Origin of the sequence: Vibrio sp. 10N.261.51.A3 (assembly GCF_041471965.1) — a bacterium.
Taxonomy (GTDB): Bacteria; Pseudomonadota; Gammaproteobacteria; order Enterobacterales; family Vibrionaceae; genus Vibrio; species Vibrio crassostreae_C.
The window spans coordinates 1-48,452 of sequence record NZ_JBFRPK010000007.1 but is presented as its reverse complement, the minus strand read 5'-3'; the positions used below and the strand labels follow the sequence as shown (position 1 = coordinate 48,452).

The window sequence follows — 48,452 nt, the reverse complement described above, 5'->3', positions numbered from 1 at the left end:
GCCGCGATGAACCTAAAAAAGGCCACCTAAAGTAGGCGGCTTTGGTTGATCTATTTAGATATTAATCTAGCTCTTTCTCTGCTTGTTTTGCTTTCTCTATCATAGGAGTGATTGTTGAGCCTTGAACTAGAATAGAGAACACAACAACGGCGTATGTCATGACAAGGATTATCTCTTTTACATCTATTGCTTTGTCTTCAATTACCCAGATACCTGAAGGGATCGAAAGTGCCATGGCTAATGCTAAGCCACCGCGTAAACCACCCCAAGTTAGAATCTTAATCGACCACGGGTTGTAAGTTCTAAAGCGTTTAAATCCGATGTAAGACAAGAAAACACTCAAGTAACGTGCACTCAATACTAGAGGGACTGCGAAAGCCATTAAGATCCAATCTTCTTGGTGGAATTTGAATAACAGCATCGACATACCAATTAGTAGGAATAATACGCCGTTTAAGAATTCATCTATCAATTCCCAGAAATGATCTAAGTGATCTTCACTCTCTTTTGAGAATCCGATAAAGCGAGTCCAGTTACCAATCATGATACCTGAGACCACCATCGCTAATGGTCCTGATACATGTAGAACTTCAGCAAACGCATAACCAGCAGTTGGAATGCCGATGGTTAATAGCAACTCCATCGAGTGGTCGTCGGTGTTGCTGATTAGGTAATGGAATACAAGACCTAAAACAAAACCGTAGACGATGCCGCCAATTGCCTCTTGAACGAATAGCATGGTCACACTACCGACGGTTGGCGCTTCTGTGCCGAATGCGATAGTAAATAGGGTTACGAAGATAACTAAGCCAAAACCATCGTTGAATAGAGATTCTCCCTCGATTTGAGTAGAGATTCTTCTGGGAGCGTCGAGTTTCTTTACTATTGCTAGCACGGCGATGGGATCGGTTGGAGAGATTAGCGAGCCAAAGAGTAGGCAGTAAATCAGATCAAATTGAATACCGATGAACTGGCAAAACCCGTACAGCACAAAACCGATAAAGAATGTTGAAAACAGCGTAGCACCTAACGCGAGTACTGTTATTTCCCATTTCTGGTCTTTTAGGTTTGGTAATTTGATTCCCAAACCGCCTGCAAATAGTAAGAATCCTAATATCCCTTTTAGAAGGAAATCTTCAAAATTGATACTGGCAACGGTCTCTGAGGCAATGTCTGCCAATTGGAACCAATTATTTTGTCCCGCAATGATAATCAATAGAGATAACATCATTGAGCCAGCTGTGATGGCGATGGTTGTCTGCATTTTACCAATTTTTGTATTCACGAAAGCAATAAGCATGGCTGCAGCGGACAAGAAGCATAAGGTGTAATAGACCGACATTGGGATTCCAACATGTAACAAAGTATGAATATGAATTTTCGTTGTCTCATGCTCAAATAGCAAACATTTTTTTGTCATGACTCAGTAATCAATTTCCTTTTTTAGACGTCTAGACTCCTTTTTAATGTGTGATAGGATGGAGGGATAATTAAAGGAATGAGGTTGTACCGTGGGAAGTAATGTAAGGCAAAAGATTGACGCTCTGTTGAAGCAACGAATTTTACTGATTGATGGTGGCATGGGCACCATGATTCAGGATTATAAATTGGAAGAGCAAGACTATCGTGGTGAACGCTTTGCTGATTGGCACAGTGACTTGAAGGGCAACAATGACCTTTTAGTTCTTACACAGTCTAAGCTTATCAAAGATATCCATATGGAGTATTTGGAAGCTGGGGCTGACATCCTCGAAACCAATACCTTTAACGCTACAACCATCGCTATGGCCGACTATGATATGGAAAGCCTTAGTGAAGAGATTAACTTTGCTGCTGCCAAGCTTGCTCGTGAAGCAGCTGATGAATGGACTGCAAAGACCCCAGATAAACCTCGCTTCGTCGCGGGTGTATTAGGTCCAACCAACCGAACTTGTTCTATCTCGCCTGATGTAAACGATCCAGGTTACCGTAATGTTAGCTTTGACGAACTGGTTGAAGCCTATTCTGAATCGACTCGCGCGCTCATTAAGGGCGGTTCAGATTTAATTCTTATTGAAACTATCTTTGATACGTTAAACGCGAAAGCGTGTGCCTTTGCCGTTGAATCTGTTTTTGAAGAGGTGGGTATTGCTCTTCCAGTGATGATTTCCGGTACCATCACTGACGCATCAGGTCGTACCCTTTCAGGACAGACGACAGAAGCATTCTACAACGCCCTTCGTCATGTAAAACCAATCTCATTTGGATTGAACTGTGCATTGGGCCCTGATGAACTGCGTGAGTATGTCGGTGAGATGTCTCGTATCTCAGAGTGCAATGTTTCTGCTCACCCTAATGCGGGTTTGCCTAATGCATTTGGCGAGTATGACCTTTCTCCTGAGGATATGGCTGAACATGTTAAAGAGTGGGCTGAAAGTGGCTTCTTGAACCTAATTGGTGGGTGTTGTGGTACTACTCCAGAGCATATCCGTCAAATGGCTGAGGCCGTTGAAGGTGTAACGCCGCGTCAATTGCCAGACTTACCAGTTTCTTGTCGTCTTTCGGGACTAGAGCCACTGACGATAGCTAAAGAATCTTTGTTCGTGAATGTAGGTGAGCGGACCAATGTTACCGGCTCTGCACGCTTTAAGCGCCTTATCAAAGAAGAGCTCTACGACGAAGCCTTGAGTGTAGCTCGAGAGCAAGTCGAGAATGGTGCTCAAATTATCGATATCAACATGGATGAAGGGATGCTAGACGCCGAGGCGTGTATGGTTAAATTCCTGAATCTATGTGCTTCAGAACCTGAAATCTCGAAAGTACCTGTTATGGTCGATTCTTCTAAGTGGGAAGTTATCGAAGCTGGCCTAAAGTGTATTCAAGGCAAAGGCATCGTTAACTCAATCTCTCTAAAAGAAGGCAAAGAGAAGTTTGTTGAGCAAGCCAAATTAGTTCGTCGTTATGGTGCTGCTGTCATCGTGATGGCGTTTGATGAAGTCGGGCAGGCTGATACTCGAGAGCGTAAAGTCGAAATCTGTACCAATGCCTACAACATTCTTGTTGATGAAGTCGGTTTCCCACCAGAAGATATTATTTTTGACCCGAATATTTTCGCAGTGGCTACTGGTATCGATGAGCATAATAACTATGCGGTTGATTTCATTGAAGCAGTAGGAGACATCAAACGCGATCTCCCGCATGCGATGATCTCTGGCGGTGTGTCGAATGTTTCATTCTCATTCCGTGGTAATAACTACGTCCGTGAGGCTATTCACGCGGTATTCCTATATCACTGTTTTAAAAACGGTATGGATATGGGCATTGTAAACGCTGGTCAGTTGGAAATTTACGATAATGTTCCAGAAGATCTGCGTGATGCTGTTGAAGATGTGGTACTAAACCGTCGTGATGATTCGACTGAAAGATTGCTGGATATGGCGACCGAATACCTAGAGCGTGCTGTTGGTAAGGTTGAAGATAAATCTGCATTAGAGTGGCGAACTTGGCCTGTAGAGAAGCGTTTGGAGCACTCTTTGGTAAAAGGTATCACCGACTTTATTGTTGAAGATACCGAAGAAGCTCGTGTTAATGCCTCTCGTCCTATTGAAGTGATTGAAGGTCCTCTAATGGACGGAATGAACGTTGTTGGTGACCTGTTTGGTGAAGGTAAGATGTTCTTACCACAGGTTGTAAAGTCTGCGCGTGTGATGAAACAGGCGGTTGCCCATTTAGAACCATTCATTAATGCATCCAAAGAAGTGGGCGCAACTAACGGTAAGATTTTGTTAGCGACCGTTAAAGGTGACGTTCACGATATCGGTAAAAATATCGTTGGTGTGGTTTTACAGTGTAATAACTACGAAATTATCGACTTAGGTGTGATGGTTTCTTGCGAGAAGATTCTCAAGGTAGCGAAAGAAGAGAATGTCGACATTATTGGCCTGTCTGGGCTGATTACACCGTCTCTTGATGAAATGGTACATGTTGCTAAAGAAATGGAGAGACAGGGTTTCAAGCTGCCTCTTCTGATTGGCGGCGCAACCACATCTAAAGCTCACACAGCAGTTAAGATTGAGCAGAATTATTCAGAACCTGTTGTATACGTAAATAATGCCTCGCGTGCAGTGGGTGTTTGTACTTCACTACTTTCTGATGAATTGAAACCCGCTTTCGTTGAGAAGCTGGATATCGATTACGATCGCGTTCGAGATCAGCACAATCGTAAGAAGCCTCGTACCAAGCCTGTCACGCTTGAAAGAGCTCGTGCCAATAAAGTTGCTATCGATTGGGATGCGTATACGCCACCGGCACCCGCTAAGCCGGGAGTTCACATCTTCAATGATTTTGATGTGGCAACTTTGCGTCAGTACATCGATTGGACTCCATTCTTTATGACATGGTCATTGGTTGGTAAATACCCTGCAATCCTTGATCATGAAGAAGTGGGTGAAGAGGCAAAACGTTTATTCAAAGATGCTAATGATTTACTGGATCGCGTAGAGAAAGAGAAGCTGCTTGAAGCGCGTGGTATGTGTGCCATGTTCCCAGCGAACAGTGTTGGTGATGATATTGAGGTGTATACCGATGAATCTCGTACCGAAGTTCTAAAAGTTCTACACAATCTTCGTCAACAAACAGAGAAACCAAAAGGCTTTAACTACTGTTTGTCTGATTACATTGCGCCAAAAGAAAGCGGTAAAGCTGACTGGATTGGTGGCTTTGCGGTTACTGGCGGTATTGGTGAGCGAGAGCTTGCTGATGAATATAAAGCTAATGGTGATGATTACAATGCGATTATGATTCAGGCGGTTGCGGACCGTTTGGCTGAAGCGTTTGCAGAATATTTACACAAAGAAGTGAGAAAGGACATTTGGGGTTACTCGCCTGATGAGGATTTGTCTAACGACGATTTGATTCGAGAGAAGTACCAAGGTATTCGTCCAGCTCCAGGTTATCCTGCTTGCCCTGAGCATACAGAGAAAGGCACGTTGTGGGAGCTGATGGATGTTGAAAAGGCAATCGATATGTCATTAACGACAAGCTACGCGATGTGGCCTGGTGCTTCAGTATCTGGTATGTACTTCTCACACCCTGATGCTAGATACTTTGCGATTGCACAGATTCAACAGGATCAAGTAGAAAGCTATGCTGATCGTAAGGGCTGGGATATGTTGGAAGCTGAGAAGTGGTTAGGTCCAAACATTAACTAGTTTGAATCTATGACGAGCTTTGGTTCGTAAAGTAAAAAAGAGAAAGGGTTGCTCAAGAGCAACCCTTTTTGTATCTGAGATTTAGTTATTTATCTGTTGGTGATAAACGCATTTTTACTCAAACAATTCTTGGTGCAGTTTTTGAATCGCCAACTTAGAAACAGATTCATCTAGCAAGAAACACAGGTTGTGTGGGCTTGCTCCGTAACAAATCATGCGTAGGTTGAAATCTTCAAGAGTGCCGAATACCTGCTTCGCATAGCCTTTGCTTTCACTCATGTTGTTACCAATCAGTGCAACAAGGCATAGGTCGTGCTCAATATCCACGGAACACAACTCTTCAAGCTCAAGGCGAGCGGCTTCAGGTAACTCAGGAGCCCCACCAGAGGTATCGGTTTGATCGAGTGTTAGTGAAACACTGATCTCTGAAGTGGTGATAAGATCGACCGAGATCTTATGTTTAGCAAGGATCTCGAATACCTTTGCCAAAAAGCCATAGGCATGGAACATATTAGCGCTACGTAGCGTAACCATGGTTTGGTTGCAGCGTAGGGCAAGCGCTCTAAATAGAGGAGAGCTCTCAACTTCTTGACGAATCCAAGTACCACCTAACTCTGGCGCTTTAGAAGAGCCGACAAATACCGGTATTTGGTGGCGTAGTGCAGGTACTAGAGTCGATGGGTGCAAGATCTTCGCACCAAAGTTTGCCATTTCCGATGCTTCACTAAAGCTGATCTCTGGGATAGGAGAAGCTTTAGGTGCAATACGAGGATCTGTGGTGTAGATACCTGGAACATCCGTCCAGATTTCTAGACCAATCGCCTGTACAGATTCGGCAATCAGTGCTGCTGAGTAATCACTGCCACCGCGGCCTAAAGTCGTGGTGTTACCTTCGCTATCAGCGCCGATAAAACCTTGGGTAACGACAACTTGTTGTTGGCAAAGTGGAATCAGTTTCTCTTGGGCTAGAGCGGCAATATCTTCTAGTTGAGGTTCGGCTTTACCAAAATCATCATTAGTACGCATCACATCTCTGATATCAAAGCGAACAGCAGGAGTGCCTCGTTCAGAGATGATCTGAGCCAAGATGTGTGTCGACATCAACTCGCCACATGCGACAAGGTGATCCGTCAGTTTAGTGCTTGTTTGGAATGATGCAGCCTCGGCAGCGCTCGCAATGTCATCAAGAATGCTGTGAACTTCTTTTTCGATGCTGATTGGATCTGCGAGTTGGTCAAGAATTGCGTTATGAATCTCCGCTAATTGCGCCATTAATTCCTGACGACGTGCTTTATCTTGAACACCATTTGCCAGTTCAACCAGCAAGTTAGTGACACCAGAGCATGCACTACTCACGACCAGTTTCGTGTTTGAGTTGTTTTCAATAATGGCAGCACAACGGCTCATTGCTTCAAAGTTGGCAACACTTGTTCCACCAAACTTAGCGACATTAAAAGAACCAGCTACATTAGATGCACTCACGATATATCTCCCACGACTTCCTAAAATAAAATTACGGTTGGGTAATCCAACGTCCGATGTTTTTCGAAGAGAGTTTTAGAGCAAAAAGAGAGGAATTATTAGAATAGTAACCTCAGAAGCTCTTCACCATATAGAAATGGCGACAGTTGACGGGATTCAGCCCGCTCAACCGATAATAAAGGTCCTGCATCCTTTTATTATCTCGGCACTGCTCCCCATAAATGTTTTGTATTGGAAATGCGGTTCCACAAAACATCTGCCTGGGCAGTGCTCCTCTTCTGCTAGATAGCCGTTTCATTGAACGTTTTTGTGGTAACAATGTCAATCCGTAACTTGAGATAATTGAAAAATAATTTTAACAATTATGTGACAGTGGTTTGACCTCAATACTTATGGCTAATTGCTGAGGTAATCAATTTGCTTTAGGGTGGATTGTTCACAACATTAACGTAAGGGATGTACATGTCTAATTTCACACTCACTACTGCTATCGATAGCTTTTATCCACCACACCGAACGTTAATGGGGCCTGGTCCTTCTGATATCTCACCTCAAGTGCTACAGGCTTTGAGCCGTCCAACCATAGGTCACCTAGATCCGCTGTTTATTGCGATGATGGATGAGCTTAAACAACTTCTTAAATACGCTTTTCAGACTGAAAACGAATTTACGATTGCCGTTTCTGCACCGGGCAGTGCAGGTATGGAGACCTGTTTTGTTAACTTGATTGAGCCTGGTGAAAAGGTGATTGTTTGTCGTAACGGTGTCTTCGGTGAGCGTATGCGAGAAAACGTGGTGCGTTGTGGTGGCGAAGCCATCCTTGTTGATGACGAATGGGGCAAGCCCGTTTCAGTTGAAAAGGTAGAACAAGCATTGGCAGAAAACCCCGATGCCGTTGCTGTTGCATTTGTGCATGCAGAGACATCAACCGGAGCGTTATCTGATGCTCAAGCTATCTCTGCTGTCGCTCGTCAGTTTGATGCGTTAACGATTGTTGATGCAGTGACATCATTAGGTGGTGTGCCATTGCTGGTTGATGAGTGGCAGCTTGATGCGGTTTATTCTGGCAGCCAAAAGTGTCTGTCTTGTGTGCCAGGGCTATCTCCAGTGACTTTCTCTCAGCGTGCGGTTGATAAAATGAAAGCCCGTAAAGCACCAGTGCAAAGCTGGTTTTTGGATCAAAGTTTAGTATTAGGTTACTGGAGTGGAGAAGGTAAGCGTAGCTACCACCATACCGCACCCGTGAACAGCCTTTATGCTCTGCATGAGTCGCTGGTTTTGTTGAAAAATGAAGGCTTAGATAATGCGTGGTCTCGTCATCATGCGATGCACCAAGAGCTTAAAGAAGGCGTAGAAGCTCTAGGGTTAAAGTTTGTGGTTGATGAAGAGAGCCGCCTGCCGCAGCTTAATGCACTTTATTTCCCAGAAGGAATTGATGAGGCTAAGATCAGAACGCAGCTTTTAGAAGAATATAATCTTGAAATCGGTGCTGGGCTTGGCTCTTTGGCTGGTAAGGCATGGCGTATTGGTTTAATGGGTTATGGCGCTCGTAAAGAGAACGTCGCGTTGTGCCTAAAAGCGCTAAAAGATGTTTTGAAGTAGCTGCATGAACTGAAATTAAAAAGAAAAGCGCACGAGAGATCGTGCGCTTTTTTGTATCTACCCCAAGCTCCTACTGCCTACTAAGTGAAGCTTGCGTTGCGAATTCTTAACATTATTCTGCAGACGAAACGTTATCTTCTGCTTGTGACACTTTCTTATACTGAACCTTTGAAAAGTCTCTGTTAGGGAATAAAAAGTTCGCTTCGCTACGAATTTGCTCTGCTTTACTTTCTTCTCCTAGGCCTTGATACGCCAGAATCAGATTGCTGTAGAAAGCCGGTCTTGGTTTACTCTTTATGATCTCCAGTGACCAATCGATGTAAGGCTGTATAAGGCTCGGGTCGGCTTTGTAGAGGCCGATATTAAGGTAAGTGCTGTATATATCCCAATCGTAGCGATCTTTCCACACTACTGGGTTCGTTACCTGCTTAAGAATGTCCGGATTTTTCGGCTTAGATTGTTCAAACTTAGTCAGTACATAGTTGGTGTGCAGGGCGCTCAACATATAAAAACTGACCAAAATAGGGAGCACTAAGCTCAACACTCTAAATAGGGTCTTGCTAATGATACTGAACGACTGTTGATAATGTCGGGAAGAGCGCTGATCTACCCAGTAAATCAATATAATGAATGTTATCCAGTGAATCGCCGAGTGGTAAAAAGGATACTCAAGTTGAGAGTGCAAAAGGATTGGGATAAATAACGCGAGCAGGGCTAGACGTGTTCCCTTTGCTGAACTTGTTATGCGTGACATCACCAATATTGCAGCAATCAAGATTCCGATGATTGGTACAATCCCCCCTTCAACTCCCCAAAACAGGAACTCATTGTGCGGGTGATCCATTGAAGGAAGACCTGGATGATAGTTCGAGTTGAGTTGATGTTGGCGAGCTGTATATAGCGTGTATTCAGACTCAAATTTCCCGTAACCATAACCTGTAAATGGCTTTTCGATCATCATATCTAAAGCTTGCGGGAACGTATAAGCGCGCGGGCTTTCTAGGTTCGCTTTCTTGCTAGCGAGGCTATCAGTCGCACTTAGGCTGATCACCGAAAAAGCGACGACGACACCGACGAGCACTGATGCGCACCATCCGTAGAAGCGTTTCTTGGTCGAGAACTTGTATAGATAGGGCAGAATGCAGATAAACCCAATGACAGCGGCCAACCATCCGGTACGTGATGCAATGATGATCAGCAAGGGCACGGTTAAGGTTGGAGTTAAATACAGTAGGAATGATTCGCTGATCTTATGGTTATATTTAGCCGGCTGCCTTGCTAAAAGGTAAGCGGACAGCACAAAACCAGTAGCAAGAAAGCTTGCCATTACATTCGGTTGTTGAAATATCCCATATGGTCGGTTTGCAGCAGTGTTGTAGCCAAATAGGTTGCCAGGTTCTAATAAGAAATATTGCACATAGCCAAATAGTGCTTGTATAACAACAGCAAGTACAATGAACCACAACATACGTTGCTTGTGTTTATTGCTGAACTTAAATTGCTGCAGCACCACAAATAAGGCAAAGCCCGCCCACAATCCAAGCAAGCGTCCTGACGCTCCTTGAGGTGCAGCATTGCTGTATAAAATGGGTAGCGTGAGTATGATGCAGCTAATCAACAAGCCAATTGTTAATTTGGAATACTTGAGTACTCGATTGGTCGCGAGTTGGTAAAAGCCAATCGCTAGCGTGAAGCTTAGCGCTAGCCAAGTGGTAGGGTTAAAGGATAGAGCAAGGCCCGAACCACCAGGATTCGGCATAAAAAAATGCATAGCTAACAAGAATACAACAGCTAAAGAAGCCAGAAATGCTTTGTTGAGTGGTAGCTGAGTGACCTGATTTTCTAGCTGAGTACCGCTAGTGTGTATTGTTGCCATAAATCCCTAACCTTATAAAAACAGAGCTTGTTCCTTCTGAAACAAGCTCTGTTACTTTAACATTTTTCTGTCTGCCCGCAGGGCGCTATTTTACACCTACTTCAAATTTAACATAGGCTTAAGGAAGCGAGCAGTGTGTGAACCTTCGACTAACGCCACATCTTCAGGTGTACCCTCTGCAACAATCTCACCACCACCTTGCCCACCTTCTGGGCCAAGATCTAGGATCCAGTCTGCTGTTTTAACGACATCTAGGTTGTGCTCAATCACGACAACTGTATTACCGTGATCACGCAGTCTATGTAATACCGTCAGTAGCTGCTGGATATCGTGGAAATGAAGGCCTGTTGTTGGCTCATCGAGAATGTATAAGGTTTTTCCCGTGTCTCGTTTAGACAGTTCACGCGCTAATTTAACACGCTGAGCTTCACCACCAGATAAGGTTGTAGCTGCTTGCCCTAAGCGAATGTAAGAGAGGCCAACGTCCATTAAAGTTTGCAGTTTACGAGCGATAACAGGTACCGGGTTGAAGTATTCACGAGCATCTTCCACAGTCATCTCTAGAACTTCGTCAATGGTTTTACCTTTGTAGCGGACCTCTAGAGTCTCACGGTTATAGCGCTTACCTTTACACACATCACAAGGCACATACACATCGGGTAAGAAGTGCATCTCTACCTTGATTACGCCGTCTCCCTGACAAGCCTCACAACGACCACCACGAACGTTAAAGCTGAATCGACCTGGCTTGTAACCACGAGAACGTGATTCCTGAGTGCCCGCGAATAGTTCACGAATAGGGGTGAAAATCCCTGTGTAGGTCGCAGGGTTTGATCTTGGTGTACGACCGATAGGGCTTTGATCTATGTCGATTACCTTATCAAAATGTTCTAACCCTTTAATCTTTTTGTGCTTTGCTGGAACTGCAGTCGTGGCACCGTTTAATTGAGTGTGGGCGACTTTAAAGAAGGTATCGTTGATAAGCGTTGATTTACCCGAACCTGATACGCCCGTAATACAACTGAACAAGCCAACAGGAATTGTCGCGGTCACATTCTTTAGGTTGTTCCCCGTTGCGCCAACGATCTCGACGACCTTTTTCTTGTCGATAGGCGTTCTCTTTTCAGGCACTGCAATTTCTTTAGCACCGCTCAGGTATTGGCCTGTCAAAGAGTTCGGGTTTTCGATGATGTCTTGCATGGTACCTTCTGCCACCACGTGACCACCGTGCACCCCTGCTCCTGGACCGATATCGATAACATGGTCAGCACAACGAATTGCATCTTCGTCATGTTCCACAACAAGTACCGTATTACCTAAGTCTCTCAGGTGAATTAAGGTTTGCAATAGACGTTCATTATCGCGCTGGTGGAGACCAATTGATGGCTCATCAAGTACATACATAACGCCAACTAAACCGGCACCGATTTGGCTCGCCAAACGAATACGTTGCGCCTCACCACCAGACAGCGTTTCAGCACTGCGTGATAGGTTAAGGTAGTTCAAACCAACGTTGACTAAGAAATGCAGACGATCATTGATCTCTTTCATCACTTTATCTGCGATCTGCCCACGTTGACCGTCTAGCTTCAATTCTTGGAAAAATTGTAGTGCGTCAGCAATGCTAAGTTCAACGATTTCCGGAAGTGTTGTATCACCAATGAAAACATTGCGAGCTTCTAGTCTCAGGCGAGTGCCATCACAGCTAGAACACGACTTGGTTGAGATGTATTTGGCAAGGTCTTCACGCACCGCGCTAGATTCAGTATCACGGTAACGGCGCTCTAAGGTATTTAAAATGCCCTCGAATGGATGACGCTTAACTCGAATATCACCTCGGTCATTGATGTACTTGAATTCCACTTCAGTTCGACCTGATCCTTTTAGAATGATCTCTTGAGTCTTTTTCGGTAGAGAATTAAATGGCGCATACAGATCAAAACCATAATGTTCTGACAGCGACGTTAGCATTTGGAAATAGTAGTAGTTCTTTTGATCCCAACCTTTTATCGCACCTTCAGCAATGCTTAGGTTCTCATCTAAAATCACTCGGCTTGGATCAAAATACTGTTGAACACCAAGACCATCACACGTACCACATGCTCCTGCCGGGTTATTAAATGAGAACAGGCGAGGCTCAAGCTCTTGCATGCTGTAACCACATTTAGGACAAGCGAAGTTAGCAGAGAATACGATCTCTTCTTGATCCGTTTCGTCCATCCAGCCGACGACAGCGATACCGCCAGAGAGCTCTAATGTGGTCTCGAATGACTCGGCTAAACGCTGTTGAAGATCAGGACGAACCTTGAATCTGTCTACCACAACTTCAATGGTGTGCTTCTTATGAAGTTCAAGTGCTGGTGGATCGGATAGATCACAGGTTTCACCATCAATTCGGGCTCGGATAAAGCCTTGCGCAGCTAAGTTTTCCAGTGTTTTAACATGCTCACCTTTGCGCTCTTTGACAATTGGTGCCATCAACATCATCTTTGAGCCTTCAGGCAGTTCTAAGACCTTATCGACCATTTGACTGATGGTTTGTGCTGCTAGAGGGATGTTGTGGTCTGGACAGCGAGGTTCGCCTACTCGCGCATACAATAATCTGAGGTAATCATAGACTTCGGTAATGGTACCGACGGTTGAGCGAGGGTTATGTGAAGTCGATTTTTGTTCTATTGAGATAGCTGGAGATAGACCTTCAATATGGTCGACATCAGGCTTTTCCATAAGAGATAGAAATTGACGAGCGTAAGCAGACAGAGATTCAACATAACGACGCTGACCTTCTGCGTAGAGTGTGTCAAACGCAAGTGACGACTTTCCTGAACCCGATAATCCGGTGATGACAGTCAGTTTGTCACGTGGAATGGTTAGGTTGACGTCTTTGAGGTTATGCGTACGAGCGCCTCTAATTTCTATTTTATCCATCTCAATAGACCATGTAATTTTAAGTGGCTAAAGTATTACATAGAGTGAGATTTGTGCAAAGTTTTACTGGATAAAAAAACAGTAAACAAAAAGGGCGACTCAAAGAGTCGCCCTTTCTAAAATCAGTAACGTTAGTGATTAACCAGTCGTTATGCTTCTTTCTTGGTCGAGTGTTTACCTAGCTCGATTTGCTGCTGGTCTTTCTTGTATAGGTTTTCGAAGCAGTAGTTTGTTGCTTCGATATAGCCTTCAACACTACCACAGTCAAAACGTTGGCCTTTAAATTTGTAAGCCAATACACAGCCTGCTTTTGCCTGTTTTAGCAATGCATCAGTGATCTGGATTTCGCCGCCTTTACCTGGTTCTGTCTGCTCGATTAATTCAAAGATATCTGGAGTCAGAATATAACGACCAATGATCGCTAGGTTGCTTGGTGCTGTACCTTGCTCTGGCTTCTCTACCATGTCATCAACTCGGAAAAGGTCATCTTTGATCATTTCGCCAGAGATAACACCGTACTTGTGAGTCTCTTCTTCTGGAACTTCTTGTACAGCAACAATAGAACAGCGGAACTGTTTGTATAGCGCAACCATCTGAGCTAGCACGCCTTGTTGCTCGTTCACACAAAGGTCATCAGCAAGTACTACTGCGAACGGTTCATCGCCTACAAGTTCGCGACCCGTTAAAATAGCATGGCCAAGGCCTTTCATCTCACGTTGACGAATGTAGGTGAAGTTTGCCGCTTCAATCGTTTCACGGATATTAACCAATAGGTCTTCTTTATTGGTGCCGCTAATCTGGTGCTCAAGCTCGTAGTTTTTATCAAAGTGATCCATGATCGAGTGCTTACCACGTCCAGTAACGATGCACATTCCATCCATACCAGCTTCGATAGCTTCCTCTACACCGTATTCAATCAGAGGTTTGTTTACTACAGGCATCATTTCTTTAGGCATTGACTTGGTTGCAGGTAAAAAACGTGTACCGTAGCCAGCTGCCGGGAAAAGGCACTTTTTGATCATGATAAGACCCTTTATCTATAATAATTATTGATTCAACCTGAGTGGTTGATATTTCTGAGGGCAACTCTAGCATAAGTTATGTCGAAAATTCAGCAACAATAGCCATGGTTTACTAGAGCTTCCCTCAAAATTATCGTCAGACTAAGAGGTGGGTCGATTATGCAAGCAGGTTCTGGTTTGCCCATGCTATCGCTTGAACTCTATTTTTTACCGCAAGCTTACGGAATATTTGATAGAGGTGAGATTTAACCGTGAACTCACTAATAAACAAGTCATCGGCGATTTGTGTGTTTGAAGACCCGGATTGAAGACAGCGAATCACCTGGATCTCACGAATGGTTAAATCAACATTGGTTGGTGTGGTGTTGGTATTGACCATATTGCGATAATAAAACAACAGTTGATTGGTTACCTTCCTTGGCAGCCAGTTATCGCCATCAATGACTTCTTGAAGACCACGAGCAATCTTGTCCTTTTGTTCAGTGTTGTAAAAGAGTCCTTTTAGTACCCCATAGGTAAGAAGCTCTGAGGTTGGAAGTTGCTGGGGGACATTGAATAAAATGATTTCGTGATTTTTCCACATAACAGTCAGGTTAGGACAAATAATCAGTAGTTGTGGTACCTCTCTGTAATCGACGAGCAAGATCCGGTTACTCTGCTTTCTATCAACTAGCATTAATTCGTCGGGTGTCATTTTGTAGAGAACAATAGATAAATGCTTTTCTATCTCTTTTACATGTAGATAGGTATCGTTTGGGTCGATGCACAGAAAGTGTAAAGTGCGAGCGTATCTTGATTTTCTCATTGAAACGTCCTGTTTGAGTGGGATTAGATTCCACGTTGTCATGCAGGCTTTAGCTTCTCTAGCGCCTTGATAGTGACTTGCGTTGAATATCAATTATCAAAGTAAATGAGTGGTTTGTAAGTGGAGAAAAAAGCAACATCGCTCTGAATATCATGATTTGTTACGTTTTTATTCTTTGTAGTGAGGAGAGAATAGGAATGCGATTTATCACTGTAGAAAAGCATGCTATTCTTGTGCGCTAAAATTTTCTGAGACTATGAATTTAGACGGAGCAAATCATGGCTAGCCGTGGAGTTAACAAAGTTATATTAGTGGGTAACCTAGGTAATGACCCTGAAATTCGTTACATGCCAAATGGCGGCGCAGTAGCGAACATTACCATTGCAACGTCAGAGTCATGGCGTGATAAAGCAACTGGCGAGCAGCGTGAAAAAACAGAATGGCACCGTGTTGCTCTGTTTGGCAAGCTTGCGGAAGTTGCTGGTGAGTACCTACGTAAAGGTTCTCAAGTTTACATTGAAGGTCAACTTCAAACACGTAAATGGCAAGATCAAAGCGGTCAAGATCGCTACACAACTGAAGTGGTTGTTCAAGGCTTCAATGGTGTAATGCAAATGCTTGGCGGCCGTGCTCAAGGTGGTGCTCCTGCTCAAGGTGGCATGGGTAACAACCAACAGCAAGGTGGTTGGGGTCAGCCACAGCAGCCACAACAACAGCAACAACAATACAGTGCTCCCGCTCAACAGCAGCCAAAAGCACCTCAACAAGCTCCTCAGCAGGCTCAACCTCAATATAATGAGCCGCCAATGGATTTTGATGATGACATCCCGTTCTAATCCCTGTTTTTAATATATTATAAAGACAGTATTAAATTGGAAAAAGCCGCGTTCATCGCGGCTTTTTGTTACCTACAATTCTTAACGCTTTATTTACAACGTCAATTTATAGTATAAGTAGCAATACGGTATAATGTGAGTTGAAAAGGATTTCGTTATTCATGAGATATACCCCGACACTAAAATTGAGCACTCGATTGGTCGCATTTGTCACCGTGATAGTGATCAGCGCGATGTTCATTCTTTTTATTGGTGGCACACTTTCCTTTAAGCGTATTGGACAGGAATATTTAGACCATTATTTGGTTGGCATTGTCGACGTTGTAGATAAAGAGATGGAAGACCCTGACGCCGCGTATTCAATGCAGCGTTGGATGCCTAAGATGTTGCAGGCGAGCAATATTGTTGAGATGAAACTCTCGAACAAGACCGGCATCGTTTATCGTTTCAAAGATACCTCCCCACAAATTGATCCCAATCGTCTTTATGAGAAAAGCTTCATTTTAGAGCGTAATCAAGGCTACCGAATCGAATTTAAAGCACTTCCTCCTTATATTGGCTACAACTACTCAATGGAAGCGATGTGGTCAATTACTTTGGCTGTCGCATTGGTTCTGTTCTGTCTTGCTCGCGGTGTTCGTTGGTTGAAAGAACAACTCATGGGTTCTGAAATCTTGGAAGAGCGAGGAAGAATGATCTTGGCCGGTCAGGTTGAAGCTCATGCAAAGGGAGATGAGCGAGAGTGGCCTTATACCGCAAGCGAAGCCTTAGATGTATTGATTGAAGAGCTACAAGATGCTCGTCAAGAACGAAGTCGCTTTGATACCTTTATTCGTACCCATACTTTCCTAGATAAACTCACGGGAACGGCAAACCGAGTTTTATTCGATAATAAGCTGGAATCGGCACTGCATGAAAGTGGTGCTCGAGGCGGTGTGTTACTGATACGTATCGACGAATGGGAGCAAGTTAGTGATGCTAACGATAAGCAAACCACAGACGGCTTTATTATTGAAGTCGGTGAAGTACTGTCGAATATCGTTCAACGCTATCCCGATGTCATTTTTTCTCGCTATTACGAAGCGGACTTTGCTGTATTTATCCCTCATCAGGGCGCAAAAGATATTGCGACCTTGGCTGCTCAGTGTTTAAGGCAGTTAGATAAGCTAACTCCGCCAGAGCCTTTAGAGTCGGATAACTGGTGTCATATTGGTGTGACCATGTATACCGAAGGTGAGCGTCATAGCCAGATCATGGATGAAACGGAAACGGCACTAAAGAGTGCTCAGTTAGAGCGTATTAATAACTGGAGCCGTTACCCGAAAGAGAATAAGAATGAGCTTGATAGAGGCAGTGTTCGTTGGAGAACATTACTTGATAAAGCGCTGCTTCCTGAAAATTTAGTAATCTTTGCTCAGCGGTGTTATCTTATGCCGGAATCTGGTCAAGTTAATGAATTGCATAGAGAAATATTTACTAGAATTCAGGATCCTGACAAAGGTTTATTGAAATCGTCTCGATTTATGCCTGCGGTAGAGCAAGTGGGTTATCAAGCTCAAATGGACCAATCGGTTCTAAAGGTTGTGTTGAAATCGTTGAAAGAATCAACTCAACCTATCAACTATTCAGTGAATCTGAATGTTACCCCGTTTGCTAATAAACAGCACTTTAAGTGGTTTAGGAGTGAGTTGTTACAGCTCTCTGCTCAACACCGCTCTCAGCTTGCGTTTGAGTTTCCAGAAGGGCACTTGATTGCTCATCTTGATTATATGAGACCGGTGGCAAAGATGTTGCGAGGTTTAGGGTGTAAAGTTGTGGTTGGCCAAGCTGGGCGAACCATTGTTAGCACTCACTATATAAAGGATTTGAAGGTTAATTATATTAAGCTTCATCGAAGCCTAATAAAGAAAATCGACCAAAGGCATGAGAACCAACTGTTTGTTCGCAGCTTAATTGGGGCGTGTGGTGATTCTCCAACTCAAGTTATTGCCGTTGGAGTCGAGACAAAACAAGAAAAGAATACCTTGATAGAGTTAGGCATTAACGGCTATCAAGGGAGATATTTCGACGAAGAACAACAAATTATCCCTTTGCCTAATCAAGCAGAAAAAGCCGCGAAAGCGGAATCTGTTGTCAAAGTTGGACGAAGAAATCGATGGCGTAAGAGTAGTAGTTAAGAATGAATTTTAAAGCGATTTTAGACAAAATAAAGCCAACGAATAATAAAGGTAGCTCGCAAGTTGTCTTGCTGGGCAATGACGCCATTTATATTTCATCGACAGAACAAGATCCTCAAGTAGCCAGCATTCCCGTGGTTAATGGGGACTGGGAGAGTGCGCTAAAAAAATCGCTTAGCAGTGAGGCGTTTACCAGTAATAGCGTCCAACTGATTGTCTGTGCTAACTACTACCAAACCTACCAAATTGATAAACCGGACATTCCAGAGAGTGAATGGTCGGTAGCACTGCCTTTTTTACTCAAAGATCTTGTTTCAGAAAGAGTCACGGAAATTACTGCGAGTGCGGTCGCGTTACCAACGTCGAACAAGCTGCAAGTATATGTCCTGCCTAAAAAGCTGTTGGACAAGCTTTTGAATATCACTAATTCGGCTCAGGTTGAATTAATAGGTGTTGCTCCTGAAGATGAAATCTGGGGTTACAGTGCAGGCGAACTGTCTAATTTCATTCTTTTACAACGTAGCGTCAATTCACACTTTAAATTGGGTGCGTTTGTCGAAAATACCGTTTGTTTTCAAAGAACCATCCGCAGTGTTGTGCCACCTTTAACGGGTGTTGCGTCAAGTGCTCTGCAGTTAGATGGCCTCGCTTTAGAGCTTCAACGCTCGATTGATTACCTTTCTTCTCAAATTAAAGGCACCCAGCTTCACCAGCTTAAAATCTGTTGTGACGAAGAAGATGAAGCAGAGTTACAAAGTGCCTTAAACAGTACATTGAGCTCGACAGTTTCACTGTTGGTTGAAGGTGAGCGTGATAATTCAGAGAGTTTGTTGCTTAAACTTGCAGCTGAAAAAGAGACGTTTAAGGTCAATCTTTACCCTGAACACCTTAAGCCTAAAAAAGAATATTTTACGCTGACCAATGTTGTTGCGAGCTGGGGAGTAGTTTGTGTTTTGATGCTTGGTGGTTACTTCGCAATGCAGTATCAAGTTTCTAATCTAGATAAAGAGCTTACAGCCCTGCAACAAGACTCGAATCAACTTAACAAGCAAGTTAACCAATTGAATAGTAAGTTAACTCAGCATAAACCGTCTCCAGAGAAAGTCGCGGCGGTTGCGCGTCTCAAACGTGAGACTGAGGCTAAAAAAGAGGCTTTGAAGGCTGTTGGACAATACGACGAATCCCAACAAGTCGGGTATTCTGGCGTCATGAATTCCTTAGCTAAATTAGGCCGAAATGACATTTCTCTTTCGCACATCTACATGACCCACGATACTTTAGATCTTAGTGGCTTGGCTCGTAACGCAAATGTCGTTCCGAACTGGATTGGTCAGTTTAAAAGTGAGCTTAATTTAGTCGGACGCACTTTTGAAAAACTAAAAATTGGCCGTAATGATCAGGATGTGGTGACGTTTGAGCTAAGTACTCGTCGGGAGAGTAAATAATGCAGCAGTGGAACCAGCTGAGCGATAAGTTTCTTGCATTAAGTCAAAGAGAAAAATGGCTACTTTTTGTGTGTGGTTTTGTTGGCCTATCGATGTTGTTGTTCACCTTATTGGTTGAGCCTGCGTATCTCGATCTACAAGCTAAAAATGCCAAGGCGAGCAGCCTGACTCAATCGAATCAAAGGCAGCAAGGTGAGTTACTTGTTCTGCAAGCTCAGTTAAACAAAGACCCAGACAAAGAAATTAATCGAGAGTACAAAAAGCTGCTGGTGGAGAGCCAAGATCTCTCTCTTCAGCTTTCTCAGATTGTTGATGGATTAATCACACCTTCTCAAATGTCGCAGTTACTGGAGAGCGTTCTTAACGCCGGTAATGGACTAAAGCTTGAATCGCTAGAGTCATTAAAACCAGAAGCGATTTCGAACAATAAAGAGACCAGCGAATATTCAGGCTACTTTCTTCACCCTGTAAGAATGGAGCTAACCGGCAGTTACTTTGATATCTCAGCTTACCTTCAAGCACTTGAGTCTCTACCTGTGAGTTACTACTGGCGCACATTTGAATACTCAGTAGAAGAATATCCTAAAGCTCGACTGGTGTTCGAGGTTTACACATTAGGTACTAGACAGGAGTTTATCGGTGGTTAGAACTCTTTTGTTGTCCTTGCTATTTAGTAGCTCTTTTGTGTGGGCTGAGCAAGATCCCACGGCGCCATTAGGCTGGCTTTCACCTCAACAGAAAACGGCGCCTGCTAAGAAAGCACCAACTCGTTATCGCTTGCCTTCTTTAGAAAGCATCGTGTGTAAGGGAGATACGCCTTGCTATGCGATTATGAATGGTCAGATTCTCGGACAAGGGGAAACGATCAGAGGGTACCGAGTTAAGAACATAGATCCAGAATACGTCACTCTGCAGAGAAGCTCTAAGCAGTGGAAATTAGAGATGTTCTCTTTAGATGTTAAGAATAATTAAGGTTAGAGTGAAGACATGCGTAAACTTGTAGTAGCAATCCTAGTGTCATCTTTAGTCGGCTGTTCGATGGGGCATAGAGATCCTGTTGAGATTAAAGAGTCTTTAAACGAATCAATTAATGAAGCCAATAGCAGAGCGCTTCATGAGCTGCCTTCGTCGGTTCAAGATGACCTTATGCCTCAGCTTAATTCTGACTCGATGTCTCCGGGGATGGAAACGGTTAAGCGTTTTCGTATTCAGGCAAAAGGCGTTGAAGCGAGAACTTTTTTTGCCAGCTTAGTGAAAGGTACGGAATATAGTGCGGCTATTCACCCAAGTGTGTCTGGAAACCTTACGCTTAATCTAACGGACGTGACGTTAGATGAGGTACTGGCTGTTGCTCAAGATATGTATGGCTACGATATTGAAAAGCGTGGCAAAGTGATTCAAGTTTATCCTGCCGGTCTTCGCACCGTAACGATCCCTGTCGATTACTTACAAGTTAAGCGTTCTGGTCGCTCACTAACGACGATCACCACCGGCACGATCTCTAACTCAGATTCGAATTCATCGAGCTCTTCAAGCTCGAACTCAAACTCGTCAAATTCATCCAACTCTTCTAACTCATCGAATTCGACATCGAATGGCGGAACAGAGATTGAAACGACCTCTGAAAGTGATTTCTGGCCACAGCTTGAAGCGGCAGTTGCTCACCTCATTGGTTCTGGTGATGGGCAAAGCGTAGTGGTAACCCCGCAAGCCAGTGTGATTACGGTTCGTGCTTACCCTGACGAAATTCGTGAGGTTCGAGAGTTCTTAGGTATTTCTCAGAAGCGTTTGCAGCGCCAAGTTATCTTGGAAGCCAAAATCATGGAAGTGACCTTGAGTGACGGCTACCAACAGGGAATTAGCTGGTCGAATTTGTCTAAGTCGATTGGCAGCGGTGGCGTTGTAATTGATCGTCCGGCAAGTACTTTACCGCCGTTAGATGCAATCAGCTCTTTGTTAGGCGGACAAACTAACGTAACGATTTCAGATGGCAGCTTTGAAGCAGTTTTGAGCTTTATGGACACTCAAGGTGACCTTAATGTTCTATCGAGCCCGCGAGTCACGGCGGCAAATAACCAGAAAGCGGTTATCAAAGTGGGTACAGACGAATACTACGTAACAGATTTATCAAGTTCGGTCGGTAGTGGTGATGACGCGAATGTCGCACCTGAAGTTGAATTAACTCCGTTCTTCTCTGGTATCTCTTTAGATGTTACCCCTCAGATAGACGATAAAGGTAGCGTGTTCTTACATGTACACCCAGCCGTTATTGAGGTAGAGGAAGAAGTGAAAGAGCTCAACCTAGGTTCCACGACGGGCTTGGTGCAACTTCCTTTGGCGAAAAGCTCTATTCGTGAGTCTGATTCAGTGATTCGCGCCAAAGATGGAGATGTTGTGGTTATTGGTGGGTTAATGAAATCAAATACCAGTGATGTGACCTCTAAAGTTCCATTCCTCGGTGATATTCCAGCCTTAGGTCATTTGTTCCGTAACACCAATCAGTTAACGCAAAAAACTGAACTCGTGATCTTGCTTAAGCCAACGATCGTGGGTGTGAATACTTGGCAAAATGAGTTGGAGCGTTCACGTGATCTTCTTCAGCAGTGGTTCCCTGATGAAGAGTAATTGCTTACTTTCTCAATATAGAGTGGCAGTGTCTCACTAAGCTAGGTCGTCGTATGTATCAAGCTCACTTTGGTTTTGAACAACTGCCATTTACCTTAACGCCGAATACCGATTTCTTCTATGGTTTAGCGCCTCATTTCGAAGCGATTCAGACGGTAATCTCGGCGTTGGGAATGGGCGAGGGCGTGATTAAGGTGACCGGAGAGGTAGGCACTGGAAAAACCATGGTTTGCCGGATGTTGGTCAATCACCTACATGACTGTACAGCTCTGATCTACTTACCAAACCCTGTGTTATCAGGGGCAGACTTGCGCCAGGCGGTTGCAACAGAGCTTGGTTTAGCTGTCGATAATGAAGCAACCTTGGTTGATAACATTCAGCATAAGCTCATTGAATTGCACAATTCTGGTTTAAGAGTGGTGGCTATTCTTGATGAAGCTCAGGCTCTATCGGATGAAGCGCTCGAAACATTAAGGTTGTTTGGTAACCTTGAAACGGAAGATAAAAAACTGCTGCAGATTGTTCTATTAGGTCAGCCAGAATTGGATGCTCGATTAGAGGCGTACCACCTAAGGCAGTTTCGCCAAAGAATCACATTTAGTTCGACACTGAGACCGCTGAATCTCGATGAAACGGTGGCTTATATTGATAATCGAATCGCTAAATCTGGTGGCAGTCCTGAGTTATTCAGCTTGAATCAAAAAAAGGCGATCTGTCGTTCGTCGTTAGGTATCCCTAGATTGATAAACCAACTTTGCCATAAGGCTCTATTGCTTTCGTTCAGTGAAGATAAGAAAAGTATCGACAACCAACATCTTTTTTCAGCTATGCATGAAACGTACGATGTGTGTAAGCCTAAATTTAAAACGCCAATACTGTGGGGTTGGAATTAATTATGAGCGTCATTAACAACGCCTTGTCTGAATTGGCAAAGAAAAAGTCAGCGACTTCGATTGAAGCCGCACTCGTACCTAAAGTAAAAACGCGTTCCCCCCTAGTTTGGGTTGTTGCAGGTTTTACTTTGAGCTTAGCGATGGGCGGTTGGGCGATATCGCAAGGCCCTGTGATTGATCAGTCTATTGTTGAGCAGTCAATCTCAACTCGAGATTTACAGGTTCAAGTCTCTGTCGTTGATGATTCAAATGGCATTCAGGAAGTTGCTCAACCTATCTCATCGCCAACTAAGAAATTGGTGACACTAGACTCTGCGATCCTTTCAACAGAAAACACTGCGATGGCAAAAAGCGCTCAATCTAAGCCTAGTGTTTCCGAATCAGTTGTTATGTCTGCCCCAAAAGCGACAAAACAACAAACACCGGCTAAACCTCTAAGCACGCCTAAAACGATTAGGACTGACATCCCCCAACCAGTTTACGTTGCTAGTGTGGCCAAAAAAGATCCTGCGTCTATCTCTAATGAGCCTGTAGCCTCTGGTGATTCAGAAAATAGCGGAATGTTGATCGAACAGGTTGAGTTAACTCCGGAACAGCTATCTGTGAATGCACAAGGTCGAGCTCAGAAAGCGCTTGATGCGAACGATCTTACTGGTGCGTTGAAGGGCTACACTGAAGCTCTACGCTACACGCCACGAAATGAAGATGTCCGTCAGAAACTTGCGATTCTCTATTTTGGTAAAGGCGATACTCGCAAAGCCTATGAGCTTTATCAGTCTGGAATTAAGCTCAACATCAACAGTGAAAAATTGCGATTAGGGTTATCTAAACTGCTGGTTAAAGCGAATCAATCAGAAGCGGCGCTGAGCCCTTTAGTACACATGCCTCCGCATCCAACTCAAGAGTATCTAGCAATGCGTGCGGCGTTGAGCCAAAAATCACAGCAAGAAGAAATCGCACTCGAGAGTTACCAAAAGTTGGTTGAGGTCGATTCAGATAATGCTCGCTGGTGGTTGGGCTTAGCGATTCAGCAAGAACGCCAGTTAGACTTCGCTGCAGCAAAACAATCATATCAAGGTGCGTTGACTAGAGTCGGTATCTCATCTCAATCACAAAGCTTTGTGCGTGACCGGTTAAAAATACTCAATGCTTTAGAGGAGAGCGGCGATGCAAATTAGATTAAGAAAAAGACTTGGTGATTTGCTTGTCGAAGAAGGCATTATCACTGAGGCTCAAGTTGAACAAGCACTGGCCGCTCAGAAAAGTACTGGGCGTAAGCTCGGTGATGCGCTAATTGAGCTTGGCTTCTTGTCAGAACAGCAAATGCTGAGCTTTTTGTCGCAGCAGTTAGCGATTCCTCTTATTGATTTAAGCCGAGCCGTTGTCGATGTTGAAGCAGTACAGCTTTTACCCGAAGTACATGCTCGTCGCCTTCGTGCATTGGTTATTGGACGCCAAGGTGACACTTTGCGTGTTGCAATGAGTGACCCTGCGGATCTGTTTGCCCAAGAGTCTTTGCTTGGTCAGCTCGGCGATTACGCGCTGGAATTCGTTGTTGCTCAAGAAAGGCAATTGGTTGATGGCTTCGATCGCTATTATCGAAGAACCAAAGAGATTGCCTCGTTTGCTGAGCAACTTCACGCTGAACACCAAGTTAATGATGCCTTTGATTTCGATATCGCTGAAGAAGACAGTGATGAAGTTACCGTCGTTAAGCTGATCAACTCACTATTTGAAGATGCTATTCAGGTTGGTGCTTCGGATATCCATATCGAGCCAGATTCAAACGTATTGCGTCTTCGTCAGCGTATTGATGGTGTGCTGCATGAAACATTGCTGAATGAAGTGAATATTGCTTCAGCACTTGTACTGCGCTTGAAGCTGATGGCAAACCTCGATATTTCAGAGAAACGTCTTCCTCAAGACGGCCGATTTAATATCCGAGCTAAAGGTCAGTCGGTTGATATTCGTATGTCGACCATGCCAGTACAGCACGGTGAATCAGTGGTTATGCGTCTTCTTAACCAGTCAGCAGGCCTACGTAAACTAGAAGAGTCGGGCATACCGAGTGATCTGTTGGTTCGTCTGCGTCAACAATTGCGCCGTCCACATGGCATGATTTTGGTTACCGGCCCAACCGGCTCAGGTAAAACAACAACCTTATACGGCGCGTTAAGTGAATTAAACGAACCGGGTAAAAAGATCATTACTGCGGAAGACCCGGTGGAATACCGCCTACCTCGTGTGAATCAAGTTCAGGTAAACCCTAAGATCAATCTCGATTTCTCTACTATCTTGAGAACCTTTCTACGTCAGGATCCCGATATTATTCTTATCGGTGAGATGCGTGACCACGAAACCGTTGAGATAGGCTTGAGAGCTGCACTGACCGGCCACTTAGTATTAAGTACGTTACATACCAATGATGCGGTAGACAGCGCGTTGCGTATGATGGATATGGGTGCTCCGGGTTACTTGGTCGCGAGCGCTGTTCGAGCAGTAGTCGCACAGCGATTAGTTCGTAAAGTGTGTACAGATTGTAAGGTTGAGGATGAGTTAGATGAACCTCGCAAGCAATGGCTGAGCGTCCGTTTCCCTAACCAAGTAGGTGTGCCGTTTATGAAAGGCCGTGGTTGCCAGAACTGTAACTTAACCGGTTACCGCGGGCGAATTGGTGTATTTGAAATGTTGGAGCTAGAGCAAAACATGATGGATGCACTGAGAGCTAATGATGCGGTAGGTTTTGCTCAAAAGGCGAGACAGTCTGAAAACTATAAACCGTTATTGGCTTCTGCGATGGAATTGGCTCTGCAAGGTGTCGTGAGTCTTGATGAGATAATGCATCTTGGCGAAGGTGATGCGTCCGGTGCCACTGACCCAATTTATCTGTAGGGGTAGAATGATATGCCAACGTATCGTTATGTAGGTCGCAGCTCTGATGGTAGTCAAGTAAGTGGGCAATTAGACGCGAATAACGAAGATCTTGCTGCTGAAAGCTTGATGAGTAAAGGGATCATTCCAACCTCTATCAAACTGGGCAAAAGTGGTGGTTCAGTCTTAGATATGGATGTATCGAGTCTGTTCTTTCCGAGTGTACCGTTAGAGGTGTTGGTTCTGTTTTGTCGACAGTTATACAGCCTAACCAAAGCGGGTGTACCACTATTAAGATCGATGAAAGGCCTCACTCAAAACTGCGAAAATAAGCAGCTGAAAGCCGCCTTGGAAGAGGTGGTTGCTGAGCTAACCAATGGTCGCGGCTTAGCGGCGTCAATGCAGATGCACCCAAAGGTATTCAGTCCGTTGTTTGTCTCGATGATTGGCGTTGGTGAAAACACAGGCCGTCTAGATCAGGCTTTACTGCAATTAGCTGGATATTACGAACAAGAAGTTGAGACTCGCAAACGAATTAAGACTGCGATGCGTTACCCAACATTCGTGATCAGTTTTATCTTGATTGCAATGTTCATTCTTAACATCAAGGTTATTCCACAGTTCTCAAGCATGTTTGCGCGCTTTGGTGTCGACTTGCCGCTGCCTACTCGTATCTTGATTGGTATGTCTGAGTTCTTTGTGAATTACTGGGGCTTAATGCTTGGAGTGATCTTTGGTCTTATCTTCGCTTTTAAAGCTTGGGTGAAGACAGACAAAGGCTTGGAAAAGTGGGATCGATTACGCTTAAAAATGCCGGTCATTGGCGGGGTAGTGAATCGAGCACTGTTGTCACGCTTCTCGCGTACTTTTGCTTTGATGCTTAAAGCGGGTGTTCCACTGAACCAGTCGCTAGCGCTTTCGGCGGAAGCTTTAGATAACCGTTTTCTAGAGTTGCGAGTTCAAGCCATGAAATCGGCCATTGAAGCCGGTAGTACGGTTTCGTCGACCGCGATTAACAGCGAAATTTTCACACCGCTCGTGATACAAATGATCTCCGTCGGTGAAGAGACGGGTCGTATTGATGAGCTATTACTTGAAGTGGCTGATTTTTATGACCGCGAAGTCGATTACGATCTGAAAACCTTAACCGCCAGAATTGAACCCATTTTGTTAACCATCGTTGCAGGCATGGTGCTGATTTTGGCGCTAGGTATCTTCTTGCCGATGTGGGGAATGTTGGATGCGATCAAAGGCTAGGGAATGCTAAATAACCTACAACGCTCACGTTTTGTTATTTGGACAGTGGTTATTCTTTTTCTTATTGTCGGTGTGCTTTCGGCATTCAAAACGGTAGAAGAAGAAGCGACTAACACGGCATTTATCGTCGCGAGCAAGCGGATTTTAGAGCAAGCCAATTTGTTCAAACAGCAGTATTTGTTATCGGGTGCTGGGCAAGAAGAAGGCTCGGAACCCCCAAAGATCTACAGCAGAACTGGGTGGGTAATGCCTATCCAAGGTACGGAGCGAGACTGTAATTATTGGCTGGATCAATTATATCCTCAAGGGAGCATTTTAGGGCTAAGCTCTCCAAGAGTTGAAGATAAAAGTGATAACAGACACTTTCACTGTAGTTATCATTATACTGATAAATATCAGGTAGATATATTACTTGAAAGAGAAAGGTTTAGTGTAAAAGCCAATATTTTGGCTTTGTGAAAATATTGACAGTTTTAGTATGGTTTTATACGTGCGCGAATGTATAATGCGCGTTAATAATTAGATGAGTAGGTAGAAAATGCTTAAGAATCAAGAGGGTTTCTCCCTTGTCGAATTAGTGATAGTGATCGTAGTTGTTGGTTTATTGGCGGTCGCTGCGTTGCCTCGTTTTCTTGATGTGACGGATGAAGCCAAGAAATCCAGTATTGAAGGCGTTGCTGGTGGTTTTGCGACAGCAGTACTGTCGGCAAGAGCACAGTGGGAAGCAGAAGCTAGGCCATCAGAGAAGATAGGTGTTGAAACATACAATACTGTAAATTATGATGGTGTTGATTTTTGGTTAACAAGATCAAAGAACAGTAACAACGTCGATACTGATTTTCGAGACGGCTATCCGTGGACTCTGAACAACAATTCGAGCACTGCGCCACAAGATATTTCAGATGAAACATGTTCTGAGTTGATGGAAAACTTGCTGCAAAACCCACCTAAAGTTGGTGCGGTTTCAGATGTCGCTAATGACTCAAATTACAAATATTCAGCGCAAGCGAATTCAGCTGATGCAACCTGTACTTACGTTCAATTAGAAGGTAGTACAGAACATGAATTTGTTTACGAAATTAAAACTGGTCGTGTGACCGTAACTTTGCAGTAAGTCTGCGTAAAATTAAACATAGAGAGAGCTTAACTATGAAAAGACAAGGCGGTTTCACCCTAATCGAACTAGTGGTTGTAATTGTTATTCTAGGTATTCTTGCTGTAACTGCGGCACCACGTTTCCTAAACCTTCAAGATGATGCGAAGAACGCTACTCTTGAAGGTCTAGCTGGTGCCATTCAAGGTGCTTCTGGCATTATTTATGGAAAATCTGCAATAGAAGGTGAAGAAGCACTGTCTTCAGCTCAAGTAACAACTACAAGTGGTAACGTTGATACGGTATTTGGTTACCCAGCAGCAACATCTACAGCTATCCAAACAATTGTTCAAGGTGTAGGTGCTGGTGAGGACTTTGAATTTATTAAAGTAAGCGGCGCTACGTCAGCATTGTTTGGTATTAACGGATACACTACTAACTGTGTCGTATACACTCAAGCAACAGCAGCTAACGTGGAAGCTACAGCTAACGTTGTAGAAGATGCAAACTGTGCACCGTAGGTTTTCAGTTTAGATTGAGGCCAGCACTTGTGCTGGCCTTTTTTCTATCTACTACACATAAATATCAAAACTATTCATATACATAAGATCGTAAGTCTCGTTATCTTGTATAATCAGTATTCGCTTGGCAGTTAGAGGCTCATTATGGATAACAGCCCCACATCCAAAGGCTTTACTCTGGTAGAGCTGATCATCGTTATCATTATCCTCGGTATTATTTCAACTTTTGCCGCGAGTCGCTTCGTTGGTACCTCTAGCTATTCCACTTTTACTGCGCAAGAGCAGGCCATTTCTGTAATTCGTCAAATCCAAGTCAATCGAATGCAATCGAATGTTTCCGCTGCTAATGACAGCTTTCGTCTTGCTATTAATAGTGATTGTTTAGGCTCTGTGGCCGCGTGTAACTTAAATCTTTCGAATAGCGCTCAAAAAACACAGGCCGATGCACGTAGTGATTATGTGCGTGAATCAGATATTTCATTTTCTCCAGCGAATACGGTTATCGACTTTGACCTGTTGGGTAACCCTTCAGTAAGCGCTGGCGTTAATATTACGATTAACTCAACCACTTCGAGCAATAGCGCCCAAGTCTGTATTAATTCTCAGGGCTATGTGCGTGAGGGGACTTGTTTATGATTCGCTCACGTGGATTTACTCTGATTGAAAGTATTGTTGTGATTATCGTCCTAGGCATTGCGATGGTCACAATTACCAGCTTTTTAACACCACAAGTGGCAAGTTCAGCTGAACCACAGTATCAAAACCGCTCAGTCGCGTTAGGGCAAAGTTTGATGAACCAAATATTGGCACGTGGCTTTGACCACAATAGTGATTTCAATGGTGGAGTCATGCGTTGTGGTGATTTTGGATATAGTAGTTGTACTGCACCCGACAAGCTTGGTGTTGACTTTGATGTTGATACCGGTGAGCAAGAGAATACGCCAGCAACATTTAACGATGTAGATGACTATATCGGTTGTTGGTACACAGATGCCACGGAATCAGCCTGTGTCTCATCAATTAAGTATCCGCTAGCTAATATCCTAGATGAAAATATTGAAGGCAGTTATGCCAATTTCAGAGTCGAAGTGTCGGTGTTGTATGATCAAAACATGGACGGAATTAATGATAATGCGATTGGCACGATGAAGCGTGTTGAGTTACAGATCTTTGGTGGTAACAATCGCTACAGCGTTATCGCTTACAAGGGGAACTACTAATGAAGCAACGTGGTTTCACCTTAATTGAGATGATTGTAACGATTGTCGTCGTTGGTGTGATTGGTTTAGCGATCGCAGGTTTTGTTGAGTACGGCATGAAAGGTTACGTCGACACAATTGATAGACAAAAGGTGCAAGTCAAAGGGCAGTTTGTTGTTGAGAAAATGTCGCGCGAGATAAGCCACGCGGTTCCTAACAGTTTTGATTCGAGCATCATACCGCCTTCAATTTTTCCTCAAAAGTGCCTTACTTTCTATGCTATTAAATACTCAGGCTTTTATCATCTAGATGAAGCGACGGATAACTTGAATTTTATTATCGGGCAAAACTCTCCAATACTCGACGCTGACGATTTTTTAATTATTAACCCAACCAATTACTCGGAGCTAGGGGCTGGTTCGACTAAGCGGATTTCGGTCTCAGGATTAGTTTCCACGAATAATGTCTTCACAGCACCATCTGTTAGCCTTAGCAGCCAGTCTATTGCTCAGCGCCATTATATTTATGACGGGAGCGCCTCGGTGAGTTACTGTTTAGTGAACGATACCATTCAGAATCAAGGTCTAATCCAGCGTAATGGAGTTACCGTTGCGGATAGCATCAATTATTCTGAAAGTAATTTTCGTTACGAAGAGCCAAGCCTACAAAGAGGTGGTGTAATTCACATCGATCTTGTACTTGAGCAAAACAATGAAGTAAGTGTTTACCAACAAGATGTGCAGGTACTCAATGCGCCATAGTAAATCATCTCAACAAGGGAGTGTTTTGGTCGTCGCGGTATTTGTTATCGTGGTGATGGGCTTCCTCGCGACTTCTCTAGTGCAAGTCCAATGGTCAAATCACGATACATTGACCCGTAAGCAACTTGGAACACAGGCTTGGTTGCTAGCACACTCTGCGAATGAGTGGGCACTTACTCAAGTGTACCCTTTGACTGTATCTCCCGCGGTTTCAACAAGTGTTAGTGCAGCGTGTGGTAACTTAAATTCAAATCAAGTGAGCAGTGGGATGTCGACTATCTGTACTGTGGATCAACTAACTTGCCAACAAATTGGTGTGTTAGATGGTGTTGGCTTTTTCAAAATTGAATCAACAGCCGTTTGTGGCTCAGGTATCAACCAAGTTCAGCGTATTCAAGAAGTGTGGGTGAAGGAGTCAATACGATGAAAGCATGTAGATATATTTTAGTTGCCTGTTTCTGCCTATTCCCTTTGATCGCGACAGCGTCGACTTGTAACGTAGATCCGAGCGGTGAATTTAAAATATCATTTAATATCAATTCCGCCCAGCTTGTTGAATCTGTGTTTGCAGAGCAAGAGCCCGGAAATAACCGCCCGGAATACACCATCTGGACCAATGATATTAATGAGCCTACGGTGGGAGATACGCCCTTTATTCGCGATCCTCGTTACATGGTTGGTGGGGGAGACTATAGTGTTCAACTGATTTATCAGCCGGGAGCGGGAAATGATGCCGGAACCGCAGACTACTACGTTGACGATGGGCAGGGTTTTACTTTTTTAGGCAATTACCCCGCAGACTTTAAAGGTATTCACCCGCAAAGCGTCGATATTAATAGTGGGGACAGTACTGAACTAGAATGTGACAGCTCGGATATCGAGCCACCGCCGGTTTATTCAAACGATGCTCAGTATGAATTTGGTATCGTTCAGTGCTCTGGTGGAGAATGTAAGATCCCACTGACTCAGTCTTATACCAACACGCCACTGGTGTTTGTGATGCCAACCATTGATTCAAGTGCCCCTGACGCGGATGCTCCTGCAACGTTAATGGTTACCGAGGTAAGCAAAACCGAAGCGACCATCAAGCAGATTAAGGCGCCAAAGAATGGCGGTGGTTCAGATTTAGATAGCCAACCGATAACAGAAGTCAGTTACCTTGCGATTGAGCCCGGTGTGGCCGATTTTAATGGCCATGAAGTCATAGCGGGTTATTTGAACACCGATGCAGCCAGTGCTAAATCAGGCTCAAATAGTAATGATAGAGTCCTTTATAGCGATTTTGGCGGAGCTGGCTTTTCTTCTAATCCGGTGGTATTGCATCAAATTCAAACTCGAAATAACAATGATAAATGGATGACCTCTGGCAAGGTTAGGCGAACCGATGAAACGTCATACATTGATTTGTTTTTGGAGCTAAGTGCTTCTCACCGCAGTAACGATGATTATGACGATGAGAAGATCGCGTTTTTAGCGACGTTAGCCACCAATACTAACCTTGATGTTGATGGTTTTAAGGTTCAATTTGCAAGAGGGTATGATACGCCAAGTCAAAGCGGTAATGACCCAATGTTGGATGGCTGTGAGGATAAGTATGCTACCACCTCTCTAACGAATATTGACGGGATCATAGCTAATAAACAAGAGAGGGCTGGTGGACACGGAGGCTGGCTACGTCGATGTAACATTAACACGAACCAAGTTAGCTTTGTTGTAGATGAGGACTTTAGAGACCGCACGCATATTCCGGAAGAAGTGGGTTACTTTGCGTTTGAGTTACCTGAGGTGGTTCCTGTTGCCAACGTGTGTAACTTGTTTCCCGAGCCCATTCAGAGTTGGACTGGTGTGAATAGCTCATTGACGGTTACCAGCCAGCAAACAAAATTTAGCGGCTGGTCTAATAACTATATTAATCAATCTTTAAAAAAGGTCTCTGAAGGCTATGAGCTCTTTAATGATAAATGGACAACAAAAGATGACTTTTTATTATTGGGTTTTGATGATGCGAGTGAGTTTTATCATATTTATAATTTTCCAGTGTGTGATGAACATCAATGTGATGTTGGTAATAATGATAGCCAACTTGAATTAAGAAAGATTAAAGGCAGTTACGTAACCTCTATTGCAGAAAAAAATCCATCAGAAAGTTTAACCATTACGGGCAAGGCTTCGGATATTTTGCAGAGCTGCGGAGCGGACTCAGAGATATGTTCTTACCAAATTAACGGTGAAACAATAGATGTTTTCATTGAGAGTAACTTGTCTAAGCTCGTTATCAACAAGCAGGGGAATGATTATAATCTAGTTCGAGTCGTCTTAGATGAAGACAGTTATATCTCAGATGTTAAAGTTAGTGGAGGGGCGGGTGTAGAACTGGTTTTTCCTGATAATTCCACGGTGACCTTTGATAATTATGAGCATGATGCAGGAGATTTGGTATATGCCTTTGAGGGCAACTCTCAAATAAATGTGATAACACGTATGAAGTTTAACTTGGCAGTTGATATACAATCTGACTTCGCTTATCCCATTATATACGCTCCTAAAGGTGAGGTCATATTTGACGTTGGGAACTCTACTTTCAAAGGATTTATTCTCGCAGATACTGTAGATTTAAATCAGACAGCTATTCATGGTGCCGTGACAGCGAGAGTCGCCGTGCTTGATAATGGTGTAACGATAATCAAACCTGATTATTCTTGTGAACCCCCAGTACAGCAAGGATTATTGGTTGTAGAACCTCAACAATTATATAGCCTAACCTGTGAGCGAATTCCGGTTGAGTTTCGCCTAGAAGAGAATGGCGAATTGGTCGACTCTAATGAGCAGTTTGAAGCGACGGTAACCCCAACGGGAACGCGATGGTGTACGGGTGAAGCTAACAATGCGTGTGAAACTCCGGATTATACGTTTGATGGTGGCATTCGAACCTTGTATTTAGACTCTGATACGGTTGGTAGTTTCAGTGTTGGGGGAGTCTACGATTCAGAGCCCGCAACATCGACACAAGTTTTTTATGTGCCCTATAAGTTTGATACAAGCCCAAGCCAAATACATATGAATGCAGCTCAAGACTCTCAAGAGTTAGTGGTAGAGGTGACGGCTCAAGCTTGTGATCAAGGCGTTGTTAGCCCAGTAAATGGCTATACTAAAAACTTATCATTTGATGCTTCTAAAGATTACTTTCTTGAAATGCCTACCCCTGAAGATGGATCACTTGATGACTTCTCAGTTACAGATCTAAATTTTGATAATGGTGGTGCTACAACTGAAGTAAATTGGAGCAATGTTGGGCAAGTTAATGTAGTTATCAATGATCCTAGCTTTGATTGTTCTGAAATTGAAGGGTGTCCTATTTATGAACAGCCTGATTCCGCAAGTTCGGGGTTGGTTGGTAGCTTTGTTGTCAAATCTAAACCTTATGAGTTTGCTGTATGTACTGATAGCGATTCAAGTGGAACGAGTACAGAATCCAGTAGTAGTGGCTTTGTTGCAGCGGGGGAGAGCTTTGATGTGGACGTGAAACCCATGATTACCGGAGCTAATGTAAATTCCGTATGTTCAAATAATGTAGGTGTTCCTTCGAATTATTTTGTGTCTCAAGCTTCGATCAGTGTTTCCCATTATTTAGACACACCAAGTGAGGGTGTACTTGGCTATTTGATGCCCGACACGATATCTCCGAGTATTTCAATTAGTGATCAGTCAAATGGTGGGTACCAACTTGATGGGTTAACCTACTCAGAGGTAGGAAGTTTTGAATTGGTTGCAATTGAAACGGGTAACTTTTATAGCACCATTGCCCCTCCAAATGGTGATTCAGGTGTCACTGGGTCTAAAACTATCGGCCGTTTTTACCCCAAATACTTCATGCAAGGTGACCCTGAGTGGAATGTTACAAATCAAAATAATATTGCGTACCTAAGTCAACCTTATGACTCTACAGTTCACCAAGTATATCCAATGGCATCAGGTGAAAGCAGTGTTGGTAACGCGCTTAACAACTATCAATTCTTTGCCCCGAGCCTACAAGCCAGTTTTGGTGTTCTAGATGATACAGCTGTCGATAATGGGTTCTTGCTGGATACTGAGGCAGGCACTTGGTCTACTGATCGTAAGCATTGGTTGTTGAACGATAGTGCCGCTGTTCTTCAGCGAGTTGTGGATTTAGATGGTGTTAGCCGCAGAGACACACCGTTTAATACGTCAGATGCTAACTCGACTACTACAAACTTTGGCTTAACAATCGAGGGAACAGATCCGGTGTCATTTACGGATTCTGACCCTGTTACCAGTTCGGTAGCTTTCCCAATTCAACCTCCAGCCCGCTATGGCCGAATAGCGCTAGATGATATTGGCGGTAATTCAGGTAGTACTTTGACGATTCCACTCCGTGCTGAGTTTTGGGATGGCAGTGACTTTGTTGTGAATGACTATGACGATCGCAGCACATTCAATGGCTCAAATATTTGTAAGCAAGTCATTTGGACCAGCAATGCAGTGAAAACTACATTAGCTTCACTTAATGGTAGTGGAAGTGTTGATGATGGAGAAGAAGAGGTCACAGCAAATCAAAATACGCCAGCAGGAACAGACGCGCCACGTGAGCAAGTTCGTCTGTGGTTAAGAATGGATGACTCTGAGCCTGATAGCGATGGCGGAAATAACATCTCATGTAGTGGCAGTGATCAAGATCAACCATGGCTACGTTACAACTGGCGCCAACTGGGTGATGAAGATCCATCCACCGTCGTCACATTTGGCATCTACCGCGGTAACGATCGTGTGATCTACCGAGGTGAAAGTGGCTTAACAGGTCAGTAATAATATAATTTTTGCCCCTTAAGTTAGGAATCTGTAAGAAATTGCGGGTTTCAGTCCATGTTTGCACGTCAATGCCTTGCCGTAACAGCAAGGCATTGGTACATTTAGTGCAATTTTTGTCTTCTAATTCTTGCAGGATGAGCGAAGAATATGTTTAAAAAACTTCGTGGCATGTTTTCAAACGACCTATCGATTGATTTAGGTACAGCCAATACCCTTATTTATGTAAAAGGCCAAGGCATTGTTCTTGATGAGCCTTCAGTTGTAGCTATTCGCCAAGATCGTGCGGGTTCTGCAAAGAGTGTCGCTGCTGTTGGCCACGCTGCTAAGCAAATGCTTGGTCGTACGCCTGGTAACATCTCAGCGATCCGTCCAATGAAAGACGGTGTAATTGCCGACTTTTACGTAACGGAAAAAATGCTTCAGCACTTCATCAAACAAGTGCATGACAACAGTGTGCTTAAACCAAGTCCTCGTGTTTTGGTTTGTGTACCTTGTGGTTCAACACAGGTTGAGCGTCGTGCTATCCGTGAATCAGCGTTAGGTGCTGGTGCTCGTGAGGTTTACCTAATCGATGAGCCTATGGCTGCTGCGATTGGTGCTGGCCTACGTGTCTCTGAGCCAACAGGTTCAATGGTTGTTGATATCGGTGGTGGTACTACTGAAGTTGCGGTTATCTCACTGAACGGTGTGGTTTACTCGTCTTCTGTTCGCATTGGTGGTGACCGTTTTGATGAAGCGATCATCAACTACGTTCGTCGTAACTACGGCAGCTTGATCGGTGAAGCGACAGCAGAGAAGATCAAACACGAAATCGGTTCAGCTTACCCTGGCGATGAAGTCGAAGAGATCGAAGTACGTGGTCGTAACCTTGCTGAAGGTGTGCCTCGTAGCTTTAGCCTAAACTCAAACGAAATCCTTGAAGCACTTCAAGAACCTCTATCTGGCATCGTATCTGCAGTCATGGTTGCACTTGAACAGTGTCCACCAGAGCTGGCTTCTGATATCTCAGAAAACGGTATGGTACTAACAGGTGGTGGTGCACTGCTTAAAGATATTGATCGTCTACTAACAGAAGAAACAGGTATCCCTGTTGTTGTTGCAGAAGAGCCATTAACGTGTGTTGCTCTAGGTGGCGGTAAAGCTCTAGAGATGATCGACATGCACGGCGGCGATCTGTTCAGCGAAGAATAATATCTAGTGTTAGGCTCTTTTCTTATCTAGTTTTATGTAAAGAGCCTAGGACCTTGTCTATAGGATCAAATGTAGCTCTAGGACCAAATATAGAATGAAGCCAATTTTTGGTAGAGGTCCCTCTCTACAATTGCGCCTGTTTTTTGCTGTAATTTTATCAGCCAGCCTTATGCTGGCTGATAGTCGTTTAGATGCTTTCTCAAATGTTCGCTATCTATTAAACAGCATGGTTGCGCCTATTCAATATGCAGCCAACTTGCCTCGCACTATGTTCGATGGTGTTTACGACCGTTTTAGCACTCGCAAAGGGTTAATTGAATCTAACCATAATATTAAACGAGAAGTCTTGCGTCTGAAGAGCGAGCTGATTCTGCTTGAGCAATATCAAGAAGAAAACAAGCGCCTTCGTAAGCTGTTAGGCTCGCCGTTTATCCGTGATGAGAAGAAAGTCGTCACAGAAGTTATGGCGGTAGACACTTCACCATATCGCCATCAAGTCGTGATCGACAAAGGTCAGATTGATGGGGTGTATGAAGGTCAGCCGGTGATCAACGAAAAAGGCATTGTCGGCCAAGTCACTTTCGTTGCTGCTCATAATAGTCGTGTATTACTACTCACTGATGCAAACAATGCGATTCCTGTTCAGGTTATTCGTAATGACATCCGTGTGATTGCTTCGGGCAATGGCATGATTGATGAGATCCAGCTAGAGCACATTCCAACCAGTACCGATATACAAGAAGAAGATCTGTTGGTGACATCAGGTCTTGGTGGGGTATATCCAGAAGGTTATCCAGTCGCCTATGTTACGGCCGTTGATTACGACCCGAAACGTGAGTTCGCTGTGATTAAAGCAGAGCCTGTGGTTGAGTTCGATAAGCTCAGATACCTGCTGCTTGTATGGCCTGATGAAAACAAACAGATGCAAGCGGATCAATCGAGCATAGAACAAGCATTGTTAGAGGGCGAAGATGGCCAATAGCGTTTTGAGAAGCAAGGTAGTAATTTTCTGCTCATTTTTAATAGCACTGATTCTGCAGACGATCCCTTGGCCTGGTAGCTTAGATTTATTTAGACCATCTTGGTTACTGCTGGTTACGTGTTACTGGGTTTTGGCTCTGCCACATCGTGTTAACGTAGGTAGTGCTTTGATTCTAGGCTTATTGTGGGACCTTTTGATCGGTTCTACTCTGGGTATTCGAGGTATGATGATGGCAATAGTGATGTACATTATTGCCATGAACTTCCTCGTTATTCGTAACATGGCGCTATGGCAGCAAGCGATGATCATTGCTGCGTTAACGGTGTTGTTTGAGGTATTGATCTTCTTTGGTGAATATTTGATCCAAGATGTCGTTTTCAACCCATTATCGCTATGGAGCGCATTGATAAACTGTATACTTTGGCCTTGGATGTTTTTATTAATGAGACGCGTGCGTCGCCATTGGCATGTGAGGTAGCGTGACAATGCAAAAGAAACATTTAGTTTTGGCATCCGGTTCACCACGCCGCAAAGAATTACTATCGCAACTCGGTTATGAGTTCTCTGTCCTTGTAACCGATGTTGAAGAGTGTAAACACGCTCAAGAAACCGCCGAAGAGTATGTTAAGCGACTATCTTTAGATAAAGCCTTAGCGGCATTGTCTTTATTAAAAGATAACCCTTCTGAAAGGCAGCATGTCGTTCCTAGTTCTGATACTGTAGATAATGGCTCTGATATAGTCGTTCTTGGTTCTGATACCGTCGTTGTTAGTCAAGGGCAAGTACTTGAGAAGCCCTGCGATTTTGCTGACTCTAAGCGTATGCTTACTCAGTTAGCGAATGAACGTCACCAAGTGATGACGGCGGTTTCTGTGGTTTCAGAAGAAAAACAAAGAACAGAAATCATTATTACCGACGTATGGTTTAAACCCCTCAGTGAAAAAGAAATAGAACAATACTGGCAAACAGGGGAGCCATGCGATAAAGCCGGTAGCTATGGGATCCAAGGTTTGGGCGGACGCTTTGTCACCCGAATCGAAGGTAGTTATTACGCCGTTGTCGGCTTACCTTTATTTGAAACGGACCAGCTACTGCAAGAATTCTTATAATTACTAACCTGAGGTGCACCATGAGTGCTGAATTGTTGCTGAACGTGACCCCGAGTGAAACTCGTGTGGCCATGATTGAAGGGGGGGCTCTTCAAGAGATCCATGTCGAACGAGATGCTCGACGCGGTATCGTAGGAAATATCTATAAAGGACGTGTAAGCCGTGTTCTTCCGGGAATGCAGGCGGCTTTTGTGGATATAGGCCTTGAGAAAGCAGCTTTTTTACACGCCTCTGATATTGTCCCACACACTGAATGTGTCGCTGAAAACGAAAAGAAACAATTTCAGGTTCGTGATATTTCAGAGCTTGTCCGTCAAGGGCAAGACATTGTGGTGCAAGTGGTCAAAGACCCTCTTGGTACTAAAGGTGCTCGCTTAACCACTGATATCACTCTACCGTCTCGTTATCTGGTATTTATGCCGGGCGCAAGTCATGTTGGTGTATCTCAACGTATCGACAGCGAGTCTGAACGTAACCGTCTTAAAAAAGTCGTGTCTCGTTACTGTGACGAACACGGTGGCTTCATCATCCGCACAGCAGCAGAAGGTGCAGATTCAAATGAGTTGGCACAAGATGCCGCATTCTTGAAGCGATTATGGCTAAAAGTATTAGAGCGTCGTGGTAAGCACAAGGCGCGTACTCGTTTGTATGGTGAGCTTTGCTTAAGCCAACGTATCTTACGTGACTTCGTCGGTACTGAGCTGAGCAAGATTCAGGTCGATTCTCGTCTAGAATATGAAAACCTAAAAGAGTTTACCTCTGAATACGTGCCTGAGCTGACAGACAAGCTTGAGCTGTATGAAGGTGATAAGCCTATCTTTGATATGTACGATACCGAGAACGAAATTCAGCGTTCATTGGATCGTAAAGTCGAATTAAAGTCTGGTGGATATCTGATTATCGACCAAACTGAAGCGATGACCACGGTTGATATCAACACTGGCGCGTTTGTTGGTCGTCGTAATCTAGAAGAGACGATTTTCAACACCAATGTAGAAGCGACTCAAGCGATTGCTCGTCAGCTGCGTCTACGTAACTTAGGTGGCATCATCATTATCGACTTTATTGATATGTTGTCTGAGGAACATCGTAAGCGAGTACTAACTTCTTTAGAGGCTGCGCTCGACAAAGACCGTGTGAAAACCAATATTAATGGCTTCACGCAGCTTGGTTTGGTTGAGATGACTCGTAAACGTACTCGTGAAAGTATTGAGCATATCCTATGTTCGAGCTGTCCTGCTTGTGAAGGCCGCGGCAGTGTGAAGACAGTTGAAACCGTTTGTTATGAAATTCTTCGAGAGATCACGCGAGTGAATCGTGCGTACGACGCCGATAAATTTGTGGTCTATGCGGCAGCTGCCGTAGCTGAGGCGTTAGAGGGCGATGAATCTCATGCGCTTGCGGAGCTTGAAGTCTTTATTGGTAAGCAAGTTAAAATCCAGGCTGAGCCTCTGTACATACAAGAGCAGTTTGATGTTGTTATGATGTAATGGAAATTTTGTGAGCTCAAGCGTTACTCTGATTCTACGTGCATGTTTATGGTTAGTGGTTACTCTCTTAGTAACGCTAGCCATTGCCGTTACTACACTGCGTGTAGCCTTGCCCAATTTAAACAAGTATCAATCTGAAATTGAGCTTTGGGTAAACCAACACTCCGGTTTTGATTTTTCGATTCAAGATGTGGGCGGTTTTTGGCGTAACACTCACCCCTCTATTGCTCTGCAAGGCGTTAAAGCTAGCCTCCCCAATGCAGAAGATGTGACCTTCTCTGTTGAGCGTGTTGAAGTCGAGTTTGACTTGATTCAATCGCTCGTGCAGATGCGCCCGGTTGTGGCCGATCTAGTCATGAATCAAATGTATCTTGATATCCGCTCAATTGATCTGTTTGCCGGACAAAATGGCAAAGACGAACCTACAGATCCCGAGTCTTCCAAGCGAGTGATACAAGAGCTCGATAATTTACTGCTAAAAACACTCGTCGATGTGACTGCAAAAGATTCTTCTATTCTTTATCACTCTGTTTCGGGTGAAGAACGTCAGCTCGATATAGAAACCTTAAAATGGCAAAATTCAGACAAACATCACCTTGCTGAAGGTGTGGTGAGTATCAAAGATGCCAATCTAAACTCTCTGTCAGTGAGTGCTAACTTTATTGATGGTGGGTCACTGACTGATGTGACTGGTGAGTTTTATGTCAGTGCCGACAGCATTTCTGTTAAGCCATGGCTTACGCATTATATGCAGGCGGAATCCGGCATTGAAACGGGTACTGTGAGCTTGAATAGCTGGCTTACGCTGCGAAATAGCAAGCCAGTGAGCGCTTATGTTGAGGTTTTACCCTCAGAACTGGCGTGGAACGAAGATGGCGAGCATGACCTCATGCTTGAGTCCGGTGTCTTTAAGTTGTCGCCGACTGATGATGGTTGGCAAGTAAATGGTCACTCACTAAACCTTAGAACGGATGACACACCTTGGCCGGAACTCGACGTAGCGTTCAAGTGGAATCAAGGTCCATGGCAACTCAACATTTCTGAGCTGGATATTGCGACTATTACTCCGTTGATTAAGCTGCTGCCTGACTCTGAACAATCAACCAAAATGATTAACGTATTGGCGCCGGGCGGCTCTGTTTCTGATATCCGTGTTTCCATGGATTCAGGTATCGAGAGTCTGCGTTATTCAGCGAGCTTCTCTGATCTTGCTATCGAGCAATGGAAACTAGTCCCAGGCTTTAGCCAAGTGTCCGGTAGCGTGTTTGGCTCGGCCTCGGAAGCGAAAGCAAGCCTGCATGTTATTGACGATGTATTCCCTTACGGTGACGTATTCCAAGCTCCTTTGAATATCAAACAAGGTCAGGTTGATATTGTTTGGCAGCAAGATGAAAACGGCTGGAGGCTTTGGTCTGACAAAGTCACGGCAGCCACGCCAGATCTACAAGTACTAGGTGCATTCCGCTTAGACTTCCCAAATGATGCGAGCCCATTTTTATCGTTCTACGGTGAAGCGGACGCTTACAATGTCGGCGAGACATGGCGCTATCTGCCAACATTAGCACTTGGACAAGACCTTACCGATTATCTTTCTACAGCGATTCAAGCAGGTAAAGCGGATACCGTAAAACTGTTGTGGCATGGTGAGTTGGCGCAATATCCATACACCAATCATGATGGTATTTTCCAGGTTTGGGTTGGCTTAGAAGATGCGAAATTCAGCTTTGATACCGCGTGGCCACTGATTACTGATCTTCAGCTTGATCTGTTGTTTGAAAATGATGCGATGCATCTGGATTCTCGCTCAGCTCAACTGATGGATGTGACGGCAGATCGAATCACAGGACGCATTCCTTATTTAGGGGAAGGCGGCCATATTGAAATTGAAGCTAAAGCGACGGCGTCTGGCAACGCAGTACGCGATTACATGACGTCTTCGCCACTGGTGGGCTCGGTAGGCGCAGCCTTAACCGCACTTCAAGTGAGTGGTGATGTCTCTTCTGAGTTCCAGCTGAATATTCCGTTTGATTCTGAAAAAGAAGCAAGAGCATGGGGTTACGCCGACTTAAGTGGCAACCATGTTGAGATTGAAGCGCCGCCAATGGTGCTCGAGAACACCACGGGTCGAATTGAATTTGATAATGACGTAGTGACGGCAAATGGCCTCGCTGCGGATCTGCTTAACCAAGGTATCTCGCTTGATTTTAAGGGCCTTAATGATGGTCCTGGCTATGCAGTTGATATTGATGTGTTAGGTGATTGGGACGTCAAGCCTCTAGAACCTTACATCGGTGAGCAATGGTTAAGCCGCTTATCAGGTCATGCGCAATGGCAAAGCCAGATTGATATCCAGCTGAATGATATCGGCTTTACCTACCAACTAGACTTACAGTCAGACCTAAAATACTTGGCGAGTGATTACCCATATCCATTGGCGAAAAAATCACTAGAAAGTGGCTCTGCAAGGCTACAGGCATCGGGTAACCAAGAGACGATTACCGCGCGCCTGCAATTGCCAAACACCAAGTACCAAGCTGAGATTGATATCACAGGCGACGTGCCTGAGTTAACGGCGACCAACTTAGTGCTTGGTCACGGTGGCTACAAAATTAGCCCGGTGGTGGGCCATCACGCCCTGATTCGTACAGACAAATTCAATGCCGATGATTGGTTATCGGTTGTAATGGAACCGGTAAAGCCTTCAACGGCTGTACTTAGTCAAATGAACACGCCAACCATACCTGCGCCAAGCCGTATTACCTTTGAGAGTAAAGAGCTGATCTTGGGTGGTATCTCTTGGAATGACGTCGATTTTAGTGCTAGTAAGAACAAACAGGCGTGGCAAATGGAAGTGTCTAGCCAAGAGCTAGAAGGGGATATTAACTACCTGCCTCCTTATGATTTGACAGTTTCACTGGATCGTCTGCATCTGTTTGTTCCTGAGTGGAGTGATAAGAACAACCAAGATCAGCAACTGCTGCAACGTAAAGAACAAGCTGCGCCATTGATATCCAAATTGGATAGAGAGATCCACGATGCGATGCCAAACCTGACCCTGACGCTGAACGACTTTTGGCTGCAAGGCTACAAGGTGGGTAAGGTCGATGTTGAAATGACGAGGAACGAAGATCGTATCGAGTGGAAAAAAATCCAGGTGCGAAGCGGCGGTAACAAAGCGGATGTGAGTGGCTGGTGGGAACTGCAAGGTGACAAGAGTCATTCATCGTTAACCGTTGATGTTGAAGGTGAAAACAACAGCGAGCTCATGGAGCGCTTTGGTATTACTTCCGGGATTCAAAAAGCGCCATTCGCGTTGGAAGGTCAACTAAATTGGGATGGTTCGCCTTGGGGAATCAAAATGGATACCCTTGATGGCAACGTTAAAACCAAGTTTGGTAAAGGCATTATCTCGGATGTGAGCGGCGCAGCTCGATTACTTGGCCTGTTTAGCCTAGATTCGATCATCCGTAAGATGCAGCTCGATTTCTCAGATGTGTTTGATAAAGGTATGGCCTTCAACAGCATCACCGGAACGGGCGAGATTCAAAATGGTATCTTCCTGACCAATGATCTGAACATGGATGCGGTCGCAGGTGAGATGAAAATCAAAGGTATCGCTAACCTCAACACGCGTCAGGTTGATGCTGAGGTGAACTTTACCCCAGATATTACCTCGGGTATTCCCGTATTAACGGCCTTTGCGGTAACCCCTCAAACGGCGCTGTACGTATTGGCGGTGACCACGGTTATCTCGCCAGTTGTGGAAGTCTTTACCCAAGTAAATTATTCGGTGAAAGGACCATTGGATTCACCAACGGTGAGCGAACTTTCTCGTAGCTCTGGCGAGTTTCAGCTGCCAGAGAAGCTGAGAAAATTAGCCGAATAGGCCTTAAATTAGCCGAAAAGACCTTATGCCCGAGTCAGCGAATATACGGTGAAATGCTGATTTCTGAATCATAATGAATGGAGGAGCGATACACATGGATTGTGTTGGGTTGATTCAAATGACATCTGGCCCCAGCCCTGAATTGAACTTTGAGTACCTTGCTCAAGAAGTTGCAAAGTGCAAAGAGTTGGGGGCTAAGTGGGTTGTTTGCCCTGAAAACGCGTTAGTTTTTGGCAGTAAAGCCGACTATCACCAGTGTGCTGAGCCTTTTAATGATGGCCCACTGCAAAAGAAAATCTCTGAGCTAGCAAAGCTTCACAGAATTTGGATCGTCATTGGCAGTATGCCGATAAGCACAACTAACGGAGTGACGACCACCACCTTGGTGATTGATGATTTTGGTTGCCTCGTTGCTCATTACGACAAGCTACACATGTTTGATGTGGATGTCGCTGACGCCCATAAGTGCTATCGAGAGTCGGATATTTTCACTCCGGGCAACCAAGTTGTGACAGCGGAAACGCCTTTTGGTCGCTTAGGTTTGAGTATTTGTTATGATGTGCGCTTTCCACACTTGTATTCAGAGTTACGTAAGCAAGGGGCACAAATCATTGTGGTGCCTGCGGCTTTTACAGCGGTAACGGGTCAAGCGCACTGGGAAGTACTATTAAGATGCCGCGCGGTTGAAACACAGTCGTGGATTGTCGCGGTAGGTCAAGGCGGAAAACACCCTTGCCAAAGAGAAACATGGGGACACTCAATGGTGGTTGATCCATGGGGGCGAGTGGTCGCACAGTTAGACCAAGATCCTAAAAGTATGGTGGTTGAGATAGACACATCCAGTTGCGAGTCCATTAGGCAAAATATGCCCATCGCGCAACACTCTCGATTTACCAATCAATTTTAATTACAAACAAGAGCCATCTATGAGCATTAATCAAATTGAAGAAGCGCTACTGAACCCGACAGGGCTTACGGAGCAAAATATCGCAGATACATTGGCGAGTATTGCTACCCGCCAAATTGATTATGCTGATATCTACTTTCAGTCAAGCTGGCACGAATCTTTAGTGCTAGAAGACAGTATTATTAAAGACGGCTCTTTCAATATCGATTGCGGTGTTGGCGTTCGTGCAGTATCTGGTGAAAAGACTGGTTTTGCTTACTCTGACCAAATCCAATTGGATGGTCTTAAGCAGAGCGCAATTGCGGCTCGTGGTATTGCTAAACAAGGTCAAAACGGCAAGGTTCAAGCGTTCAAACGCAACTCTAATCAAGCTTACTATGATGCAGTTAACCCGCTTGCGAGTTGGGAAAAACAGCAGAAAACAGAATTACTAAAATCATTAGATGCTTACATTCGCACTAAAGAGCCGATGGTGACTGAAGTATCGGTGAGTTTAAGTGGTGTGCATGAGCAGATGCTGGTTGCTGCGACTGATGGCACTTACGCTGGTGATATTCGTCCGCTGGTTCGCTTGTCTATTAGCGTACTTGCACAGAAGGGTGATCGTCGTGAGCGTGGTAGCGCTGGTGGTGGTGGCCGTTTTGGTTACGACTTCTTCTTAAGTGATGACAAAGGCACTCAAGTTGCTTACCAATTTGCGGATGAAGCGATTCGCCAAGCATTAGTTAACCTTGAAGCGGTTGCAGCGCCTGCTGGTGCCATGCCTGTGGTTCTTGGTTCTGGTTGGCCGGGCGTTCTGCTGCATGAAGCGGTAGGCCACGGTTTAGAAGGCGACTTCAACCGTAAAGAGTCGTCAGTATTCTCTGGCAAAGTTGGTGAGCAAGTAACTTCAAGCCTATGTACGATTGTCGATGACGGTACATTAACGGATCTACGCGGTTCATTGAACGTCGATGATGAAGGTGTTAACGGTCAGTACAATACGTTAATCGAAAACGGCATCCTAAAAGGTTACATGCAAGATAAGCTGAACGCTCGTCTAATGGGTGTAGCACCGACAGGTAATGGTCGTCGTGAGTCATACTCGCATCTTCCAATGCCACGTATGACGAATACATACATGCTACCGGGCGAACACACACCGGAAGAGATCATCGCGACGGTTGAGAAAGGTATCTACGCACCGAACTTCGGTGGCGGTCAGGTCGATATCACATCAGGTAAGTTTGTATTCTCAGCGTCTGAAGCGTACATGATTGAAAACGGTAAGATCACTCACCCAGTGAAAGGCGCGACGCTAATCGGTTCTGGTATCGAAGCGATGCAGCAGGTGTCTATGGTGGGTAACGACCTAAGCATCGACCGTGGTGTGGGTGTGTGTGGTAAGGCTGGTCAAAGTGTGCCAGTGGGTGTTGGTCAACCAACATTGAAACTAGACTCGCTAACCGTTGGTGGTACTGAGTAATTCAGACTAACCTCTGCCGACTTACTTCAAAATATTAAATTGAAAAGCGCCTCCAATGTGAGGCGCTTTTTGTTTTTAGATTACTGATTCAGTGAGCGTATAGAGTCACTACATGTTCTCTTCCGCAAACTCAGCTAGTCGGCTACGCACCACACCATTGAGGTGGATGTTGGCACTGCCTTCGAAGTTTTTAAAACGCTCAACCATGTAGGTTAAGCCTGAAGTCACAGGGGTTAGGTAAGAAGAATCTATCTGCGCTAAGTTACCTGAGCAGACGATCTTAGTACCTTCACCACAACGGGTGATGATGGTTTTTATCTGTGAAGCGGTGAGGTTCTGACACTCATCCAAAAGCACAAAGGCATTTTGAATCGAGCGGCCACGCATGAAGTTGATTGATTTGAACTGGATATTGGCTTTGTCACAGATGTACTTCATCGAGCCTTCTGTGCAGTGGTCGTTCTTGTGCAGCGCTTCCAGTGTATCGGTCACTGCGGCTAACCAAGGTAACATTTTCTCTTCCTCTGTACCCGGAAGGAAACCTATCGATTCACCAATATCAGGGGTGTTGCGGGTTACGATGAGCTTATCGAACTGTTTGCGCTCAATGGTTTGTTCAAGTGCAGCAGCCATAGCAAGCAGTGTTTTTAGGTATGCTAAATTACATTATTGACAGACCGACCGACCAGTAATAAACATATATTTAACAATCAATTATTGGCTTTACTAGCTATAGATGAAGTCTATACGAAGGATCGAGAATGATTACCTGCAAAAAAAGCGCTAAAAACGAGTACATGGTTAGCCTCGAGCCATCCGAAATTGTCACTCACGCTATACCGAACGATTCCCTGCTAGCAGCATCCATTAAGCTGCTCTCTGAAAAGCGGTTTACAACATCAACGGCCTATTGTTTGGCTAATGCAATGAACATTGCGATCAATCACCTTAACTCACCGTTCATACATAAGCTTTTGCTTGAACCATCGCACAAATTATCAGTACATGACGTTATAGCCGGCTACAAAGAGCTAGAACATTTTATTGAGCAGTCCTCTTTGGTAAAAAAAAGCCCATTGAGTTCAGTGTTCCGTAGTTTGATGTCAGAGACAGGGGTCACAATGTCTGACGATCTGTCGATTGCTCGTTGTATGTTTATAACTCGATTCAGTAAAAGTAATAGATTACCCATGGCCACTTCGCCATGCTCCTCATCAGACACCTACGCAATACGAATTCTGTCTGTAAATACGAATTATGCCTACTGGACTATTGATCCCGATACTCTTCAAGGTGTTTTACACCCAGGGGGGTTATTGGCTCTCAGCCTCCAACATGCAGAAGCTGAATCTGTAAGTACTCCAATTCACGATGCCCTCCCTCAGGGGTGGCTTTTAACATTGCAAGCAATTGCGCATGCGGATAACAGTAGTAATATTCGACATTTGTTAAACAGCAAACCTAGTTCATTAAATGCTAAAGATATTTTAAAGGGGTTCACTCAGCTTGAAGATATATTACAGCAACAAAACATTAATTCTCCCAAAAATAAAAGCACTCAATTTCGCAAACTATTGAGTCGAGGAGGAAACATAAGCCATGGAATTACTGTAAATTCTTGCGAATTCAACAGCCGTTTCTTATCTAAAGGTGATAAAACACCTACCGAGCAACTGAGTCCCCCCGATTGTTGCTTCACAATAAAAGTACGCAAAGGTGAGTCTTTTCGTTATTACTACCAGGCCGCTCAGTCAGTGCGACCTAATTCCCTTCTGGGCACAGCATTGACAAATTTATCACGTGATTCAGAGGAAACTCCTTCAACATATAGAAAGTTCCTATTTTTACGTAGAGCACTAAATGCTCTATCAGATGAAGGTGATATTGCACAAAAGTGTCCCTTTTTAGTTAAACAGCCCCACGACTTATCTACTATAGACATTATGCAAGGCACCGTGGCAATGCATGAAATTATTGCACGGCGCACAAATGGTGATCTGCTCCAGTTAGACT

At 44.3% G+C, this 48,452-nt stretch carries 35 protein-coding genes, 1 pseudogene and 1 riboswitch; of the genes and pseudogenes, 29 read left to right on the top strand and 7 right to left on the bottom strand.

The genetic code is table 11. The features are described from left to right. Nucleotides 1–61: 61 nt before the first annotated feature. Nucleotides 62–1,342 carry a sodium:proton antiporter gene (locus tag AB4371_RS02715; RefSeq protein WP_017061334.1) on the bottom strand — a complete coding sequence of 427 codons (1,281 nt, stop codon included), beginning with the start codon at nucleotides 1,340–1,342 and terminating at the stop codon, nucleotides 62–64. A gap of 169 nt (nucleotides 1,343–1,511) precedes the next feature. Here AB4371_RS02715 and metH point away from each other — a divergent pair, with 169 nt between their 5' ends. Beyond that, nucleotides 1,512–5,189, top strand: a complete 3,678-nt coding sequence (metH, locus tag AB4371_RS02710) for a methionine synthase (RefSeq protein ID WP_372126588.1) — start codon at nucleotides 1,512–1,514, stop codon at nucleotides 5,187–5,189. Nucleotides 5,190–5,303: 114 nt separating this feature from the next. On the opposite strand, the gene lysC is transcribed toward metH, so the two are convergent. Continuing rightward, the gene (gene lysC / locus AB4371_RS02705; protein WP_372148837.1) at nucleotides 5,304–6,671 is read right to left on the bottom strand and encodes a lysine-sensitive aspartokinase 3; all 1,368 of its coding nucleotides are present in this window, start codon (nucleotides 6,669–6,671) and stop codon (nucleotides 5,304–5,306) included. Nucleotides 6,672–6,779: 108 nt separating this feature from the next. After that, a riboswitch (Lysine riboswitch) is annotated at nucleotides 6,780–6,957 on the bottom strand. Nucleotides 6,958–7,133: 176 nt separating this feature from the next. On the opposite strand from lysC, the gene AB4371_RS02700 reads away from it, so the two are divergent. Continuing rightward, nucleotides 7,134–8,273, top strand: coding sequence for an alanine--glyoxylate aminotransferase family protein (locus AB4371_RS02700; protein WP_102332733.1), 1,140 nt, complete (start codon nucleotides 7,134–7,136; stop codon nucleotides 8,271–8,273). Nucleotides 8,274–8,385: 112 nt separating this feature from the next. Here AB4371_RS02700 and AB4371_RS02695 read toward each other — a convergent pair whose 3' ends face one another. The 4 genes from AB4371_RS02695 to AB4371_RS02680 all read right to left on the bottom strand — a co-directional run bounded on the left by AB4371_RS02695 (nucleotide 8,386) and on the right by AB4371_RS02680 (nucleotide 14,904). Further along, nucleotides 8,386–10,149: a PglL family O-oligosaccharyltransferase gene (locus AB4371_RS02695; protein WP_372106000.1), complete on the bottom strand. Its 1,764-nt coding sequence runs from the start codon at nucleotides 10,147–10,149 to the stop codon at nucleotides 8,386–8,388. Between the two features lie 96 nt (nucleotides 10,150–10,245). Beyond that, nucleotides 10,246–13,077 (bottom strand): excinuclease ABC subunit UvrA, encoded by a 2,832-nt coding sequence (gene uvrA, locus AB4371_RS02690; RefSeq protein WP_017061339.1) that lies wholly within the window; start codon nucleotides 13,075–13,077, stop codon nucleotides 10,246–10,248. Between the two features lie 149 nt (nucleotides 13,078–13,226). Further along, nucleotides 13,227–14,099, bottom strand: coding sequence for a UTP--glucose-1-phosphate uridylyltransferase GalU (gene galU / locus AB4371_RS02685; RefSeq protein WP_017061340.1), 873 nt, complete (start codon nucleotides 14,097–14,099; stop codon nucleotides 13,227–13,229). A gap of 157 nt (nucleotides 14,100–14,256) precedes the next feature. Then, nucleotides 14,257–14,904, bottom strand: a complete 648-nt coding sequence (locus AB4371_RS02680; RefSeq protein ID WP_029235590.1) for a LuxR C-terminal-related transcriptional regulator — start codon at nucleotides 14,902–14,904, stop codon at nucleotides 14,257–14,259. Nucleotides 14,905–15,182: 278 nt separating this feature from the next. On the opposite strand from AB4371_RS02680, the gene AB4371_RS02675 reads away from it, so the two are divergent. From AB4371_RS02675 to tldD, 26 genes are all read left to right on the top strand, one after another. Beyond that, nucleotides 15,183–15,740 carry a single-stranded DNA-binding protein gene (locus AB4371_RS02675; protein WP_017061342.1) on the top strand — a complete coding sequence of 186 codons (558 nt, stop codon included), beginning with the start codon at nucleotides 15,183–15,185 and terminating at the stop codon, nucleotides 15,738–15,740. A 161-nt stretch (nucleotides 15,741–15,901) separates the two neighbouring features. After that, a complete protein-coding gene (gene csrD / locus AB4371_RS02670; protein ID WP_171732396.1) occupies nucleotides 15,902–17,917 on the top strand; it encodes an RNase E specificity factor CsrD in 2,016 nt (671 codons plus the stop codon). 2 nt (nucleotides 17,918–17,919) lie between these two features. Beyond that, on the top strand, nucleotides 17,920–19,362 hold the full coding sequence (locus tag AB4371_RS02665; protein WP_017065934.1) for an MSHA biogenesis protein MshI: 1,443 nt from the start codon (nucleotides 17,920–17,922) through the stop codon (nucleotides 19,360–19,362). After that, nucleotides 19,362–20,009: a type 4a pilus biogenesis protein PilO gene (gene pilO / locus AB4371_RS02660; RefSeq protein ID WP_017061345.1), complete on the top strand. Its 648-nt coding sequence runs from the start codon at nucleotides 19,362–19,364 to the stop codon at nucleotides 20,007–20,009. The genes AB4371_RS02665 and pilO overlap by 1 nt, the downstream gene beginning before the upstream one ends. Then, the gene (locus AB4371_RS02655) at nucleotides 20,002–20,334 is read left to right on the top strand and encodes a hypothetical protein (RefSeq protein ID WP_017061346.1); all 333 of its coding nucleotides are present in this window, start codon (nucleotides 20,002–20,004) and stop codon (nucleotides 20,332–20,334) included. Before pilO ends, AB4371_RS02655 begins: the two co-directional genes overlap by 8 nt. A 15-nt stretch (nucleotides 20,335–20,349) precedes the next feature. After that, a complete protein-coding gene (gene mshL, locus AB4371_RS02650) occupies nucleotides 20,350–21,987 on the top strand; it encodes a pilus (MSHA type) biogenesis protein MshL (protein WP_102321221.1) in 1,638 nt (545 codons plus the stop codon). A gap of 53 nt (nucleotides 21,988–22,040) precedes the next feature. Beyond that, a complete protein-coding gene (locus tag AB4371_RS02645; protein WP_372148834.1) occupies nucleotides 22,041–22,880 on the top strand; it encodes an ExeA family protein in 840 nt (279 codons plus the stop codon). 2 nt (nucleotides 22,881–22,882) lie between these two features. Then, a complete protein-coding gene (locus AB4371_RS02640) occupies nucleotides 22,883–24,058 on the top strand; it encodes a tetratricopeptide repeat protein (RefSeq protein ID WP_372148831.1) in 1,176 nt (391 codons plus the stop codon). Beyond that, nucleotides 24,048–25,772: a GspE/PulE family protein gene (locus AB4371_RS02635; RefSeq protein WP_017061350.1), complete on the top strand. Its 1,725-nt coding sequence runs from the start codon at nucleotides 24,048–24,050 to the stop codon at nucleotides 25,770–25,772. Before AB4371_RS02640 ends, AB4371_RS02635 begins: the two co-directional genes overlap by 11 nt. 12 nt (nucleotides 25,773–25,784) lie before the next feature. Continuing rightward, nucleotides 25,785–27,008 (top strand): type II secretion system F family protein, encoded by a 1,224-nt coding sequence (locus tag AB4371_RS02630; RefSeq protein WP_017061351.1) that lies wholly within the window; start codon nucleotides 25,785–25,787, stop codon nucleotides 27,006–27,008. A gap of 3 nt (nucleotides 27,009–27,011) precedes the next feature. Continuing rightward, on the top strand, nucleotides 27,012–27,467 hold the full coding sequence (locus AB4371_RS02625) for a hypothetical protein (protein WP_017068728.1): 456 nt from the start codon (nucleotides 27,012–27,014) through the stop codon (nucleotides 27,465–27,467). A gap of 79 nt (nucleotides 27,468–27,546) precedes the next feature. Beyond that, nucleotides 27,547–28,122, top strand: coding sequence for a prepilin-type N-terminal cleavage/methylation domain-containing protein (locus tag AB4371_RS02620; protein WP_372148828.1), 576 nt, complete (start codon nucleotides 27,547–27,549; stop codon nucleotides 28,120–28,122). A 35-nt stretch (nucleotides 28,123–28,157) separates the two neighbouring features. Further along, nucleotides 28,158–28,622: a type II secretion system protein gene (locus tag AB4371_RS02615; protein ID WP_372148825.1), complete on the top strand. Its 465-nt coding sequence runs from the start codon at nucleotides 28,158–28,160 to the stop codon at nucleotides 28,620–28,622. Between the two features lie 144 nt (nucleotides 28,623–28,766). After that, nucleotides 28,767–29,258, top strand: a complete 492-nt coding sequence (locus AB4371_RS02610; RefSeq protein ID WP_372148822.1) for a prepilin-type N-terminal cleavage/methylation domain-containing protein — start codon at nucleotides 28,767–28,769, stop codon at nucleotides 29,256–29,258. Then, the gene (locus tag AB4371_RS02605) at nucleotides 29,255–29,842 is read left to right on the top strand and encodes a prepilin-type N-terminal cleavage/methylation domain-containing protein (RefSeq protein WP_372148820.1); all 588 of its coding nucleotides are present in this window, start codon (nucleotides 29,255–29,257) and stop codon (nucleotides 29,840–29,842) included. The genes AB4371_RS02610 and AB4371_RS02605 overlap by 4 nt, the downstream gene beginning before the upstream one ends. Further along, a complete protein-coding gene (locus tag AB4371_RS02600; RefSeq protein WP_372148818.1) occupies nucleotides 29,842–30,582 on the top strand; it encodes a prepilin-type N-terminal cleavage/methylation domain-containing protein in 741 nt (246 codons plus the stop codon). The genes AB4371_RS02605 and AB4371_RS02600 overlap by 1 nt, the downstream gene beginning before the upstream one ends. Beyond that, nucleotides 30,572–31,009 carry an MSHA biogenesis protein MshP gene (locus AB4371_RS02595; protein WP_372148815.1) on the top strand — a complete coding sequence of 146 codons (438 nt, stop codon included), beginning with the start codon at nucleotides 30,572–30,574 and terminating at the stop codon, nucleotides 31,007–31,009. The genes AB4371_RS02600 and AB4371_RS02595 overlap by 11 nt, the downstream gene beginning before the upstream one ends. Next, nucleotides 31,006–35,406 carry a DUF6701 domain-containing protein gene (locus tag AB4371_RS02590; protein ID WP_372148812.1) on the top strand — a complete coding sequence of 1,467 codons (4,401 nt, stop codon included), beginning with the start codon at nucleotides 31,006–31,008 and terminating at the stop codon, nucleotides 35,404–35,406. Before AB4371_RS02595 ends, AB4371_RS02590 begins: the two co-directional genes overlap by 4 nt. Before the next feature lie 150 nt (nucleotides 35,407–35,556). After that, nucleotides 35,557–36,600: a rod shape-determining protein gene (locus tag AB4371_RS02585; protein ID WP_017061360.1), complete on the top strand. Its 1,044-nt coding sequence runs from the start codon at nucleotides 35,557–35,559 to the stop codon at nucleotides 36,598–36,600. Nucleotides 36,601–36,694: 94 nt separating this feature from the next. After that, nucleotides 36,695–37,582 carry a rod shape-determining protein MreC gene (gene mreC, locus AB4371_RS02580; protein WP_004735927.1) on the top strand — a complete coding sequence of 296 codons (888 nt, stop codon included), beginning with the start codon at nucleotides 36,695–36,697 and terminating at the stop codon, nucleotides 37,580–37,582. Continuing rightward, nucleotides 37,572–38,060 carry a rod shape-determining protein MreD gene (mreD, locus tag AB4371_RS02575; RefSeq protein ID WP_017061361.1) on the top strand — a complete coding sequence of 163 codons (489 nt, stop codon included), beginning with the start codon at nucleotides 37,572–37,574 and terminating at the stop codon, nucleotides 38,058–38,060. The genes mreC and mreD overlap by 11 nt, the downstream gene beginning before the upstream one ends. A 7-nt stretch (nucleotides 38,061–38,067) precedes the next feature. Beyond that, nucleotides 38,068–38,691, top strand: coding sequence for a nucleoside triphosphate pyrophosphatase (locus AB4371_RS02570; RefSeq protein WP_102480898.1), 624 nt, complete (start codon nucleotides 38,068–38,070; stop codon nucleotides 38,689–38,691). A 20-nt stretch (nucleotides 38,692–38,711) separates the two neighbouring features. Beyond that, complete coding sequence (gene rng, locus AB4371_RS02565; protein ID WP_017061363.1) at nucleotides 38,712–40,181, top strand: ribonuclease G; 1,470 nt, start codon at nucleotides 38,712–38,714, stop codon at nucleotides 40,179–40,181. 10 nt (nucleotides 40,182–40,191) lie between these two features. After that, a complete protein-coding gene (locus AB4371_RS02560) occupies nucleotides 40,192–44,067 on the top strand; it encodes a YhdP family protein (RefSeq protein WP_372148809.1) in 3,876 nt (1,291 codons plus the stop codon). 94 nt (nucleotides 44,068–44,161) lie between these two features. Next, on the top strand, nucleotides 44,162–44,974 hold the full coding sequence (locus tag AB4371_RS02555) for a carbon-nitrogen hydrolase family protein (RefSeq protein WP_017061365.1): 813 nt from the start codon (nucleotides 44,162–44,164) through the stop codon (nucleotides 44,972–44,974). A 19-nt stretch (nucleotides 44,975–44,993) separates the two neighbouring features. Continuing rightward, nucleotides 44,994–46,439: a metalloprotease TldD gene (gene tldD, locus AB4371_RS02550; RefSeq protein ID WP_372148806.1), complete on the top strand. Its 1,446-nt coding sequence runs from the start codon at nucleotides 44,994–44,996 to the stop codon at nucleotides 46,437–46,439. Nucleotides 46,440–46,547: 108 nt separating this feature from the next. On the opposite strand, the pseudogene AB4371_RS02545 reads toward tldD, so the two are convergent. After that, nucleotides 46,548–47,087, bottom strand: a pseudogene (locus AB4371_RS02545) (PhoH family protein); the annotation flags it as partial. 113 nt (nucleotides 47,088–47,200) lie between these two features. Here AB4371_RS02545 and AB4371_RS02540 point away from each other — a divergent pair. After that, on the top strand, nucleotides 47,201–48,452 hold a 1,252-nt coding region (locus AB4371_RS02540; RefSeq protein ID WP_372148803.1), incomplete at its 3' end, for a hypothetical protein.

Coding starts and splice junctions, on each gene's coding strand:
- AB4371_RS02715 (WP_017061334.1), bottom strand. CDS start 1,342: ATGTCGGTCTATTACACCTTATGCTTCTTGTCCGCTGCAGCCATGCTT.
- AB4371_RS02700 (WP_102332733.1), top strand. CDS start 7,134: ATGTCTAATTTCACACTCACTACTGCTATCGATAGCTTTTATCCACCA.
- AB4371_RS02695 (WP_372106000.1), bottom strand. CDS start 10,149: ATGGCAACAATACACACTAGCGGTACTCAGCTAGAAAATCAGGTCACT.
- uvrA (WP_017061339.1), bottom strand. CDS start 13,077: ATGGATAAAATAGAAATTAGAGGCGCTCGTACGCATAACCTCAAAGAC.
- galU (WP_017061340.1), bottom strand. CDS start 14,099: ATGATCAAAAAGTGCCTTTTCCCGGCAGCTGGCTACGGTACACGTTTT.
- AB4371_RS02680 (WP_029235590.1), bottom strand. CDS start 14,904: ATGAGAAAATCAAGATACGCTCGCACTTTACACTTTCTGTGCATCGAC.
- AB4371_RS02675 (WP_017061342.1), top strand. CDS start 15,183: ATGGCTAGCCGTGGAGTTAACAAAGTTATATTAGTGGGTAACCTAGGT.
- csrD (WP_171732396.1), top strand. CDS start 15,902: ATGAGATATACCCCGACACTAAAATTGAGCACTCGATTGGTCGCATTT.
- AB4371_RS02665 (WP_017065934.1), top strand. CDS start 17,920: ATGAATTTTAAAGCGATTTTAGACAAAATAAAGCCAACGAATAATAAA.
- pilO (WP_017061345.1), top strand. CDS start 19,362: ATGCAGCAGTGGAACCAGCTGAGCGATAAGTTTCTTGCATTAAGTCAA.
- mshL (WP_102321221.1), top strand. CDS start 20,350: ATGCGTAAACTTGTAGTAGCAATCCTAGTGTCATCTTTAGTCGGCTGT.
- AB4371_RS02645 (WP_372148834.1), top strand. CDS start 22,041: ATGTATCAAGCTCACTTTGGTTTTGAACAACTGCCATTTACCTTAACG.
- AB4371_RS02640 (WP_372148831.1), top strand. CDS start 22,883: ATGAGCGTCATTAACAACGCCTTGTCTGAATTGGCAAAGAAAAAGTCA.
- AB4371_RS02635 (WP_017061350.1), top strand. CDS start 24,048: ATGCAAATTAGATTAAGAAAAAGACTTGGTGATTTGCTTGTCGAAGAA.
- AB4371_RS02630 (WP_017061351.1), top strand. CDS start 25,785: ATGCCAACGTATCGTTATGTAGGTCGCAGCTCTGATGGTAGTCAAGTA.
- AB4371_RS02625 (WP_017068728.1), top strand. CDS start 27,012: ATGCTAAATAACCTACAACGCTCACGTTTTGTTATTTGGACAGTGGTT.
- AB4371_RS02620 (WP_372148828.1), top strand. CDS start 27,547: ATGCTTAAGAATCAAGAGGGTTTCTCCCTTGTCGAATTAGTGATAGTG.
- AB4371_RS02615 (WP_372148825.1), top strand. CDS start 28,158: ATGAAAAGACAAGGCGGTTTCACCCTAATCGAACTAGTGGTTGTAATT.
- AB4371_RS02610 (WP_372148822.1), top strand. CDS start 28,767: ATGGATAACAGCCCCACATCCAAAGGCTTTACTCTGGTAGAGCTGATC.
- AB4371_RS02605 (WP_372148820.1), top strand. CDS start 29,255: ATGATTCGCTCACGTGGATTTACTCTGATTGAAAGTATTGTTGTGATT.
- AB4371_RS02600 (WP_372148818.1), top strand. CDS start 29,842: ATGAAGCAACGTGGTTTCACCTTAATTGAGATGATTGTAACGATTGTC.
- AB4371_RS02595 (WP_372148815.1), top strand. CDS start 30,572: ATGCGCCATAGTAAATCATCTCAACAAGGGAGTGTTTTGGTCGTCGCG.
- AB4371_RS02590 (WP_372148812.1), top strand. CDS start 31,006: ATGAAAGCATGTAGATATATTTTAGTTGCCTGTTTCTGCCTATTCCCT.
- AB4371_RS02585 (WP_017061360.1), top strand. CDS start 35,557: ATGTTTAAAAAACTTCGTGGCATGTTTTCAAACGACCTATCGATTGAT.
- mreC (WP_004735927.1), top strand. CDS start 36,695: ATGAAGCCAATTTTTGGTAGAGGTCCCTCTCTACAATTGCGCCTGTTT.
- mreD (WP_017061361.1), top strand. CDS start 37,572: ATGGCCAATAGCGTTTTGAGAAGCAAGGTAGTAATTTTCTGCTCATTT.
- AB4371_RS02570 (WP_102480898.1), top strand. CDS start 38,068: ATGCAAAAGAAACATTTAGTTTTGGCATCCGGTTCACCACGCCGCAAA.
- rng (WP_017061363.1), top strand. CDS start 38,712: ATGAGTGCTGAATTGTTGCTGAACGTGACCCCGAGTGAAACTCGTGTG.
- AB4371_RS02555 (WP_017061365.1), top strand. CDS start 44,162: ATGGATTGTGTTGGGTTGATTCAAATGACATCTGGCCCCAGCCCTGAA.
- tldD (WP_372148806.1), top strand. CDS start 44,994: ATGAGCATTAATCAAATTGAAGAAGCGCTACTGAACCCGACAGGGCTT.